Source organism: Pseudogracilibacillus auburnensis, from assembly GCF_003201975.1.
GTDB lineage: Bacteria > Bacillota > Bacilli > Bacillales > Amphibacillaceae > Pseudogracilibacillus > Pseudogracilibacillus auburnensis.
This window is the reverse complement of sequence record NZ_QJJQ01000004.1, coordinates 192780-243774: the sequence shown is the minus strand read 5'-3', so window position 1 is coordinate 243774 and position 50995 is coordinate 192780. Positions and strand designations below refer to the sequence as shown.

The 50995-nt window shown below is 35.6% G+C and carries 46 protein-coding genes, 4 pseudogenes and 1 riboswitch; of the genes and pseudogenes, 20 read left to right on the top strand and 30 right to left on the bottom strand.

Annotated features, from left to right (window positions below; all coding sequences use genetic code 11):
• Nucleotides 1-508 precede the first annotated feature (508 nt).
• The 6 genes and pseudogenes from DFR56_RS23965 to DFR56_RS07845 form a co-directional block, all read right to left on the bottom strand.
• Nucleotides 509-640: pseudogene (locus tag DFR56_RS23965) on the bottom strand (transposase); the annotation flags it as partial.
• Nucleotides 637-943: pseudogene (locus DFR56_RS23960) on the bottom strand (transposase); the annotation flags it as partial. The pseudogenes DFR56_RS23960 and DFR56_RS23965, both read right to left, overlap by 4 nt.
• Before the next feature lie 238 nt (nt 944-1181).
• Entirely contained in the window at nt 1182-2048 is an 867-nt protein-coding gene (locus tag DFR56_RS07860) for a D-alanyl-D-alanine carboxypeptidase family protein (RefSeq protein ID WP_110394894.1), read from the bottom strand.
• Between the two features lie 101 nt (nt 2049-2149).
• Nucleotides 2150-3304: a sensor histidine kinase gene (locus DFR56_RS07855; RefSeq protein WP_110394893.1), complete on the bottom strand. Its 1155-nt coding sequence runs from the start codon at nt 3302-3304 to the stop codon at nt 2150-2152.
• A complete protein-coding gene (locus DFR56_RS07850; protein ID WP_110394892.1) occupies nt 3297-3989 on the bottom strand; it encodes a response regulator transcription factor in 693 nt (230 codons plus the stop codon). The genes DFR56_RS07855 and DFR56_RS07850 overlap by 8 nt, the downstream gene beginning before the upstream one ends.
• Nucleotides 3990-4129: 140 nt before the next feature.
• Nucleotides 4130-4795 carry a Yip1 family protein gene (locus DFR56_RS07845; RefSeq protein WP_110394891.1) on the bottom strand — a complete coding sequence of 222 codons (666 nt, stop codon included), beginning with the start codon at nt 4793-4795 and terminating at the stop codon, nt 4130-4132.
• Between the two features lie 154 nt (nt 4796-4949).
• On the opposite strand from DFR56_RS07845, the gene DFR56_RS22890 reads away from it, so the two are divergent.
• Complete coding sequence (locus DFR56_RS22890; RefSeq protein ID WP_158525550.1) at nt 4950-5093, top strand: hypothetical protein; 144 nt, start codon at nt 4950-4952, stop codon at nt 5091-5093.
• Between the two features lie 549 nt (nt 5094-5642).
• On the opposite strand, the gene DFR56_RS07835 is transcribed toward DFR56_RS22890, so the two are convergent.
• Together DFR56_RS07835 and DFR56_RS07830 are read right to left on the bottom strand one after the other, a co-directional pair.
• Complete coding sequence (locus DFR56_RS07835) at nt 5643-5882, bottom strand: ferredoxin family protein (protein ID WP_110394889.1); 240 nt, start codon at nt 5880-5882, stop codon at nt 5643-5645.
• A 128-nt stretch (nt 5883-6010) separates the two neighbouring features.
• Nucleotides 6011-7630 (bottom strand): methyl-accepting chemotaxis protein, encoded by a 1620-nt coding sequence (locus DFR56_RS07830; protein WP_158525548.1) that lies wholly within the window; start codon nt 7628-7630, stop codon nt 6011-6013.
• A gap of 244 nt (nt 7631-7874) precedes the next feature.
• Here DFR56_RS07830 and DFR56_RS07825 point away from each other — a divergent pair, with 244 nt between their 5' ends.
• Nucleotides 7875-8297, top strand: coding sequence for a YugN family protein (locus DFR56_RS07825; RefSeq protein WP_110394887.1), 423 nt, complete (start codon nt 7875-7877; stop codon nt 8295-8297).
• A gap of 244 nt (nt 8298-8541) precedes the next feature.
• Nucleotides 8542-9171 (top strand): sporulation membrane protein YtaF, encoded by a 630-nt coding sequence (gene ytaF, locus DFR56_RS07820; protein WP_110394886.1) that lies wholly within the window; start codon nt 8542-8544, stop codon nt 9169-9171.
• 523 nt (nt 9172-9694) lie between these two features.
• On the opposite strand, the gene DFR56_RS07815 is transcribed toward ytaF, so the two are convergent.
• Nucleotides 9695-10486, bottom strand: a complete 792-nt coding sequence (locus tag DFR56_RS07815) for an SDR family oxidoreductase (RefSeq protein WP_110394885.1) — start codon at nt 10484-10486, stop codon at nt 9695-9697.
• Nucleotides 10487-10617: 131 nt separating this feature from the next.
• Here DFR56_RS07815 and DFR56_RS07810 point away from each other — a divergent pair, with 131 nt between their 5' ends.
• The 6 genes from DFR56_RS07810 (at nt 10618) to DFR56_RS07785 (ending at nt 15281) form a co-directional block, all read left to right on the top strand.
• Entirely contained in the window at nt 10618-10995 is a 378-nt protein-coding gene (locus tag DFR56_RS07810; RefSeq protein ID WP_110394884.1) for a GntR family transcriptional regulator, read from the top strand.
• A gap of 1 nt (nt 10996) precedes the next feature.
• Nucleotides 10997-11848 carry an ABC transporter ATP-binding protein gene (locus DFR56_RS07805; protein WP_110394883.1) on the top strand — a complete coding sequence of 284 codons (852 nt, stop codon included), beginning with the start codon at nt 10997-10999 and terminating at the stop codon, nt 11846-11848.
• Between the two features lie 3 nt (nt 11849-11851).
• Complete coding sequence (locus tag DFR56_RS07800) at nt 11852-12451, top strand: ABC-2 transporter permease (protein WP_110394882.1); 600 nt, start codon at nt 11852-11854, stop codon at nt 12449-12451.
• A gap of 10 nt (nt 12452-12461) precedes the next feature.
• Complete coding sequence (locus DFR56_RS07795; protein WP_110394881.1) at nt 12462-13118, top strand: ABC-2 transporter permease; 657 nt, start codon at nt 12462-12464, stop codon at nt 13116-13118.
• Between the two features lie 14 nt (nt 13119-13132).
• Nucleotides 13133-14026, top strand: a complete 894-nt coding sequence (locus DFR56_RS07790; RefSeq protein ID WP_110394880.1) for a CPBP family intramembrane glutamic endopeptidase — start codon at nt 13133-13135, stop codon at nt 14024-14026.
• Nucleotides 14027-14426: 400 nt separating this feature from the next.
• Nucleotides 14427-15281 (top strand): CvfB family protein, encoded by an 855-nt coding sequence (locus tag DFR56_RS07785; protein ID WP_110394879.1) that lies wholly within the window; start codon nt 14427-14429, stop codon nt 15279-15281.
• Between the two features lie 599 nt (nt 15282-15880).
• Here the strand turns inward: DFR56_RS07785 and DFR56_RS07780 are convergent.
• Nucleotides 15881-16162 (bottom strand): hypothetical protein, encoded by a 282-nt coding sequence (locus tag DFR56_RS07780; protein WP_110394878.1) that lies wholly within the window; start codon nt 16160-16162, stop codon nt 15881-15883.
• 1160 nt (nt 16163-17322) lie between these two features.
• Between DFR56_RS07780 and DFR56_RS07775 the strand changes: the two genes are divergently transcribed.
• On the top strand, nt 17323-17604 hold the full coding sequence (locus DFR56_RS07775) for a DUF4190 domain-containing protein (RefSeq protein WP_110394877.1): 282 nt from the start codon (nt 17323-17325) through the stop codon (nt 17602-17604).
• 209 nt (nt 17605-17813) lie between these two features.
• Here the strand turns inward: DFR56_RS07775 and DFR56_RS07770 are convergent, their stop codons facing one another.
• Nucleotides 17814-18707, bottom strand: coding sequence for a fumarylacetoacetate hydrolase family protein (locus DFR56_RS07770; protein WP_110394876.1), 894 nt, complete (start codon nt 18705-18707; stop codon nt 17814-17816).
• 235 nt (nt 18708-18942) lie between these two features.
• Between DFR56_RS07770 and DFR56_RS07765 the strand changes: the two genes are divergently transcribed.
• Entirely contained in the window at nt 18943-19827 is an 885-nt protein-coding gene (locus tag DFR56_RS07765; protein WP_110394875.1) for a cation diffusion facilitator family transporter, read from the top strand.
• Between the two features lie 498 nt (nt 19828-20325).
• Here the strand turns inward: DFR56_RS07765 and DFR56_RS07760 are convergent, their stop codons facing one another.
• From DFR56_RS07760 to mgtE, 3 genes are all read right to left on the bottom strand, one after another.
• Nucleotides 20326-21639, bottom strand: a complete 1314-nt coding sequence (locus DFR56_RS07760) for a magnesium transporter MgtE N-terminal domain-containing protein (RefSeq protein ID WP_110394874.1) — start codon at nt 21637-21639, stop codon at nt 20326-20328.
• A 223-nt stretch (nt 21640-21862) separates the two neighbouring features.
• Nucleotides 21863-21994 (bottom strand): hypothetical protein, encoded by a 132-nt coding sequence (locus tag DFR56_RS23690; RefSeq protein ID WP_278250681.1) that lies wholly within the window; start codon nt 21992-21994, stop codon nt 21863-21865.
• A gap of 13 nt (nt 21995-22007) precedes the next feature.
• A complete protein-coding gene (gene mgtE, locus DFR56_RS07755; protein WP_110394873.1) occupies nt 22008-23009 on the bottom strand; it encodes a magnesium transporter in 1002 nt (333 codons plus the stop codon).
• Nucleotides 23010-23262: 253 nt separating this feature from the next.
• A riboswitch (M-box (ykoK) riboswitch) is annotated at nt 23263-23439 on the bottom strand.
• Between the two features lie 227 nt (nt 23440-23666).
• On the opposite strand from mgtE, the gene DFR56_RS07750 reads away from it, so the two are divergent.
• Nucleotides 23667-23906 carry a hypothetical protein gene (locus DFR56_RS07750; RefSeq protein WP_146214266.1) on the top strand — a complete coding sequence of 80 codons (240 nt, stop codon included), beginning with the start codon at nt 23667-23669 and terminating at the stop codon, nt 23904-23906.
• Between the two features lie 4 nt (nt 23907-23910).
• Here the strand turns inward: DFR56_RS07750 and DFR56_RS07745 are convergent.
• Nucleotides 23911-24150: pseudogene (locus DFR56_RS07745) on the bottom strand (UPF0236 family transposase-like protein); the annotation flags it as partial.
• A gap of 629 nt (nt 24151-24779) precedes the next feature.
• Here DFR56_RS07745 and DFR56_RS07740 point away from each other — a divergent pair.
• The 3 genes from DFR56_RS07740 to DFR56_RS07730 all read left to right on the top strand — a co-directional run bounded on the left by DFR56_RS07740 (nt 24780) and on the right by DFR56_RS07730 (nt 27441).
• Nucleotides 24780-25523 carry a metal ABC transporter ATP-binding protein gene (locus DFR56_RS07740; RefSeq protein WP_110394870.1) on the top strand — a complete coding sequence of 248 codons (744 nt, stop codon included), beginning with the start codon at nt 24780-24782 and terminating at the stop codon, nt 25521-25523.
• Nucleotides 25523-26383, top strand: a complete 861-nt coding sequence (locus DFR56_RS07735) for a metal ABC transporter permease (protein ID WP_110394869.1) — start codon at nt 25523-25525, stop codon at nt 26381-26383. Before DFR56_RS07740 ends, DFR56_RS07735 begins: the two co-directional genes overlap by 1 nt.
• Before the next feature lie 62 nt (nt 26384-26445).
• Entirely contained in the window at nt 26446-27441 is a 996-nt protein-coding gene (locus tag DFR56_RS07730) for a metal ABC transporter solute-binding protein, Zn/Mn family (protein WP_110394868.1), read from the top strand.
• 227 nt (nt 27442-27668) lie between these two features.
• On the opposite strand, the gene DFR56_RS07725 is transcribed toward DFR56_RS07730, so the two are convergent.
• Entirely contained in the window at nt 27669-28469 is an 801-nt protein-coding gene (locus DFR56_RS07725) for an alpha/beta fold hydrolase (RefSeq protein ID WP_110394867.1), read from the bottom strand.
• A gap of 244 nt (nt 28470-28713) precedes the next feature.
• Here DFR56_RS07725 and DFR56_RS07720 point away from each other — a divergent pair, with 244 nt between their 5' ends.
• Both DFR56_RS07720 and DFR56_RS07715 read left to right on the top strand, forming a co-directional pair.
• Nucleotides 28714-29160, top strand: a complete 447-nt coding sequence (locus DFR56_RS07720; protein WP_244916458.1) for a MarR family winged helix-turn-helix transcriptional regulator — start codon at nt 28714-28716, stop codon at nt 29158-29160.
• A 51-nt stretch (nt 29161-29211) separates the two neighbouring features.
• Nucleotides 29212-30429 carry a serine hydrolase domain-containing protein gene (locus DFR56_RS07715; protein WP_110394865.1) on the top strand — a complete coding sequence of 406 codons (1218 nt, stop codon included), beginning with the start codon at nt 29212-29214 and terminating at the stop codon, nt 30427-30429.
• A gap of 252 nt (nt 30430-30681) precedes the next feature.
• On the opposite strand, the gene ilvD (DFR56_RS07710) is transcribed toward DFR56_RS07715, so the two are convergent.
• Entirely contained in the window at nt 30682-32367 is a 1686-nt protein-coding gene (gene ilvD / locus DFR56_RS07710; RefSeq protein ID WP_110394864.1) for a dihydroxy-acid dehydratase, read from the bottom strand.
• Between the two features lie 416 nt (nt 32368-32783).
• Here ilvD (DFR56_RS07710) and DFR56_RS07705 point away from each other — a divergent pair, with 416 nt between their 5' ends.
• Entirely contained in the window at nt 32784-33104 is a 321-nt protein-coding gene (locus DFR56_RS07705; RefSeq protein ID WP_110394863.1) for a cupin domain-containing protein, read from the top strand.
• A 620-nt stretch (nt 33105-33724) separates the two neighbouring features.
• Here DFR56_RS07705 and ilvD (DFR56_RS07700) read toward each other — a convergent pair.
• The 12 genes from ilvD (DFR56_RS07700) to DFR56_RS07645 form a co-directional block, all read right to left on the bottom strand.
• A complete protein-coding gene (gene ilvD, locus DFR56_RS07700) occupies nt 33725-35395 on the bottom strand; it encodes a dihydroxy-acid dehydratase (protein ID WP_110394862.1) in 1671 nt (556 codons plus the stop codon).
• A gap of 110 nt (nt 35396-35505) precedes the next feature.
• Entirely contained in the window at nt 35506-36186 is a 681-nt protein-coding gene (locus DFR56_RS07695; protein ID WP_110394861.1) for a FadR/GntR family transcriptional regulator, read from the bottom strand.
• A gap of 300 nt (nt 36187-36486) precedes the next feature.
• The gene (locus DFR56_RS07690) at nt 36487-37677 is read right to left on the bottom strand and encodes a pyridoxal phosphate-dependent aminotransferase (RefSeq protein WP_110394860.1); all 1191 of its coding nucleotides are present in this window, start codon (nt 37675-37677) and stop codon (nt 36487-36489) included.
• Nucleotides 37678-37860: 183 nt separating this feature from the next.
• Nucleotides 37861-39015: an acyl-CoA dehydrogenase family protein gene (locus DFR56_RS07685; RefSeq protein ID WP_110394859.1), complete on the bottom strand. Its 1155-nt coding sequence runs from the start codon at nt 39013-39015 to the stop codon at nt 37861-37863.
• A gap of 42 nt (nt 39016-39057) precedes the next feature.
• Complete coding sequence (locus DFR56_RS07680) at nt 39058-40341, bottom strand: TRAP transporter large permease (RefSeq protein WP_110394858.1); 1284 nt, start codon at nt 40339-40341, stop codon at nt 39058-39060.
• Complete coding sequence (locus DFR56_RS07675; protein ID WP_158525545.1) at nt 40338-40832, bottom strand: TRAP transporter small permease; 495 nt, start codon at nt 40830-40832, stop codon at nt 40338-40340. The genes DFR56_RS07680 and DFR56_RS07675 overlap by 4 nt, the downstream gene beginning before the upstream one ends.
• Before the next feature lie 328 nt (nt 40833-41160).
• Nucleotides 41161-42198: a TRAP transporter substrate-binding protein gene (locus tag DFR56_RS07670; RefSeq protein ID WP_110394856.1), complete on the bottom strand. Its 1038-nt coding sequence runs from the start codon at nt 42196-42198 to the stop codon at nt 41161-41163.
• 292 nt (nt 42199-42490) lie between these two features.
• Entirely contained in the window at nt 42491-42898 is a 408-nt protein-coding gene (locus DFR56_RS07665; protein ID WP_110394855.1) for a hypothetical protein, read from the bottom strand.
• 467 nt (nt 42899-43365) lie between these two features.
• Nucleotides 43366-44619, bottom strand: a complete 1254-nt coding sequence (gene hisD, locus DFR56_RS07660; RefSeq protein ID WP_110394854.1) for a histidinol dehydrogenase — start codon at nt 44617-44619, stop codon at nt 43366-43368.
• A gap of 29 nt (nt 44620-44648) precedes the next feature.
• Nucleotides 44649-45158, bottom strand: coding sequence for a TRAP transporter small permease (locus DFR56_RS07655; protein ID WP_110394853.1), 510 nt, complete (start codon nt 45156-45158; stop codon nt 44649-44651).
• Between the two features lie 24 nt (nt 45159-45182).
• Nucleotides 45183-46493, bottom strand: a complete 1311-nt coding sequence (locus DFR56_RS07650; RefSeq protein ID WP_110394852.1) for a TRAP transporter large permease — start codon at nt 46491-46493, stop codon at nt 45183-45185.
• Between the two features lie 175 nt (nt 46494-46668).
• Nucleotides 46669-47778, bottom strand: a complete 1110-nt coding sequence (locus tag DFR56_RS07645) for a type 2 periplasmic-binding domain-containing protein (RefSeq protein ID WP_110394851.1) — start codon at nt 47776-47778, stop codon at nt 46669-46671.
• A 324-nt stretch (nt 47779-48102) separates the two neighbouring features.
• On the opposite strand from DFR56_RS07645, the gene pdxR reads away from it, so the two are divergent.
• Nucleotides 48103-49533 (top strand): MocR-like pyridoxine biosynthesis transcription factor PdxR, encoded by a 1431-nt coding sequence (gene pdxR, locus DFR56_RS07640; protein WP_158525542.1) that lies wholly within the window; start codon nt 48103-48105, stop codon nt 49531-49533.
• A 241-nt stretch (nt 49534-49774) separates the two neighbouring features.
• Nucleotides 49775-50527: a 3D domain-containing protein gene (locus DFR56_RS07635; protein WP_110394849.1), complete on the top strand. Its 753-nt coding sequence runs from the start codon at nt 49775-49777 to the stop codon at nt 50525-50527.
• Nucleotides 50528-50650: 123 nt separating this feature from the next.
• Here the strand turns inward: DFR56_RS07635 and DFR56_RS22885 are convergent.
• A pseudogene (locus tag DFR56_RS22885) lies at nt 50651-50995 on the bottom strand (hypothetical protein); the annotation flags it as partial.

Sequence of the window (50995 nt, the reverse complement as noted above, 5' to 3'; positions counted from 1 at the left end):
GAGCACTTCTCATTCGTTTTCGGAAAGTTCAAGCTCGAGGGAGGGCGACGCGGGGCACTTCTCACACGTTTTCGGAAAGTTCATGCACGAGGGAAGATGCCACGGGGCACTTCTCATTCGTTTTCGGAAAGTTCAAGCTCGAGGGAGGGCGACGCGGGGCACTTCTCACACGTTTTCGGAAAGTTCATGCACGAGGGAATGTCAAGTCCATTATTCTGTGTAAATTGGTAATTCCAATGTTTTTTAACCCTTATCCCCCCGCTAAAACAGCCACAGCGATTGCTGCTAGCCATTGACATAAGTGCTCGAAACTTATCATTCAGTGGAGAGGGGTTCGGGCCCCGGCCACTGAATGATTAGTTTCGACTTGTCTGTGTTACCATAAACAGCGGGTGAGCCTTAAGGCTTTATTTCACCCGAACCCGCAATGCCTACACAACACAGACAAAAACGTCGTCAATGGTGGCGATGTTTAGTGCTTCTAACTTTTTATTTTTAGATCTTGCCTTTAAAATTGGATGTACACTTTACTGCTAAATACTTCTTCATAATCCATTAAAACGGAGCCTACTAATCTAAAGGCAGACTGTTGATTAGGAAAAATAAGAATAACTCTTTCATGTCTTCTTACCTTTGAAGAAGTAACGATTGATCACAACGCTGATACTTTTAAATATATCAGTGGAAAACTCTTCACTTCGTGTACGTGAAACTTTTAAATTAAATGTTCCTATATTTAAGATAAGTACTCCTTCAGAATAACCGTCTCTATAATCATGCCTATTGCGAGTTCAATCATATTTTTCATATAATGATCGCGTTCTTTTTCCATGTATTCGTTAAGAACATTAATGATCCCAGACTTAATCACCGTATTTAAACTAGATTCCATCATTTCCTTTTTTAAATTCTTGAAATTTAAGGTAAAATTAATTTGAGTTATTCACCAATTTCTCCTAACAATTGTTTCGGTTAAAAACATAGTTCCAAGGATTGGGGAGACTCATTCTTTTTTTACACAATTATATGGACATGATCATAATTAGCATCTATTCGTGACTGATTTCCCGCTTTTTCTGCTTCCCATGGCACGATTAGGAGCTGTTTGGGATATATAAATCATTTCTTACGTTTGATAGAAACGAATATAACCTAATTTGTCGTCATCCATCGAATCCCCATTAAAAAGTAAAAGGAGAAAAACCGTAGGATAGTAGCTTTTTCGTTTCGCTAAAACGATCTTCATCTGTTTCAGCATTGATGACAACGGAGATAAGACGCCGATCCCCTTTCATTGCAGTTCCTACAAAACAATATCCCGCTGCATCTGTATAACCAGTTTTTAACCCATCGACCTCTTTAACATAAGCTTCATCCTCGTGTTTGTTCAGCATTCTATTTGTTGTATATAAATCAATTCCAAAAGATTCGATGTAGTAATGTTCTAAGCGAACTGCTTCTAAAACTTCTGGATGATCTGTTAATAGATTGTGCGCAAGAGTCGCGACATCTCTAGCAGACATTTGATTCTCTACTTCTGCATCTGGTAAACCTGTAGCATTAACAAAATTTGCCCCCTCTGATAATCCAAGTTCACGAGCTTTTTCGTTCATTAATAATGTAAACTCTTCCTCTGTTCCTGAAATATTTTTAGCGAGAGCAATGGTTGCATTGTTAGCAGATGAAATTGCCATGGCATAATATAGATCCTGTACAGTCAAAATCGTGCCACTTTCAACAGGGATTTTTGCAGCGGAATCGATAAGATCATTAGCGTTCTCACTTACTGTAACATGATCACTCCAATCAATTACTTCATCTTCAAGCAAATCTAAAACAATATACATTGTCATCAATTTGGACATACTTGCCACCGGGTATGAAATTCCTGCATCCTTCTCATATAAAATTTCACCATTGGAGGCATCCATTAAAACAGCAGCAGTACTATGTATAGCCGGTTTCCGTAAATCACTATATTTATTAATTGCTAGTAAGCTGATTGAGATGATTAAAAAAATGAAGATAAATCTATTTTTCTTTAACAAAATTCTTCCTCCTTGTTCCCTTCCTATACGTACTAATATAACGGTTGGATGTATAGTACAAAGAAAGAAAAGGTAAAGAAATAGTAAAGATTGTTAGAACGCTAATCTATCTCCCCCGCATATTTAGGAAGTTTCACAATAAAAGATGTCCTATCCAGATTACTTTCGACATCGATTGTTCCATTATGACGTAAAACGATACTTCTAGAAATGGCAAGTCCTAATCCTGAGCCACCAGTATGTTTGGCTCTTGATTTTTCGATTCGATAAAAGCGTTCAAATAGATGTGGCAAATCAATACTCGAAATGGGATTCCCATAGTTTGTCACTGTAACAGCAATCTCACTACCAAAATCTTCTGTTAAAATATCAACATATTTTCCCTCTTTGCCATAATGAATGGCGTTTAATATTAAATTGTTAAAAACACGCGCTAACCTTTCCCCATCACCTAGAACCGTTAGCGTAACATTTGCAAATTCTTCCCGACAGATCATCTCATTTTCAATAAAATACACCTGATTTTGAACGATCACTTGCCCCAATATTTCAGCGATATTGATCGGTTGCATATTTAATTGAAGTTGCTTGTCTTGTATTCTTGTATACTCAAATAATTCATTAATTAATTGTTCTAAGCTTAGTGCTTTGTCATAGGCAATTCCTGTATAATGACGTAAAGCAACCTCATCTTTATAGTTATCCTGTTCAATCAATCTAAGATACCCAACAATTGACGTAAGAGGTGTACGTAAATCATGTGAAACATTTGTAATCAGTTCATTTTTCGTATGCTCAATATGGCGCTCCTCCTCTATTGCTTCTTTCAAACGATCAACAATATTATGAATGTTTTTAACAAGACCGTCCAAGTTATTATCATATACTGTTAATTGATGTTCAAAATTCCCCTCCGCAATAAAGGATGTCTCTTTTAAAATGTTATTTAAATTCGCCAAATATTGTTTCTTTTTCTCATATCGATAAAATAAGTAAATATAAATCATGAAAATGAAGAAAAAAATCCCCTTAGAATACATATCAAAATAATGAAGATATGTATAATATTTTCCAGGTCCGATAATGTCTGCAAGTGCCGAATCAAGGGACGTAAGAGTTACAGAACTTAAAAATAGGTATTGGAAAAATCCTTGAAATACAAATTTCGTAAAATAAGCAAAAATAACAGATAGAAAAAGATAAACGGCCATTCTCCTTTTAGGCATTGAGGTAAAGACTTTCTTAAATTTACGCATCGATTTTATACCCTACTCCCCAAACAGTTTGAATAATTTTTTCCCCGTTTGTTGCATCTTCAAGTTTTTTACGAAGATTGCTAATATGAATCATGACTGTTTTACTTATCCCATACGCTTCTTCATTCCAAACATGTTCAAAAATTTCCTCTGAACTAAACACTCTGCTTGGACGACTTGCTAATAAATATAAAATATCAAATTCAATTGGAGTAAGATTCACCTTTTTCCCTTCCACTTGTACGACGTGATTTTTCTTATTAATCACAAGTGAATGGATGAAAAGTTGATCAGTTGTTGATTCTGTTGATTTCATTTGCATATGGACACGTCTAAGTAAGGCTTTTACCCTTGCGACAACTTCAAGCGGATTAAAAGGCTTTCCCATATAATCATCTGCGCCAGTCATTAATCCCACTATTTTATCCATATCTTCCACTTTTGCACTTAGCATAAGGATTGGAATGGGATGTTTTTCTCGCACCTTTTTACATACTTCCAGTCCATCTATTTTTGGCATCATCACATCTAAGATTAATAGATCAATCGATTTTTCTGCAATGATGGTGAGTGCTTCTTCCCCATCATAGCCTTTTAACACGTTATAACCTTCATTTTCCAAATAAAATTGAATTAATTCGGCGATTTCTCTATCATCATCAACGATTAATATTGTCGTTTTCATCTGTCACCCTTCTATCTTTTGCAAGATTTCCTATGCTCATTATCTCCTAAAAGGATGAAAATTACAAAAACATTTGTTACAGATGTAGGATGCAAATAAAAAATCCCTTCAAAGATTGAAAGGGATTTTACTTTACCAACTTATCCGAATGCTACCATAGATACTATTACACCAACAATAACAATTACTATTATCATTAAGAAAAGAACCGCTCCCGGAATGATAAATGTTAACAATCCTTTCCACGACGAAAATCGGTGAACTTCCGCAATTCCTTTTACCATTAAGAACCATGACCAAGCAGTAAACATAAACGTAAAAAATGTTGAAAATAGTAGCCATATAATTTGAAAAGGGCTTAAATACACATCAACAAACAATGCATCTTTCAGAATGACAACATCGAAAAAACAAAAAATAGTACTAACTGCAACTGGAATATAGGATAAACCTATCACAGTATACATTTCACGAAGCGTTCCTGTACCTTTAAACAATTTTCCTACATAATAAACAATGGCAGACCAAATAAGCCATGAGATAATTCCACCAACCGCCCCTAATACTATCACTAAGACTAGCACCATTAAAGTGGACATCGATTCGCCCATACTTTTTCCAACTGCTCGATCAAAAGCATATAATACCCCTGACAACATAACAAGAAAAATAATTAATTTGGAGTCAGATCCATGGTTAATAAATGAACGAAATGTTGCGCGTGGCTTATACCAAATCGTTAGCCATGGATTTAGCCTATCCCCCTCATTTTCTACTTGTACATCTTCTTCAACACTTTTCTCCATCTCTATATCCCTTCCTACCTTAAAATTTCCTTCTATAACCTTAACATATATTTACAAAACGATCGCCCTCATTTTTACCTAGTGACTTTTGTTGGAGAATGTTCATCCTACTTGCAATCATGTATAATAAAGCTATTAATATGGAGGAGTTAAAATGATGAAAGTGAAAATGAATATTCAAACAATGTATCGTGGAGAACTGCTCCGCGCTGGGAAAATTTATACAGTGAGTGAAGAGACTGCAGAACGTTGGATAATAAGTAAAATTGCTGAGAAAGTAAATGACAAGGAAGCATAAACAAATCATCTTTATCAAAATGCGCCTAAACAAAAGGTCTATTATTGTTGATTAGGGGCATTTTTATTTGGATGAATCCCTTTCAATCCTTCTCGTTCGTCAAGTACTAAAACGGGGGCATTTTCTTCAATATAATCTAACGCCTGAGCTAAAACCCTCCTACTTCCTACTCTTAACCTGTGCCTTGCCTCCCGCGATGCACAATGTTTATTGCACCAAGTAATCGGCAGGTGCAAATATTTTCGATGGGATGAGCATTTAGCGCAATCCCAAATGTTTTCGATGGGACGAGCATTTAGCGCAATCCCAAATGTTTTCGATGGGACGAGCATTTAGCGAAGTTCCAGAACGTGACTGCTTTTAGCCGCAAGAGTCGCCCCCTAGAGTAGAAACCTTAGGTGTTAGTTAAAATACCCGAATATTAATTTTTCGATGTGTCCTATTCGGATTTATCCTTGAAATTAGCATTGATGAAATGAACTCTAAGATAAAACAAAAAAACCCAATTACAATTATACTCATTGTAATTGGATTTTTATGAGATTGTTATTAACGGTTAGCGAAAAATTCTTCCGCTTTTTCTAGGTAAACTTCATTTTCTGGGGTTAAGTCATACTCTTCAACTATTGCGTCGACTGGGCAAACTGCAACACAAGCCCCACAGTCAATACAAATATCTGGATCTATATAAAATTGGTCTGGCCCCTCTTCTATACAATCAACAGGACAGACACTTACACATTCCGCAGCTTTTTCAGCACCACACGGCTCTAAAATTACAAAAGCCATTTTCCGTAACCTCCCTCGCATCGTTAAAACCTTTTCTCTACCATCATACACGATAAAGCCTTAAACCGTAAACTATTTTGAATAATGTTTGAAAAATTTTCATCATTATTCCTGTTTAAAAACATCTACTAACTTAAAGTAAATTTATGAACCGTCCGATTTAAATTATTCGCTTGATTTGTTAATGTTTCCGCATCTACTGCTAAATGATGAATACCTTCTATTTGATCATCCATATGTGAAACTGTTTTTATTACTTGTTCGGTAAAACTTTCCGCTATCCGATTTATTTCTTCAATAATTTTTTCTAATTGTTCGCCATCTTTCGTTAACTCATCTGCATAACGGCTATTATGTACGATCGCTTCTTTTGACTGTATGGAAGCATCGTTTAATTGTTCAATCGATGAACCAGCAATTTGGACGATTTCTACCCCTTCACGAATGGCATATGTATTTGCCTCAACATGTTCAACCGCTTCCTGCATTTCTTCACGAGTTTTTTCCAGTTGGGTAAAAATATCACTCGCAAATTCATTCGTATCTTCTGCAAGCTTTCTCACTTCGGTTGCAACAACTGAAAATCCACTTCCCGCATCACCAGCTCGTGCCGCTTCAATTGATGCGTTCAACGCAAGTAGGTTCGTTTGTTCGGCAATTTGAGTAATGGAAGAAACCTTTTGAATGACATTATTTACATCTTCTGCCACTTGAGCAATTTTTCGGGCTGAATTGTTTACTGCTTCTTCCAACTGGTGCATCTTCTGTTCTGAATTTATAATGGCTTTACTACCTTCCTTAGCAGCAATGGACGCTTCTTCAGAGATTGAAAGAGTACCTTCAATTTGATCATCCATTTCACGAACTCCACGAATCATCGTTTGCACCATTGCACTTGCCGACTGTAAAGAGGCTAACTGATTTTCAGCTCCAGCTTGAAAAGATTGCATCGTGTTCCCGAACTGTGTAAATGTGTTTGATAATCTAGCTGATTCTTCTGCCTGATCATAACTTACTTTGTTAATAACTTGAGAAGAACCACCTAATTCTGCAATTATCTTTTTCATTCCAATCGCCATTTTATTTATTTCAAATCCAATTTGATGAAATTCGGATCGAGAGCGATTCTTCACTTCTACTGTTAAATCACCAGCAGAAATTTTCCTGGTCACACGATGCCATGAATTGATTCCGTTCATTAAATACTTGTATAAAATAATAGTAAAAATTGCTGTAACGACGAAGGAAATGCCCGCAACAATAAGCCCTGTTTCAATTGAAATTGGTAGTAAGAATGTACTTAAAAAAACGCTTATAGCTGGGACTATTGTGACCGCACTTAGAAAAGGAATGATAAATTTTTGATGAATGATTCTTCCAATGCGCAAGTTGTATTGTTTTCCATTTACTTCCACTATCGGACATGAACCATCTACAAGTATTTCACCAGTCAATCTCTCATATACTTGGAGTAATGGTTCTTTCGTATTGGCTGCTTGTAACCCCACTTGATCATCGAATTTTGTCCCTTCTAATAACCGATTCGTATGAATATAGCTTGTCCCTTCTGTATCAACTATAACTAAATATTCATCCCGCTTCAATGCTTCGTCTAATATGGTGTGAAAATTCCCATAACTCGTATCAAATGATGCATCATTTTGGATAAGGGGTTTAATTTGTTCTGCAATTTTTTCTACTTTTATTAATGCTTGTTTTGCGGCTTTTTTTCTCAGTAATTTATTCACTGTCAAAACTCCTTCCCGTTCCCTTTCTTGCATACTTTTAGACTATATAACGCTTTCATTAACTATACCATATTACCTAGATACCCTTCATCTTTTTCACATATTTGTATAAAAATTGTTTTAAAATGTCTTATTTAGGTAGTTAGTAGTAGTCGAACAAGGTTTAGTCCTTTTTTTTGGAAGAATATCCTTTTCTTTTTTCCACATAATAAGAATAGTAATATTAAAAAAAGGAGCGGAATAAATGATCAAGCTGGAATCTGAATTACAAGGGAAAAGAACCTATTTTGGGGAAATGACCGATCATTCTAAGTCATTTGGCTTTACGTTGGGAGGAGCTTGGGAATATCATGCGGGCTATTTTGATACAGTATTATGGAGAGAAAGTGGGGAAACAATATACGTTCGACTTCCTTTTAACGTTGTGAAAGGAATGCTTGACCATCGTAATGCTTTAATTGAATTTGAGCAACCATATATTATTAAGCATGTTGTCCATATAGGTCTTGACCGTGATGCTGATTCATTACTTGCCGCCACTGGGTTTGCGCAGTTTCAAGAGCCGGTTGATCGGGACGGATATATTGAAGATAAAAGTAAATGGGAGCTGGCTGGTAAAGAAATGATCGATTGCGTACTTAATGCAGTTCCTTTTCATCGCACCTAACGAGTTTAGGTGAGGAGAAGAATCTGTATTCCCTGCGCTTATGGAGCGATTTTGGGCGATTGACTTACGACACATTTTGATCCATTTCCACATACGATAAAGCAGACTTGGCGAAGTAAACCTCATCTGCCTAAGTCATGTTTGTTTCACATTTAGTGACACTTATCTCCCGTTATCTAAAGCGGGAGTTTTAGTATCTCCACGGAGATATCCAACATCGTACAATTAAGGGAATGGATGAAACATGATCTTTTATATGAATCTCATTTCAATTGTCATCGCAGTAAGTTTAGATGGATTTGGTGTCGGGATTACGTATGGTATGCGTAATATTCGCATCTCTTTCCTAGCATTATTAACTATTATGCTCTGCTCAGGAGTCATCGTTTTATGTTCAATGTTAGTAGGGAATATTTTACGAATGTTTATTTCACCAGCAATTACTAGTGTTTTAGGTAGCATCATTTTAATTATGCTTGGCCTATTTGTTCTTTACTCCAATATACATTCGAAAAAAAATCAACAAATAAGTCATGATGTAACCAATAAAGATGAAAATAAGTTCAGTCATTTTAAATCTGTCATGTCAGATCCACACCAAGCTGATAAGGATCGATCAGGATCAATATCGGTTGGAGAAGCGTTCGTACTTGGTATCGCTCTCGCATTAGATGCTTTTGGAGCAGGATTTGGTGCGGCAATGCTCGGTTATTCACCAATGCTAACTTCTTTTCTTGTCGCAACGATGAGTGGTTTATTTGTTTATTCTGGAATTAAGATCGGTTTATTATTATCGAAAAACAAACTATTAGCGAAACTTACCTTCCTTCCACCAATTCTATTAATCTGTATTGGCGTATATAATTTAGTCTAAATTTAAGAGAGACTGGGATAATAGTGTTTTTGCCTATGAAAAATCCGAACCATAGTAGCTGCATATAACTTGCTCCGGAAGGATACTTTGCACATCCTAAGGCGTATGGTGAGCCTCCGACGTACAATGTTTATTGCGACGAGTAAGGCAGTCGCAGGACGTACTAGTATCAATGACGTCACAAACGCTTTTTGATGGAACGAAAGTGCAAAGGCTCTTCGATGGGACGAGTAAGCGCAGTCCAAGGACGTGACGATTGTCATCGCGCTCACGCTAGCGCGTCTTTAAGGGTCTCACCGGTGCCTTTCCCCCGCAGCGCACAATGTTTATTGAAGCGAGTAAGCGCAGCAGCAAAGGTCTTTGATGGGGTGAGCAAGCACGCGGTCCCGGGACGGACTAGTGTCGCGCATGGACGTGACCGATTCTAGCCGTCCAGGAATCTACGTATATTTCCTCCGCTAAGGTAGTTCATTGTTCTTCTTTCGACTTGATCGTTTTCGTTATGTCCCAGCCTCTTCATTTTTTATATTGCTTTTACCGACGCTCCGTCAACAATTAAAGCTTGTCCGGTAATATACGTATTGGCAAATGAAGCTAAAAATACGACTGCTTTGGCAAACTCCTCAGGTTTTCCGTAACGACCTAGTGGGATATCTGAAATAGATGCTTTTTCAATTTCCTCCATAGATTTTCCTTGTTGGGATGCCGTTATTGCATTCAACTGCATCAATCTTTCTGTTGCAATTTTCCCGGGTCCTACCGTATTCACTAAAATATTATGAGCGGCAAATTCTTGAGATAAGCTTTTTGTTAGCCCTAAAACACCTGGACGCATTGTATTTGAAAGAATAAGATTGTCGATACTTTGTTTAATCGAAGAAGAGGTAATATTGACAATCCGACCTGCTTCTTGTCTTTTCATATATGGAATTACATGCCTTGTTGCACGTACGACACTAAGTAGGTTTTGTTCAAAAGCGTGATACCAGTCATCATCAGTCATTTTCATGAATTCACCAGCTGGTGGCCCGCCAGCATTATTGATTAAAACATGCACTGTACCATTTTTATCGACTACTTTTTGAATGAGTGTTTTCATTTGGTCAACTTCCTTCATATCACAAACGACATAGTTGACATCGTTATTTCCTGTTTCCTCCCGGATTTCTTTTACCGTCTTCTGCAACTTTTCCTCACTACGACTACTGATAAACACAGCTGCCTCTTCCCTTGCAAATTCCGTTGCAATCGCCTTTCCGAGCCCTTGACTAGCCCCAGTTACGATCACTGACTTTCCTTTTAATAATAAATCCATTTGCACACCCGCTTTATCATTTTTGTTTCTATTAGTGTATCATAATTCATTTTTAAAAATCTTTATCCTTGCACAAATGTCTATATTGTATATAATGTATATACACAATTATTTTGGAGGTGAGCTATTTTGTGAATATTCTCATTGCTACAAATAGTAAAGTTCCACTTTTTGAACAAATAAAAGACCAAATTAAACAGCATATATTTACAGGTAAGTTGCAAGAAGGAGATTCCCTTCCCTCTATGCGCGTTTTGGCAAAAGAGTTAAAAGTAAGTGTGATTACGACGAAACGTGCCTATGAAGAACTGGAACGTGAAGGATATGTAATTTCGACGATTGGGAAAGGAACGTTCGTTGCTGGTCAACAACCACATGTGTTAAAAGAATGGCAAATGCGTGAAATTGAAAATGAGCTCGAAAGGGTTGTCCAATCTGGTAAACAAATCGGGCTAACAAAACAAGATTTTATCGAGCTTTTAGACGTTTATTATGAGGAGGATGTGTAGCATGAATGTTGTGGAATTTCATAACGTGTCAAAAAAACGAAAAGATTTCAACATTGGAAAGTTAAATTTCATGATTCCTCAAGGATTTATTACAGGTTTTATTGGACCAAATGGTAGTGGAAAAACGACGACGATTCAAATGATGATGGATTTATTGAAAATCGACGAAGGGGAGATTTATTTATTTGGTCACCCCCATAAAGACTACCACTCTAAACAAAAGGTTGGATTTGTCTATGATGATTTATATATGTATGATGATTTCACCATAAAAAAAATGAGAGCCTTTATTGCCCCATTGTATCAAAATTGGAATGAAGAACTTTTCGAGAAATACTTACAGAAATTCAATTTACCATATAAGAAAAAGCTCAAACAGTTTTCTAAAGGGATGAAAGTAAAATGTTCGCTCCTTTTTGCACTCACACATCAGCCAGAATTTATCGTTATGGATGAACCGACAGCTGGACTTGATCCAATTTTTCGTCGGGAGCTTTTGGAATTGCTCCAAGAGTTAATGGTAAATGAACGACAAACGATCTTTTTATCGACACATATTACGACTGATTTAGATAAAATTGCCGATCATATTATTTTTATCCATGAAGGGGAAATTCTTTTTCAAAAAACGATGGAAGATATTCGTGAACAATATTTTATTATAAAAGGAAAAGCAGACTTTATAGATGCAGATATTAGGTCTTTATTTGTCGGGTTGCAAGAAACAGAGATTGGCTTTACAGCTCTTTTTGAAGGAGATCCTTCCCTTTTTGCCGAATTTAGGGATGATGTTGTCATTGAAAAGGCGACACTAGAAGATATTATGTATTTTTTTGTGAAGAAGGAGGAATAATTGATGTGGCAAATGGTGAAACGTGATTGGATGTTGAACCATCAACTTATTGTGGTGGTATCATTGCTACTATTAATCGTTCATATCTTTCCGCTTCCAAATATACCTTTAATTACTTATTTTAATTTTTTTATTATCTTATGTGCTTATGTATTTTATTTTGATCGTAAAAACAAAGTGAACCGAACGATCATCAGTTTACCACTAAGCAAAAATATCATTGTTTTAGCTAGATATGTCTTTCTCTTTCTCGTTTTTACCTTGTTTTTTTTATATGTATGGTTGTTGAATCAACAACTTCCTGGATCTATCGTGCTAATTATTTTCACTGCCATATGTTTGGCAATTGCAATATCTCTACCAATTTATTATCTTGTTAACTCCTTTTTACTTGCTGCCATTATCCAATTTTTATTACTTAGCGTTAGCTCACTCGTTTTTTTATTTGGAGCAACATATGAACTGTTCGATCCAATCTATCTTTTTTTCTTTGGTCTGATCGATATTCAACCTGTTGCCACATTATTATTGTTATCTTTTATTAGTTTATGTATCTCGTATGTAATTTCTTGTTTTATTTTTGCTAAAAAGGATATCGTATAAGGAGGATTTCATGTTAGCACTCTTAAAAAAAGATTTGCTTCTGAATAGTTGGTTGTCGTATAGTAGTTTTTGTTTATTTATTCTAGGCGCTTATATTACCATCCTTTCACCATATATTACTTTTTTTATTAGTTTTTTTGCCTTTTGTTATTCTGTCTTTTATTCTGATGATCGATATCGTGTAAACCAATTTATCATTAGTTTGCCGATTAAACGAAAAACAATGATTCAAAGCCGGTATTTGTATTGTATGCTGATTGTTGTTCTTATCATTGTTTTGCAAAAAGTATATATGCTTTTACTATTGCCGGTATTACCTGAACATTATTATATATACGGCTGGAGAGATATGGTTTTACTCCTTTGTATTGGGTTTCTTGCCATTGCAATTGCCATCCCAATTTTACATATGGTTCAGGCAATCTATGCATTCGTTATCTTCATGGTATTAAATAGTATATTTACCTTTTTCTTATTAGATGAACTTGTAAAAGTATTACATCTAAAAGATGAAATTATTTTTAATAAACTAGATGCTGGATTTGTCTTACTATTGGAGAAGTATATACCATATTACCCTTATATCGTGCTTACAATTGTAACAGGCATCATACTTTATTTTTCAATGCTACTTACGGTGAAAATTTTTAATACAAAAAATTGTTAGAGAGGATGAGATTCATGTTTCAAAACAAAAATAAGCAAGTTCGAGCTGGATGGCTTATATTTATCGCCCTTCTTTTCGTTTTTATTGGTCAAACTATTTTTATGTTACCTGGCATGACATTACTATCGATCTTCGAAATTTCCTCTGGGGAAATATCGATGGAATTCGATTTAGGTGCGATGAGTCCATGGATGGTCTTACTAACACAAGGAGCCGGCTCAATCGGTGGAATAGCGGCAACATTAGTCGTTTTTCGGGCTATAAATAAAAAGAACCCAAATCAATTAGGTATCCAAGGACCTAGGGGGGATTTTATTTTCGGACTTTTTTTAGGGGCAGCATCAATTGCAGCAATATTTTTTATTTTACTTGCAACTGGAGATGTCACCCTTTTATCAAGTCTACTAAATCCTGAAATCACTTGGTATACACTATCTTTTCTCATTCTCTTTATTCTTGTCGGTTTCTTTGAAGAAATGTTCTTTAGAGGTTACGTGATGAAAACAATGGAGGAAAGAGGAAATAAGAAATGGGTCATTTATGTCGTGTCGGCGCTTGTTTTTAGTCTCGTTCATGGGACAAATCCGAATGTTAGTATTTTGGGTTTAGTAAATATTGCGCTCGTAGGTATTTTATTTGCTTATATGTTTGATATGACAAAAAGCCTCTTACTTCCGATCGGCTATCATATTACGTGGAACTTTTTCCAAGGGAATGTATTTGGATTTGCGGTTAGTGGCACTTCGCCTTATGGAATGTATGCGATAGAAGTGTCGGAAACGAACGACTTATTAACAGGTGGTGCTTTCGGACTTGAAGGTGGAGCACTAGCAACATTATTAATTATAGCCGGATTTTTTGCCACTTATTTATATACTAAGAACCGTAATATTAAAGCAGTAAATTAACTTTTTTAATAAATGGACATATTATTTGACTTTTAAGGCAATGTGTGAGATCATACCTGAGTTGAATGATAAAGTAATACTTTTAGTGAACTGGCATTCTACAAGTTGTTTTTGCAGATGCTTATTCACACTGGCGCGATTTTAGGGTCGCAAGGACGTAAGAGTAGGTTGGGCTTACGTTGCTTAAGTTAGAAAACACCAGTGGAATTAGAGACCGCGGTAAAGTGAAATCTTTGGCATCTCATGATTTAAAATGAACGTATTTATTTAATAGAGATTTCCCACCCGATTAAATGATCGTCGGGGATAAAAAATAATTAAATGTGTTACTTTATACAATAAAGGGGTACTCTTTTGATAGGGTATCCCTTTTCCAATAGGATGGAAGGAAGGTTTTTCGATGTCAAAATTACCAGTTGGTACGATACATACGATGCGTGTAACAGAACGAACGAATGAAGGATTTTTATTAACGAAAGGAACAATGAAAGTATTAGTTCCATTGGATGAAAAGGTACAAAATAGTGAAATTGGTGCCTTTATCGATGTATTTCTTTATACAGATAAAAAGAAACAACTACTTGCAACGACTACCCTACCAAAAGTTGTTGTTGGTCTGTACGATTGGGCAGAAGTTGTTGATGTCATCCCCCATTTAGGTGCTTTTATTGATATCGGAATTGGGGAGGATATACTAATTTTCAGTGAAGATTTACCCTTGTTCAAGTCTGTTTGGCCAAAACAAGGAGATAAAATATATGTTACTTTAAAAGCTGATAGTAACAATCGCTTACTAGCAGTTCCAGCAACTGAAAGAATCTTTGCTGATTTATTTGGATTTGCTGAAGAAATTGAATTAAACGAATCAGTCAGTGGCCATGTTATTCGTGTTGATCGAGAAGGAACTGTCATGTTAACAGGCGAAAATTATCGAGGATTTATTCACCATACTGAGCGAACAAAAGAACCGCGTTTCGGTGAATATATTACTGGACGTGTTATAGAAGTAAAGGAAGACGGCACATTAAATGTCTCCCTTCTCCCACTAAAACATGAGCGAATGGCTGATGATGCGGAAAAAATTTTAGCGGTTTTACAAGAGGCAGACGGGGAAATTGCTTTTAATGACAAAAGTGACCCTGCCGAAATCCGTCATACTTTCCAAATGAGTAAATCTGCTTTTAAACGTGCGCTCGGACGATTAATGAAAGAAAGAAAAATCGAACAACGTGATGGGAAAACATTTTTGCTTTAACAGGTTATCGAGTATTTTTTTAGAATAATTGTATGAGGCAGAGGGCTCTGAATTTTGCATTTTTTATATTATGCCAGATGTCAGCAATTCGACTTTAAACATTCATTGTAGTAAACCCCTTCTTGAGATTTCTGACTTAGGGTGGGCAAGGTAGAGGAAGCCCGCGTGCCCGTGATTTCTTTTCTTGACTGCAATGGTCACGGGGAAAGATGCCGCGTGACGTTAATGGCATTTCTTAACTAGAATGGGCACAGGTTCGACTTATGCCCAAGCCATTTTTAGTCTGTCTGCCATCGAACGATTACCGATGTTGACTTGAATAAGGGTGACTAAGTCCTTGTCCAAAAAACAATCGCAAGTCCTAAAAAAAGCCCGAAGTTGCTGTAAATTAAGCTTGTCACCAAAGTGTCACTTCCTGGAACTGCACTTCGCGTAAAGATTTGTGCCATTGGCTACACTACTACGCCCCCTGTACGCCGAAGCTAGATGTAGTAATTTTGCAACTAATTTTTATCAACAAGTATCTTCAAATATAATTATGCTAAACAATAAAAAAGCTTGTAACCGGTTTTTGGCCGTTTACAAGCTTCCATTTTTTATTATACTGTTTGTCTATATGTATCAAATACAGCTGATACCATTAAACTTACTGCTGCTGCAAAAAGACACGCAATTCCAATTCCACCAAGACCCGCACCCATGATCCAGATTCTATCGAGAATTGTTGCGAATAATAATAAGATAAGTCCTGCTGCAAAGAAAATAAATCCTGGGAAATAGGCAGTATAGCTTTGCTTTGGTGTTACTTTTACGAGAATAATACTTATAATAAGTAATGCCACAGTCAAAACAGCACCGATCGTTAATGTTGCTTGTATCATTTCGTCACCTCATATAATCCGTATAGATAATTTTACACAACTATAGTTTACTGATGAATGATCATAAAGTCAATTAAACTGGTGTGAGTCATCACTAATTCGTTTAAAATGTGTTCAAATGATGATCATATTTTAAAAAACAAAATCAACTGAGTGCCCAAAATCATCAGTCACAAAGATGATCTAATCGTAAAACAACGACTTACCTAATTTACGCACTATCCTATTATTTTTTCGCGATCACACTAGATTTTTCCGCAGTTTCAGAAATATTTACGCACTTTGGTATAAAATTTCCGCAACAAGACCTATTTTACGCACTTTCCTATAATTTTTCCGCAATAGACTGCAAATTTCCGCACTTACAAAATAATATACCGTAATCAAATTGGCTGTTTTTACACATTTGATAAGTTTGGTCTGACCAACTTAGTTTGAAAAGTTCAATACCCTTTTTCAATCATTGCTACATAAACAAAGAAACAGTACATTCGCCTTCCTTAACTACAAATAGTATTTACGCACACATGAAGTTCTTCCTTAAAGTATCATTTACTCTAACAACAATATTATTCGTTTCTTGTCTTAATAACTGATCAAGTTCTTCTTCAAACGCTTCTTTATTCTCGTCGAGGGGCTCCAATGATTTTAATTTTCGTATGTTTGTTTATTTACCGTCCTCTTTCAAACGGAGGTTCAACATCAACTGTTGGAATCTTGCTTAAATCAACTTCTGTTTCCTTCCCTACTGTGTCTTTTCAGATAGAAATTTTCTTCCACTAGTTACTATGGTATCTTCTACTGTTAAAGATGCTTCTTCCATTTCTTTGCTTCATTATTTTTAATGATTCACAATCGGAAATAAATAATCATTAACAACTGTCGGTTCATCATTTGGTCACGTCATTATTGATTTAGACATGATGTTTCGTGCCTATTTTTCTTCATTACTTCTTACTTGTTTCCTTATGTTCTCATGACCATTCAGAAAAAAACCAAATTCCCTTTAGTTCTAACCTACTATTTAAAATTAAGCACTTTAACCTTATAATATGAATTATCATTACATCAAATGGAAACTAACGCTACATCGGTCATAGTAATTATTGCTTTGCACGGATGTGTCGATTGGGGTATGAATTTTGTTAAGGAGGGATCATATGGAAAACGAAGTGAAGACAAATAGTAATGCAATTCTTTCACTAGTACTTGGGGCTTTAGCCTTAACTATACCATTTGTCGGTTTTATTACTGGAATTATTGGAATCATTATTTCTCTAAAGGCTACAAAACAAATTAAGGCAACGAATGAAAATGGCCAGGGAGTAGCAACTGCTGGTTTAGTATGTAGTATTGTAGGTTTAGTTCTTCAACTTTTTGCTATCATTGCATTCTTACTTTTTATGTTACTCATTTTCGTTGATACGATGACTTATTATTAACCATTCGGAAGGATCTTTTTTCTAATTATTATTAAAAGGTTCATTGTATTTATGTAAAAAAGTTGACTTTTTTGTACAGCTATACTATGTTTCATTTATGCAAAAAAATTAACTCCTGTAAACTTGCTGAAATGATTTTAGTTTACATAAGGGAATTCAAACATGAAAAACCTCCCAGGGTATCCTGAGAGGTGATTTTTTTGCTTTGCTTAGAAAACATCTTCTACAAATGTGTTCGTCAATGCTCCTAACCTTTCCACTTCAACTGTCATTTTATCTCCCGGCTGTAAATAGACTCGTTCTTCCATTGGTCTACCTAAAATAACACCCTCTGGAGTACCTGTCATAATAAGATCACCAGGCGTTAATGTCATATATTTAGAAATATAACTAATCAGTTCTTCGCAGTTGAAAATCATATCAGCCGTGTTTGAATTTTGTCTCACTTCTCCATTTACCGTTGTCGTTATTTGTAAGTCATTTGGATTTTCAATCTCATCTTTTGTGACAATGTACGGCCCTACAGGTGCGAACCCATCATTCGTTTTACCAGTCATCCATTGTGAAGCTCTTTTTTGAATATCGCGAGCCGATAAATCATTTGTTGTACAATAGCCAAACACATAATCGAGTGCTTCTTCTTCACTCACATGTTTTGCCGTTTTACCGATTACTATACCAAGTTCGACTTCATGATCTAGTCGTTCTGTTGTTCGAGGGACAACAATTTCACTTAAATGGCCAGTTAACGCATTTTCAAACTTATTAAACAGGATTGGAATTTTAGGATAAGGAGATTTCGTTTCATCGGCATGTTTTTTATAATTAAGTCCTACACAAATTATTTTTTTCGGTCGTGTTACAGCTGGCTCCCATTTGATCTCTTCCTCATTTAGTACATAATCTTCCCTTATCTCAAGCCCTTCAATAAAGTGGCGTAAACGTTCAATTGCTTCAGAACCGCCCTCTATTACATTCATAATATCTGTTTCTATCTGTTCATCTGGAGATGCTTCTAGAGCTGCGGCCACATCAATTACCCCTGCTTCGACTTTCACTCCCAGTGTTTGTGTTCCATTTTTATTAAAAGTAAGTAACTTCATATGTATACCTCCTCTAATTTCTACCTACTTCATAGTGTAACAGGATTACCTTCATTTGACACGTAAGCCATTTTGCATGAAGAAACTTGATTTCGTTCAAACTAATGTGAGATTTTACTAAGGGAAAATTAGTTGCAAGATGCTTTTGATGTTCTTTATGTAAACAACGTTGCTATAGACCCACACGAGGTTCACCTGTTACGATAAATATATCGAATAGAAAGGGTTGACATTCATGCGAAAAAATTCACAGCCCATTATTGTCGCAACATGGATTGGAATCATTGTAAATCTTCTATTAACTATTTTAAAAGCTGTCGGCGGGGTTATTTCTGGTAGTCGGGCACTATTGGCAGATGCACTTCATTCAGCGTCAGATATTGTCGGTTCGATTGTCGTACTCTTCGCAGTAAAAATAGCGAACAAGCCACCTGATGAGGAACATCCATATGGCCACGGTAAAGCTGAAAATATTGCATCCATTATCGTAGCTTTGCTTTTAATTATCGTTGGTGTCGAAATAAGTATCTCATCGATCAAAGTCTTTTTTGGCGAAGTTCCACAAGCACCCGGAGCTCTAGCGTTAGTTATTTTAGCTCTGTCCATTTTGATAAAAGAAGTTTTATTTTACTATAAGCTTTGGTTAGGAAAAAAATATAAAAGTTCTGCACTAATCGCCGAAGCGTGGCATCATCGTTCTGATTCACTTTCTTCTATCGCCGCACTTATTGGGGTTGGTTTGGCCATTATAGGTGAACATTTTCACATTCCTTTTCTCGTTTATGGGGATGCTATCGCGGGGATTATTGTTTCCCTCATTGTCATTAAAGTCGGATACCATCTGATCCGGACATCTGCAACTATTATTTTAGAAAAGGTGCTGTCGAAAGACGAAGTTGAAGTGTATAAAAAAACTGTCTTAGCGATTGAAGGAGTAAGACGCATTGACCAGTTACTAGCAAGAACACATGGAAGCTATATTATCATCGATATTAAAATTAGTGTTGATCCAAATTTATCTGTTAAAAAAGGGCATGATATTGCAAGTGAAACAAAACGCACACTGATTGAAAAATACCAAGAAGTAGAAGATGTCCTAGTGCATATTAATCCTTACTAAATAAGATAGCCTCCCCTATCTGATTAAATAGAGGAGGCTATCTTATTTAGGGTCTGTTAAACAACTAAAATGCGTTCCATCCTACCGTTTTTTTCGCAAAATATGACATGCTTTCCTACGGACACAGCTTCAGTCTTCGATTCATAGAACACAGGACGTGCTGAGGCAAATTTCTACGTTGGGACGGGTAATCGCAATCCAAGTTGTTGCGACAAACGGTTTTCCATAGGGCAAGCGTAAGCGCAGTCCAGAGCTCTTAGCCCATGTACTAACTATGCTATTCCCGCTGAAGTCAGCCACTTTCGCTCAGCTAGAGTAGTCCATCGCATATGCAAGACTTTGTCGATAAAACGGCCTTGCACATCTATAACGTTAAGCATTGGTAAGTTTCTTTTTGGAAATACATTAAAAACGATGTTCTCGTGATTTTATGCATGACGTTATCTTTGCTCGTTAGCGCTTTAAAACTCCTATTTTCCCCTTTTAACATACTATTTTTCAAATATATTGAAACAATTTCATTGTAGCCGTAAAGCAAACAATAGATGTTAAGACTGTATTCATCGATACTACACGGTTTTTAGTACATTCATTTTTCTTACCCATAAAATAAGCGAGAAATACACCAGAAACTGTACTACTAAATATGGATAGAAATAAAGCGACACTAATTGCGATACTTAGCCTAGTTCCATTTGTTAAACTATAAACAATTATTCCCGAAAATATACTACATGATATAGTCATTACTAATCCTTTTAAGACCTCATTTTTTACAACAATATGATTGAAAATTGTATTACAATTTGCCTTATTTCTAAAGAAATCAAAAACAACATAGACTGCCTGGGTACCATATGCCCCTGCAATTCCTGCACATAACAAGCTAAATAGTAACAAGAGTGTTGTATTTTTCATCGTGAAATTGGCGTATGCTAATATGAAAAGAAAGCTAATATTCAAACAGATTAACATCGTGGATGCGCAAAGTTTTTTAAGAAAAGAATGATTAATCAATTTTCTTCGTTTCACTTCATTATAACTTTGCTGTATTTCTTTTAATCGGGTCATATCATTAACGATTACAACTCCTAAAAGTTCTTTATTCTTAGAGACTACAGGAATATAGGGTAAACTATACTCGTATACTATTTTCTCAATCATTTTATTATGTGTATCGGCTCGCACAGAAATGACCTGTTCTTTCATTAGTAATTTCAATGTTTGCTCACTTGATGCAATCAGTAAACTACGTAAAGATATTACTCCTATTAATCTATTCCATTCGGAAACTACATATATATAATAAATTGTCTCGATTCTTTTCCCTTGTTTTTTTATATGGTTCAATACCTTCTCAACTGTTTCATTTGGACTAGCTGTAATAAAGTCCATGGTCATTATGGAACCAGCCATGTGCTCATCATATGAAAGCATTGATTTTATTTTACGAACTTTTGACTTTCTCATAAAAGCGATGTAATAATCGCTATCTTGTTGATCTAACTTTCTTAAAAAGCGGACGAGATCATGTAGTTGCAGATGGTTTAACATTCGGCCAACATATCTTTCGTCTAACTCCGTCATGATCTTTTTTTGCTTTTCGCTATTTACTTTAATAAAAAGATAAGAAAACTCTTCTGGCTCAATCATCATATAAAAAAGCTTGCGATCGTCTAATTTTAATTCATTGAAAAATGCTAGTCGATGAATTAAATGACATTGAAAAAATGTCGATCTAAACTTTGGATGATCGTCTCCTTGTAAATAAAGCATTAAATAAGCATGACATTCCTCCCATTTTCGATTCATTTCTTTCACCTACCTATTTTTCTTTTTAAAAGACACCCTTTTCTTCCATAAGGTATCTTTTAAAAGGTCTTTTATAAAATGATATCTGTTGGGGTAGGAAAATACCCCAACTACTACGCCCCGACTCGCCGGGGGCGATCCGCGCCACAAAAGTTAATTGTTGTTCTTTAAATACTTAGTATATTGATAGTTTTAATTGATTTTTAAAAATAAATAAATGAATTTATTTTCTCACCTTAAGTTGTGCCATTGTTTCATGAATTTTCAGCTCCAGTTGATGAATACGTTGATTCATGCGATAAACGATCGGAATAAAACCGATCAAGATAATCATAACGATCATAAACCATTCCATAAGTTTCATCCCCTTATAGGTTTAAAAACCAAGCAGCAATTCCAAAGTAGATTAATACCCCGACAATATCACAAAGAGATGTAATTAATGGAGCACTTGCCGTTGCTGGGTCTAATTTTAACTTTTTAAAGATAAATGGTAATGACATCCCAACAACACTTCCGACGACAACAATAAGCGCCATCGTTAATGCAACGACAATTGCAATGTCTACCCCGCCTCTTACAACTCCTACAACGGATACGGCTAACGCCATGGTGAAACCCATAGCGGCTGCGACAGTTATTTCCTTTGTAAACATCTTAAACCAGTCTCTTATTTTAACATCACCAATCGCCATTGCACGAATGACGAGTGTAGCGGACTGAGAACCAGCATTTCCACCACTATCAACTAATAGAGGTAGGAAAAATACAAGCGCGATGTTTGCTTCAATTATATCTTCAAAATGTGCAATCCCAGCACCAGAAAAAACGTTCATAAAAACGAGTATCACTAACCAAACAATTCTTTTTCGATATAGTAAACCGACAGTGGCATCCATTAATCCACCTTCTAAAGCCGGCGGTGCGGTTGTAACTGATGCCATTTTATGAATATCTTCTGTAGCTTCTTGTTGCATGACATCTAAAATATCTTCTACATGAACAACACCAAGAATTACATTTTGGCGATTTACGACTGGAATCGAAACAAGATCTGTATCTTGGAAAATTCTTGCTACCTTTTCTTGATCTTTGTCTGCCGTAAATGTACTTAATTTTTTTACCATTACTTCTGTGACAGGCTTTGAACCATTTGCACTTAATAATTCACGAATCGATAGTGCACCAACTAATCCATCAAACTCATTAATAATATATAAATAATGAATATTTTTCATCTCTCCTACTGTTTCGCGTAGATGCATAATCGCCTCATCAACCGTAGATGTAGTTTGGATGGTAATAAACTCTTTTTTCATTAACGATCCGGCTGTTTCTGCTTCAATTACTCCATTGCCATTATAACGCATATGCGTGGACCTCCTTTTAGTCGTCCACTCCCGATCCGATGAAGGGAAGTGGTTGTTTCATCAAATTTTTATACAATTGCCAAGATACATTTCTTATTTTCGCCCTGGGGGAACTGTCCATATTCCCATCACCTCCAGCTATTATGTTTGAGCTTGGAAAAGATCGTTGCGCAACATCTTATGCTCATTTTTGCTAAAAACAAAAAACACCCCTCAACGAAGAAGGGTGTATATCTTATAATAGACATCACTAAATGATCCTCCTTCGTTGAGTTTTAGCACTATATGGCATGGATACGAGAATATTTCTCTCACCGGCTACATTAGAAACGACCTTATGTCGATCGTTCCTGCTGACCCATTGGTGTCTCTCGACGTTTCTGGGCAGTAGCTTACCTCCATATAGGAGCCTCACCTAACGAGGAAAAATATGTTTTTTTTTAGCATAATTACTAATATACCAGTAAAATGATCATTCTGTCAAATGTTTAAAGAGAAAAATGAAATATGCTAAAAATCAATAAGTAACTTTCAGTTAAATTGAACTGTTATCACAACATATTCATATAAATGTGCACTAGCGTTGCATTAATTAGTTCTGTCAATTCAAAATAATAAGAACGCTAATAAGGTTTTTATGCAAAAAAATCCTTTACAATGGAAGTACGGGTGATTCCCTGTCCAAATATAGTAAAGAATACCGCATATGGACTAATGTTACTTGCTCAACGGTTTGATCGAATGACAGACGATGGTTATTTCTTTGTATTAAGACTGAATAAAAATGCCGTCATTCGTGAAGAAGAAACTTTTTCTTTACCGAAAGATTCTACTGTTTTAGATAGCCTAGAAGCTTCTCTTATTGCATTTGCTTGCCTGACGGTAGACACCCCGTGACTGTTTAGTTCAATCGTTCATCCTGCACAACAGGACTTATGCCTTTTGTGCCATCAAAAGCAAGATGTTGATCTAATAAGTAAACGTACTGTCCCGTCTCCCTGTCCTGATAATAATTTCGTTTTAGTTCAACCGATCCAAAGACAGATTCAAATTGCAATGGTCTTTGTCTTTTAAATAAATCCTTTTTATCCCTTCCCAAAGCAATTGCCTCATCTAGTTCTAACAACGTTTTAGCCATTACTTGGGAGACCTCTTTCTTGTAGTAGTTGTAGTAAACTTAACTATACAAAAGAAGATCCTTTTATCATGCAAAACAAATTATGCTTCCTACCGCGCTTTGCTTGGTTGCCTCATTTTTTGGTTTCAAGTCTTTCGACTTAAACTCCAAAAATGAGGTATATGTTCTTCCATAAACATTTTAATCTAACTGAAATTAAGATCGATTTTTTAAAATAACTCACTTAACATTGAACTAATTTATCCTCATATGTATATAGATAAAATAGAAAATATTTTACATTTCTAAACAAATATATTACGATAAATACAGCTAATCTTGCATGAGGTAAAAAATTTAGTTCTAAGTGAAGTATTATATTTATATAAACATTTGTGAGAAGGTGAAATATTGAATGATACGATTGATATTCTTAACTGCACACGTTGTATAAATGGAATGTCTCAGTTCACAAGGATATGATTCAAACAATGAAACACTAATGCATAATTATATTTAATATAAAATGCAAAAATGATTTACAAACTGTCAAAAATATAATAATATGTATATATAAATGTTGCACTAGGTAAAAATTTTAACGTATTACAAATATATATATAAATAAAAACATTTGTGAGAAGGTGAAATAATTGAAAGGTACAATTGATGTAAAGAATTTAAGTGTTTCTTACTACGGTAATGAGGTTGTAAGGGACGTATCGTTTTCTTTCAAAACAGGTAATTTGATCGGGATTGTTGGACCAAATGGTGCTGGTAAATCAACGATGATGAAGGCGGCGTTAGGCTTAATCCCTAAAGATAGCGGTACTGTTGTAATTTGCGATCAACCAATTCATAACCTCCGTAAAAAAATTGCCTACGTACCGCAAAGAAGCAACATCGATTGGGATTTCCCGATCATTGTGAAAGACACCGTTTTACTTGGGACATTTCCGAATCTAGGTTTATTTAAACGACCTAAGAAAGAAGAGAAAGAGTTGGCTGCTCAATGTCTAGAAAAAGTCGGTATGCAAGAATTCAGTAATAGACAAATAGCTGAATTGTCAGGAGGACAGCAACAACGTGTTTTTTTAGCACGAGCTTTAGCACAAAAAGCTGATTTCTTTTTCTTAGACGAACCCTTTGTAGGGATCGACGTTGCAAGTGAAGAAATCATTATAAATATTTTAAAAGATTTACGTAATGCGGGAAAAACTATTTTTGTCGTACACCATGATTTATCTAAAGTAGAAAACTATTTTGATGATCTGATTCTTATCAATAAAGAATTATATGGAGCTGGACCTGTCCAACAAGTATTCCAGACAGAAAATATGGAACGTTGCTTTAAAATGAAGCTTGCATTGTCTCAAGGTCTGGGGGTAGGGGTATAGTGGATTTTTTTCAAGATTTAATAACGTATGAATTTCTACAAAAAGCTTTTATTACTTCCATTATGGTAGGAATTATATGTGGTGTTATTGGTAGTTTTATCGTATTACGTGGTATGGCCTTAATGGGAGATGCCATTTCCCATGCGGTTCTGCCAGGTGTCGCCATTTCCTATATGCTCGGAATCAATTTCTTCTATGGAGCAGTTGTGACAGGTGTTTTAACTGCGCTAGGTATTGGAGTGATAAGTCAAAATAGTCGTATCAAAAATGATTCTTCGATTGGCTTAGTTTTTTCTGCCATGTTTGCTCTCGGGATCGTATTAATTACGGCAGCACAAAGTGCAACAGATTTAACTCAAATATTATTTGGTAACGTCTTATCCGTGCGTACATCTGATATGGTCATTACGTTAATTGTTGGTGCGATTGTCTTGTTAGCTGTATTAATTTTTTATAAGGAATTACTTGTTTCAAGTTTTGATGAAACAATGGCAGCTGCTTACGGCTTAAAGGTCAGATTCATTCATTATGGAATTATGGTTTTATTAACGTTAGTAACGGTTGCATCTTTACAAACAGTCGGCGTTGTTCTAGTTGTGTCCATGTTAATAACTCCGGCATCCACCGCCTATTTATTAACGAACCGATTATCAACGATGATCTTTTTAGCTGCTTTTTTCGGAGCAGCCTCGTCGATCATTGGGCTTTATTTTAGTTTTCTTTATAACTTGCCTTCTGGGCCAATCATTGTATTAGCAACAACAGCAATATTCATTCTTGTATTTCTCTTTTCACCGAAACAAGGCGTGTTTTGGAGAATAATTCAAAAAAACAAACGCAAAATTGCGATCGAAAAATAATAGCTTTTGTATGTGAAAAGTTGAAAAATATATTAATTATATCAAAGGAGAGTAAGGGAATAATGAGAAATATTTTTAGGTTTATTTTTGTAGCAAGTTTTGCATTACTTATACTTGCAGCTTGTGGAGGGAACAATGACGCTTCAAATAAGGAGCAAGATATATCAGAAAATAATGACGTATCGACTGAGTCAACAGAAACAGAAAATAATGGTGATAAATTACAAGTTGTTTCTTCTTTTACCATTATTACAGATATGGTAAAAGAAGTCGGTGGAGATAAAGTTGAAGTTCATAACCTAGTACCAACAGGAACAGACCCTCATGAATATGAACCTTTACCAGAAGATATCAAAAAAGCAACGGATGCAGATATTTTATTCTATAACGGAATGAACTTAGAAGGTGGAAAAGAAGGATGGTTTTTCAAACTGATTGATTCTGTTGGTCAAGATGAGTCAAAAGTCTTCAGTTTAACAGAACAGGTGGAGCCGATGTACCTTCAAGATGAGGCTACAAGGGAAGAAGAGATAAACCCTCATTCATTCATCGATCCAGTTGTCGGAATTCGTATGGTAGAAGATATGCGTGATGCTTTTGTTGAGGTAGACCCTGACAACAAAGAGTATTATGAAGAACAAGCTGAAGCATACTTAGAAAGATTACATGCAATTGATCAGGATTATGAACAAAAATTAGGGGAACTACCTGAAGAAAACAAAATTTTAGTAACGAGTGAATGTGCGTTCCAATATATGCTTGATCGATATGGATTGGAAGAGGAATGTATTTGGAGGGTAGACACGGAAGAAAATGGTTCACCTGAACAAATTAAATCATTGGTTGAATACATTCAAGTAAACAATGTACCTATTTTATTCATTGAATCAAACGTAGATGAACGTCCGATGGAAACAGTTTCTAAAGAGTCTGGAGTTGATATTTATGAAAAACCTATTTACTCAGATGAAATTGGAAATCCTGGTGAAGAAGTCGATACGTATGTAAAATATTTAAACTACAATATCGATATTATCACTGATGGACTCAGCAATTAAAAAAATAGTTTAGAGATTTTCCGGTAACTTTGACATCTCTCTCTTTTATTTGCCGGGAAATTTCTAATAATAATGGGGTCAAGACTATAACTTGACTCCCATTTCTTTTTTTATTACTGAAAGTTTATTAACTTGTTGTTGGTCATACTTTATCTTTTAAAATTAAATTGAATTCCCCTTGAAATTCTTGCTAATTTTCAAGAAAGAAATCCAAATACTTGTATTGTTCAAATAAACCTAAGAATTGATTCAGTCAACTTTTCAGGACATTCTTCCATTAACACATGACCAAAACCCTCATATTTTTCGACTGAAATATTCGGTAGTTCCTTTTCGTAAGCTCTAAATACATGTTGTGGAACTAGCTTATCATTCGTCCCATAAATTAATAATACGCGTAAAGATAATTGGCAAACCTTACTTGAAATGACGCCTGTATCATCATCTGCCAATGTTTTCGTAATGATATAAGGCATATTAGGATCAGAATAAGGTTTTGTCCAACCAGCTAATAAATCCGGTGTAAGTGTTTCAATTGGGAGACCAAGCATTCGCGACATCATCTTTGGCTTCGGTGGTCGTCTTAACATGCCTTTAAACATGCCATTTAGCAAACCTCGTTTTGCAATATATTTAGTAAATGAATGAACCCCTTTGCGAAAACCATCAGGGGCAATGAGTGTCAAGTCTTCTACCAGTTCTGGTGCTTTTAATGCAACATGAACAGAGACCTCTCCACCCATTGAATGTCCTATTAAATGGACAGATGAAAGATTTAATTTCCGTAGAACTTCTATCACTCTTTGGGCATGCGCCTCTTTACTATAACAAGCATTAACTGGCTTATCACTTTCACCATAACCGAGTAAATCCAATGCATATACTGAATAATTTTCAGACAATGTAGCAACTATATTTCTCCAACAAAAGTGATAAGATGCAGTTCCATGAATGAGAACAATAGGAGGTCCTTCCCCTTTTATGGATACATATATATTATTTTCTCCTACAGTAACATATTGCTCCATTATATCGCTCCTTTACCTGTGAAAATTTTTGCTTTTATTAATTAATTCCATCTTTCTATTGTCATGATTATCTCATACTTGCAATCTATTTAATGGAGTTTTTAATAAAGAAATTGACTCTTTTGTGACAAAGAAAGCCATTTATTTTGCTAAAAACGACAACTTTTTCATTTAAAGATTTATATATTTGTTGATCTTATTCCATAAATCTTTTAATATGTTAGTTATCTAACTCATTAAAAGGGTGGTTTTTTTGGATCTTTATAAGCATGTAAAACAAATAAACGAGGCAGATTATTTAATGAATCGGTTAATTTATAAACATTACAGAAAATATCTAGCTAGTTCGATCACTACACAACAGGCAGTTTTGTTAGATATAGTCTATTTTGCTAAAAAAGTAACCGTTGGTGAAATAGCTAGAGAAATGCATATTAGTTCTAGTGCGGTGAGCCAACTTATCGCAAAAATGGAAAAAAAGCATTTTATCCAGCGTTCGATCAATTCTTTAAATCGTCGTGAAGTGTATATTACACTGGATAAAAAAGGGCTGGAATATTTCGAAAAACAAGAACATGTCGAACGAGCCGTAGCAAATCGATTATTTTCTAAATTAACATCTTCCGAATTAAAAGAGTTGGAGAGAATTACAAAAAAGCTAGAGAGAATTGCAATAAAGGAATTTAAGTAATCCTCTCACGACAAATATGTTAGTTATCTAATATGATAAGGAGCATAAAATATGATAAATAATATAAAAGCTACATTAAAAAGACAATCATTTCATGGTGCAATTTATGTGGAAAATAGCAATCATTTTATTGCGGATTTACAATTCGGGTATCAAGACATTAACCATTCTATACCTATTACAGAGAAGACGTTATTTAATATTGCATCGTTAAGTAAGATGTATACAGCTGTTCTCCTTTTACAGCTTGTGGAAAAAAAACAGGTTGGTCTTAATGATACATTAAACACTTGGTTTAGGTCGAATACGTTTAAAGATGTAACTATTGAACAATTGCTTTCACATACATCAGGTATTCCTGAATATACAGGTAACAAGCAAATTAAAAATATAGAAGATATTTTACAGATAGCCGAACCTGATTTTCTTGCGGGTGAAGGATGGTTTTATTCGAATACAAACTATGTATTGCTAGCTAAAATAATTGAAAAGGAAACAGGGCTTTCTTATGAGGAATGTTTACAAAAAATGATTGCATTACCTCTCGACCTTCACTATACAACAACTAATCCTAATTATGAGTATATTGCTGTTGGTAAATTATTCGATTATCGATTCAATAAATTTATTCCATTAAAAGATGACCCTATTTTTAAACAGATTGATATGCATGATTTTTATGGAGATGGGGAAATTTACTCTACCGCAAAAGAAATCGCTCAATTTTTAAAAGGTTTTATTCAGGGTAAGTTGATACCCCATAAACTGTTAAAACTTGCTTTAACCCCATCCATGTTTAATAAAAATTATGGTTATGGATTTGTTATCGGAGAAGATTCATTTGGTCATACCGGTAGTTGGCCAGGTTATTCAGCATATTGCCATTACTCTTTTAATGAGGAAAAATTGATCGTCCTTTTAACAAATGAAGAAATAAACCCTGAATATGAACAACAAATAGTAACCTATTTACATCAGCCTAGCAATAGTGATGAGATTTTTGCACCAAAACATCCTAAGATCATCCACTTAAACGATCATAAAAAGATGGAAGGTACTTATGAGCTAGTTGATGAATATAAAACACGTTTTACGATTAGACGCGCAATGGACTATTTTATTATTTCTTTTGAGAATCAGCATGATACGAATCTATTTAAAATCACCCCTACTCTCTATTGGATACGAAATACGATGAGCTATATCAATATAGAGGAAAATATGTTTATAGATGAGGGGATAAAGGTACCTTTTATTAAAAAATCGTGAATTTTCACTTATAACATTTCATGATAATCTGTGACAAAATGCGGCGGACATGATGTAAGGAGATTACGGAGCGAACGTCAAAGGCGAAGTGTTTCGCGGAATTGTGGAGAATGGGACATGTGGCGAACTCCATTGAGCATAAGTTTCATGAAATTGTGGATAAAGTGGTACGTCACACTCTCCCGTATGCAAGGAATTTCTAGAAATACATTAAAAAAACTATCTCAAAAAATCGAGATAGTTTTTTCTACATTATCTTTCGTCAAAACGATCCGTGACCGCTCCAATGGATGCACAAGATACGTTATGTGCGTATTTTCCTAAGACACCTTTCGCATATAAAGGTGGTGCTTCCCAGTTCTCACGGCGTTTTGCAAGCTCTTCATCTGAAACCGCTACGGAAATTTCTTGTGCTTCAGAATCGATCGTTACAACATCGCCTTCCTCTAAAAGTGCGATCGGTCCACCAACTTGCGCTTCCGGAGTAATATGTCCAACGACTAGGCCGTGTGTCCCTCCAGAGAAACGTCCGTCCGTTAAAAGGGCAACCTTTTCCCCGAGTCCTTTTCCAACTAAAATGGCAGAAATAGATAACATCTCAGGCATTCCAGGTCCACCTTTTGGTCCGACATAACGAATGACAAGTACGTCTCCTTCGTTGATTTCATCATTCATCACCGCTTCAGTCGCTTCACGCTCTGTATTAAATACACGTGCAGGTCCTTCGTGATGTTTTACTTTTACACCCGAAACCTTTGCAACTGCACCACTTGGGGATAAATTCCCTTTTAACACGATAAGTGGGCCATCTTTACGTTTCGGCTGATCAAGCGGTGTAATTACTTTTTGCCCTTCTTTTAATGATGGTGCATCTTTTAAGTTTTCGGCTAATGTTTTACCTGTAACAGTTAAACAATCTCCGTGTAAGTAACCATTTTCATGGAGTAATTTCATGACGGCTTGCACACCACCGACTTTATATAAATCTTCCATTACATATTTACCGCTCGGCTTTAAATCGGCAATATGTGGAACTCTTTTTTGAATGTCATTGAAATCGTCAATGGTTAAATCAACGTCAATTGCATGTGCCATGGAAAGTAAATGTAGAATCGCATTTGTTGAACCACCAAGAGCCATAACGACAGTAATTGCATTTTCAAATGCCTCTTTTGTCATAATGTCTTTTGGATAAATGCCTTTTTCAAGTAAATTGTACACTGCTTTACCTGCTTCTTCACATTCTTCAGACTTTTCTTCCGATGTTGCTGGTTTTGCAGCGTTACCTGGTAAGCTCATTCCCATCGCTTCAATTGCTGACGCCATTGTATTTGCTGTGTACATTCCACCACATGAGCCTGCTCCAGGACATGCATGGCACTCGATACGTCTTAATTGATCATCATCAATATCACCTTTGTTGTTTTGTCCTACCCCTTCAAAAACAGATACTAAATCAATATCTTCACCATCTAGTTTTCCAGGACGGATCGTTCCACCATAAACAAAAACGGATGGAACTTCTGCATTTGCAATCGCAATCATGCAACCAGGCATGTTTTTATCACAACCACCGATTGTTACGAGCGCATCCAAGCTTTCAGCACCTACAACTGTTTCAATTGAATCTGCAATCACGTCACGGCTTGGTAATGAGTAGCGCATACCCTCCGTTCCCATTGAAATACCATCAGATACAGTAATCGTATTAAAAATCATCGGTGCTCCACCAGCTTCACGGGCGCCTTTTTTTGCTCTTTCTGCTAAATCTTTAATATGTATGTTACACGGAGTAACCTCACTCCATGTGCTAGCAATGCCTACCATTGGTTTTTTGAAATCTTCATCTGTAAATCCAACAGCACGAAGCATTGCACGGTTTGGCGATTTCATTGTTCCATCAAATACTTTACTATTTATTCGTAAATCTTTCGTCATTTCATTGCCACCTTTCTACGTTTTAATGTTATATGAAACAAAAATAATGAATATTTTATATTACGGAAGAACAAGTTAATGTGAACATCAGTATATAAGCGTTTCATGTTCTAACCAACAAAAGTCGATCATTCATCCTAAATTTTTACATGATGAGCTTTTACTGAACTTACAACAACTATAACATATCCACTTGAATATTTGTAAAAATACATTTCTAGTGCAAAGTTTTCTTGGACAAGGGTGAAATCATAGTGTTAAAAACCGATGGGGATATAATTTACGCTTTAGCTAATATATTTGTCTTTTTGGAAGATGCACGTACAGAGAATGACCTGTATTAAACGAGTTGTATCCAACTTGGAATTATAGTACCTTAAAAGTATACACAAAACATACCATTAGGAGGGAAAGAAATGGACAACCATTCCATAAAAAAAGCACAACAATTCAAGGAAGATCGGTTTACCAAAATAGACATTATTAAGCATAAACATAGCACTGTCTTTTTACTCAATTTTCTCCCTAATCAAGAGATGAGACCTCATAATCATCCAGGACGTGAACTATATTTACTTGTCATCGAAGGAAACGGGACATTCTCAATTGACGGGAAGGATCTTGAAGTTAATGAAGGGGATATCATCTATTGTAATCCTGAAGATCAGCTCGGTTTCACCAATACGGGAGGAAAGCCTGTATCGATCTATGCTACAATGACAAAAATCAATAAATAATAAGCTTGCAGTTTCTCAAAAATTAATCATTCACCTCTAAAAATCAGACGCCATGATGAAAGCCTATTAAATCGTACATGCTTTGTAGAATTGACCCAGATCTATTTCGGAAAACACATGTTTTACAAAAATGACGCATAACGAGTTTTAACGACACATATTTAACGAATCTAGTACATAACGTAATGAGTTCATACAGCACTTGTTTTACAAAATTGGCGCATAACGATTTTGAACTGCACATATGTAACAGGAAATGATGCATAAGGAATGTAGGGGTTATCATAGCGACTATCAAAACAATTCATAATTAAATTAGTTAGAGCATTTCATGAATAGGTCAATTGGTTCAAACAAGTATTGCTAATGGGGTATATAAGGTTTTAGCAACATAACAATAGTTAATATAACGAAAGTATAGCGAAAACGCTCTTATAGGCTAAAATTGTGACATAGTGAGTGACATTGAACGCGATTTTCGGCTGTGGACGGAACGTGGCGGAGCGCCGCGTGACATTAAGCGCGATTCATACGTATCCAGCTTTCCAAAAGTGAATCACCCCTTTCTGATCCGATTTCAGAAAGGGGTCTGTTGTTAGTAATCTGCTAAACTAGCTAAATTATATACTCATGATGCCACCTTTTGAGGCATTTGTGACAAGTTTAGAATATCTTCCTAACCATCCTGTTTTAATTTTTGGTTCGAACGGTTTTAAATTTTTACGTCGTTCTGCTAATTCTTCGTCTGAAACTTTTACATTAATCGTTCGGCTTGGTAAGTCGATTTCGATTGTATCACCATTTTCAACCAAAGCAATAGGACCACCTTCTGCAGCTTCTGGTGAAATGTGACCGATGGAAATACCACGAGAAGCTCCACTAAAGCGTCCATCAGTTATCAATGCTACTTTCGTTCCAAGTCCACGACCCATTATCGCAGATGTTGGCGCAAGCATTTCTGGCATACCCGGACCACCTTTTGGACCTTCATAGCGGATGACGACAACATGACCTGCTTGTACTGTTCCATCATCGATCGCTTCTTGTGCTTCATCTTGTGAGTCAAAAACAACTGCTTCACCTGTAAATGTTTTAATCGATGGATCGACTGCACCTACTTTAATAACAGATCCTTCTGGCGCAATGTTTCCATATAGTACGGATAGACCACCAACTGGACTATACGGATTGTCTTTTGTACGAATTACTTCTGGATTCGTAATATGATGGTCTTTGACAAGTTCCCCCATCGTTTTACCAGTCACTGTTATCCGTTCTGGATGAATCGCCCCTGGAATCTTTGTTAACTCATTAATAATCGCTTCTACTCCACCCGCTTTATTGATATCGTCCATTGAAATATCAGATGCTGGCATAATTTTTGCTAAGTATGGAACTCTTTCTGCAACCTTATTAATCTCAGCCAAGTCGTATTCAATTCCAGCTTCATTCGCAATCGCTAATGTGTGGAGTACCGTATTTGTCGATCCCCCCATTGCCATATCAAGTGCAAATGCATCATCGATTGCTTCCTTTGTGATGATATCACGTGGTTTAATATCTTCTTTAATCATTCGAACTAATTGTTTTGCTGCTTCCTTAACTAACTCTTTACGTTTTTCACTTGTTGCCACGATTGTACCGTTGCCTGGAAGTGCAACTCCTAACATTTCCATCAAACAGTTCATTGAGTTTGCCGTAAACATACCGGAACATGAACCACATGTTGGACAAGCATTCATTTCAATATCTAATAATTCTTCATCAGACATTTGACCAGATTTGTGGGCACCAACACCTTCAAAGACAGAGGTTAAAGAAATTTGTTTTCCTGTTGAACTTACACCTGCTTCCATTGGGCCACCTGATACAAAAACAGAAGGAACATTTGTACGAGCAGCTGCCATTAACATTCCTGGTGTAATTTTGTCACAGTTTGGAATATAAAATACACCATCAAACCAGTGCGCATTAATCACCGTTTCGGCAGAATCTGCAATGAGTTCACGACTTGGTAAGGAGTAACGCATTCCAATATGTCCCATTGCAATCCCATCGTCTACACCGATTGTATTAAATTCGAACGGGATTCCACCCGCTTCCACAATCGCTTCCTTCACGACGTCTGCAAACTCTCGCAAATGAACATGACCCGGAATAATATCGATATATGAGTTACAAACACCGATAAACGGTTTCTCTAAATCTCTCGGCTTTACTTTTCCAGTTGCATATAAAAGACTACGGTGAGGAGCACGGTCGACTCCAATTTTAATCATATTACTTCTCAATCTGAACACACCTTTAATTTTAAAATATTAAATCTATTTTAAATCCTGCGTTGTCTGCTGTCAACATAGTTGTAGGACAAATAGAAAGATAATGATGTAACAAAATACTTTTACTCAATCCCTAAATCTTTCATCGCATGTAAAATATGAATTTTCATTGCACTTCTCGCTCCCTCAGGGTTGCGCACTTTCATAAATTCCATGATCATTTTATGGTCATTTAATGTATCTTTTACGACTCGTTCATTTTTTTGTGATAATATGACACCTTTATCAATCGCCTGAAAAATAACTGGCATCAACTTGTCCATGAATTCATTATGGGTAGCCTTGGCAATCGCTTTGTGGAATTTTTGTTCGACATCTGTTCGATCTTCACCACGGTTAATTTTTTGTTCAATCTGTTTTCCATATTCTAAAACTCGGTTGAGCTCAGCCTCACTTGCTCGTATCGTCGCATAATAGGCAGCTTCTGGCTCAAAAATCAGGCGCATTTCATACAAGTCTTTTGCATTGATTCTTGCATTTGAAAGATCATTTAATGATTCCATTGAATGATGTAAATCCACATCTTTTTTTACAAATGTTCCTCTGCCTCGTTTAATTTCTAATATGCCATTGGTAACTAATATTCTAATCGCTTCACGCAATGTCGTTCTACTAATATTAAGTTCTTCTGATAACTCAATTTCGTTCGGAAGTTTATCACCTGAAAGAAATCTTTTTTCAATCGTAATCATCGCCAGAATATCTTCTGCTATACTATCAGAAAGCCGCTTTACTCGATTCATCTAACTTATCAATCCTTATTTTCTTTTTAGTATAGCATATATCGTATTTTTCCAGCTTGTAAAAAAACTTTTTCTTTTTATCACAGCTCCTTACTTGGCCTTACAATGAAATCAATGAAAAAAAGAACCAGAAAATGTATTCTGATCCTTTTTCCATTGTTTAAAAATAATTTACCTTATAGCTTCTGACGAGATGCAGCGGGCATAATTTTCACTCCGTTACATGATAAGTAACCCGTAGCGAGATTAAGTTGGAATGAATTCCGTGGAAATACACACTAAATAGTTAAAGGAAAAAGGTTATCTAAACAATCCTAGCTTCCCAATTCTTTCGGCCGCTTCTCTTAATCTCTCCTCTGAATCTAGTAATCCGAGACGAACATACCCTTCCCCTAAGGTCCCAAAGCCATCTCCAGATGCAACAACGACATGGGCTTCTTCTAATAATAGTTTGGCAAATTCTGCAGATGTGTATCCATTGGGAACTGGGAACCAAGCGAAGAATGTACCTTTTGGGGCTTCCACTTCCCAACCTATTTTGCGTAAACTATCGACTAGTACGTTTCGGCGCTTTTCATAAATGTCAACAAGTTCTCGCACATAGGTTAAATCTCCTGAAATTGCCTCTGTCGCTGCCTCTTGAATCGCACCAAACAGGCTTGTAAACAAATGATCTTGTAATAAATTAATCGTTTTAATGACAGATGGGTTTCCAACCGCAAAAGCGACACGCCATCCCGCCATATTATACGTCTTAGACAATGTATACATTTCAATTCCGACGTCTTTTGCTCCTTCTGAAGCTAGAAAACTTGGCTGTTTTACACCATCAAAGCCAATCGCACCATAGGCAAAATCATGGACAACACAAATGTCATGCTTTTTTGCTAATGCGACTGTGTCATCAAAAAATGCTTTTGTCGCAACACCCGAAGTTGGATTGTTCGGATAATTCAAAAACATCAATTTTGCTTTTTGCAAAACGTCTTCTGATATTTTACTATAGTCAGGTAAAAAGCCGTTCTCCTCAAGAAGTGGCATAAATTCATGTGTTACATTCGCCAATGCGACACCAGATAAATAGTCTGGATAACCTGGATTTGGGAGTAGCGCAGTATCCCCAGGGTTAAGGAGACATTGACTCACCTCAAATAAACCGATTTTTGATCCAAACATAAGGGCAACTTCCTCATCTGGATTTAAATCGACATCGTACTCTCGTTTATAAAAATCAGCAACTGCCTGTTTAAAATACGGAAATCCTTGAAACGGAGAATATTTATGATTGATCGGTTTTTCAGCTGCTTCTTGTAACGCTTTTACGATATGATCAGCAGTAGGTAAATCTGGGTTCCCTTGCCCTAAGTTAATAACATCATGCCCCTCTTGAATAAGTTCTCGAACCCTTTTTCCTAACTTGGCAAAAAACTGCTCAGGAAGACGCTTTATCGCATCAGATTGTTCAAATATTTGCACGACACCACTCCTCATAAAAATTGATTGACATGAAGGGAAACTTTACTTGCTTGTTTTCCCCATGGAATTCAATGGTAATAAATAAAGCACGGACTTCTTCTTATAGTGCGTGTTCAAAAAGGAGGATAAAAAGGATCGAGAGTTCCCGGACTTTTTGAACAACATCTTATATTTAAATTACCTTAATATCCAATAATGTCAAGTCAATTTTTCAATTGAATTTGCCGCAAGTGCCATAATTGTCATATCGTCCATCGGTGGGTTATGAAGTCCTGCACGTACATCACGATAATAACGTTGTAATGGACATTTTGCTGATAAACTTCTTGCACCAACAATTCGCATAGCAAGGTCAACTGTTTCTAGAGCATTGTTTACGATAGATAGTTTGACTGCACCGAGTTCAGGCTTCATTGATTGCCTAGTTTCCTCATCATTCTCATCCCACTTCTTCGCAACTGTATACAAAAATGCACTGCTTTCTAAAATACGCAACTCCATTTCACCAATTTTTTGGCGTACTGCTGGAAAACCGGAAATCGTCCCTTTTATACTACTTGGCGAATAAGTTGTTGCAAAATCTACTGCATATGTTTGTGCTGCCTTTGCGATTCCTAAATAACAAGCTGGAATATGAAGTAACCATCCTTGGGCAGCCTTATCCCCTGGTGTAATGTATTGAACAAGGTCTTCTTTTTTGAGTTTCACATTTTCTAAGACGAGATCATGGCTTCCTGTTGCCTTCATTGCGATCGAATCCCATGTTTCAGCGACTGAGACGCCATCTAATCCACGACGCACAAGAAAGTTACCGACCTTTTCCGTTCCATCAATTGAAGCACTAACGACGAAGTAATCTAAAATGGGTGATAATGTTGTAAATGATTTACGACCATTAATGATCCACCCATCCGTTGTTGCCTTAGCAAATGTTTCGGGCTTTCCACCGCGAGTCGGACTACCTGTAGCGGGTTCTGTTGCAGCATTATTGAGTAATGCACCCGTTTCGACAACATCTTTTGCAAATGCTTCATATGTTGCTTCTTCCCAAGCTCCCGCTTCTCCTAAATGTTTTGTAATTCCCATATGCCAACCAATCGAAAGCGCCGTCGATCCATCATATTTTGCAATCGTTTCTTGCATTTTTAACATCTCTACTAATGAGATAGCGAGTCCCCCGTATTTTTTGGGGACGGTTAATGCAGGATAATGAATTGCTTTTAATTCAACAAAATTTGCAAATGGAAAAGCCCCTTTTTCATCATATTCTTGTGCACGGTCAGCAAATTTTTCAGCTGTTTTTTCTAAAAGGTTTAATCGTTCTTCTGTTGTTTGTAAGTCTGTCAGTTTCAATTTAGTCCCTCCCAAAGGCTAGTGTAACATATTCGTTTCTTATTAAGCATCGGGCATTAATAAGTTCGGTAAAAACAGAAACAAATCTGGAAAAAATACCCCGATTAAAATAATCCCGAGTGTAATCGTTAAAATCGGTACAATACTAATAAATGCGCGTACAGTGGAAATTTTTCCGATTTGCGTGGCAATTAATAAGCAAATTCCATAAGGTGGCGTAACCATTCCACACGCAAGTACAAGACATGTAATGATCCCTAGATGGACTGGATCAAGGGCGGCAATTTCACCTAATTTCGTTAGAATAGGTAGAAAGATAATAATTGCTTCAAGTGGGCTCAAAAACGTTCCAATAATAAGTAAAAATAAGACGATTAATAAAAAGATTCCTGTCGATGAAGTTGTAATACTTGTAATAAAATTTGCTACTAATTCGGGTGCATGTAAATAACCAATTAACCAACCCATGATTCCGGCACATGCAACAGCAAACATTGGTAATGAATACTGGACCATCGTATTTTTAAGTAGTTTCGGTAAATCTTTCACTTTTAATGTACGATAAAAAAACATCAATACTAACGCATAAAACACGGCAATTGCCGCTGCTTCTGTCGCTGTGAACATTCCAGCTGAAATTCCACCAATAATGATGATCGGCAGCAATAAAGTGGGAATTGCTTTTCCAAAAGAAATAGTTGCTTCCTTTACCGTAGCTTTTGGATAGGATGGGTAATCATATTTTCGTGCCATATAATATGTATAACCCATTTGTCCAAATGCGATTAAAATTCCAGGCACAATTCCAGCCAAAAATAATTTCCCAATCGAGACTTGCGCCATTGCTCCATATACGACCATCATAATACTTGGCGGAATAATTACACCTAATGTAGAAGAACAAGCTGTAATTGCCACACTAAATCCAGCATCGTATTTTTCCTTTTTCATCGCTGGAATAAGTACGGGACCAATAGCAGCTGTATCAGCAGCGGCTGAACCTGAAAGTCCTGCCATAATCATACTGACAAATACATTAATATGTGCGAGTCCTCCGCGAATATGCCCAACGATTACTCTTGAAAACTGTAAAAGCCGTTCGGTAATCCCTCCATCATTCATTAATCCCCCTAATAATAAGAAGAAAGGAACAGCTAAGAGAGTGAAATTATCAATCCCGGTATAAATTTGATTAATCACACTTGTGAAAGGTAAATCAAGATAAATGATCGTCACGATCGATGAAATTCCTAAAGCAAACGCGATAGGTACTCGAATAAATACTAACACAAAGAAAACTATTAATAACAAAACGAGTGGGTTCACTTTTCAAACACTTCCTTTTTTGTTAGTGATCGTAACTTTTTGATATCTTTTACAAACTGTTCTACTGTGAAAAAAAGCATAAATAAACCACTAACAGGTATTGCTGCAAATGTGTATGCGAGTGGAATCGTTAAAGCCGTCGAAAATCGTGAAAAGCCCATTAACATAAAAGAATAGCCATGAACGATCATGACGTAAATTAGAGTTAGAACAATAAGATGGGCTAGAATATCAAAGCTTAAATTAACTTTTATTTTGTTTGGTGCTAAATCTACTGTGTAATGCATTTTATGACGAACCGCAACTGCTGCACCTAGAAATACTGTCCAAATAAAACAAATAACAGCTACTTCATCAGCCCACATCATTGGAATATGTAAGTAATTTCGAACAACAACTTTTGCTAATACAACAACAATAAACAAGCTTAATAAGAGAAACCCAACTGTTAAACACACTTTTTCAACGAGATTATTTATCTTTTCCAGCAATGAAAAACCTCCTTTGTCTTTAGCCGTAATATAGACGAGCTAATACATGTTTAGTGATACGAATAATCATGAGTCTCAGGACGCCACTTTTAGCTAGGTGAGCGTATATGGCATCTAATGAATGCAAATAACTTTTATCGATAAAGAAGACTTGGTTCAGTATGGAGTTTTAAACTCCACCTGAACCTTAGTCGCACTTATTTCGGAGCTTTAACGCCGTGGAGATAAATCGGCTAGCTAATCAATAAAAGGACCGATTGCTACTATTTTGCAATCGGCATTTTATTATATTGTTGTTCACTTCAAACAGTCATTTTTATCGTCTACGTTATTTTAAAGTACGAATCAGTTCTAATAGTTCTTTTGCATCAAGGTCTTCTGCTAAATCGTCATGTAATGGGGCTAAAATGTCAACAAATTCTTCACGATCGATTTCCGTAATTGTCACATTATGCTCAGGTAATTCCGCTAACATTTCCTCATCAAACTCTTTTCCTTTTTCCGTTCCAATTTCTGCTGCCTCAATTGCTACTTCATCAATAATTTCTTGGTATTCAGTTGGTAACTTATTATACGTTAATTCACTTACAGAAAAATGTGTTGCCATATATAAATGTTCCGTTAAGCTGACATAAGGTGCCACTTCATATAATTTACTTCCTGTATAACCGCTTAATGTACTTTCAAACCCATCAACAACACCCGTTTGGATACCTGAATATACTTCATTCCATGAAAGCGATGAAGGTAATGCGCCTAATTCAGACCATATATCGCTTTCGATTGGAGAACCTGGTAATCGTAATTTGATTCCTTTTAAATCATCAGGTGTGGCAATTTCATGTTTGTTATTGGATAAGTATCTCGTTCCCCCACCCGATAATGCTAAAAGCTTTATATCCAAGTTTTTTTCCGTAAATTCATTTTCAAAATAGGAGAAAATCTCACTTTCATGATGAATCGCTTTTTCAAAATGATTCATATCATCAAATAAATAGGCTAATCCAAATACTTGTAATCTCGGTATAAATGATGCAGCATTTTGCGTTCCACCGATGACAAAGTCGACAGTTCCTAACCGCATTTCATCAATCGTTGTTTCATCATCGCCTAATGAACCACTATGATGGATACTCACTTTTACATTGCCATCCGTTCTCTTTTCAACTTCTTCCGCAAAATATTCTGCCATATCAATCCATGGATGTGGTGGCGAAACAACGGTCGCAAGCCTTAAATCAAATTGTTCATTTGTTGAAGTATTGGTAGCCTCCCCTTCACCTGACTCTTTTTCTTGTCCATTTGAACAAGCAGAAATGATCATTAACACAACAAGCAAAATAAGATAATGACTAATTCGTTTCAACTTATTTTCCCCCTAAGACGGTTTGTATATATTCGCATCAATTTACTGTGTTTTAATATACCATTATTCCGACTTGCATTCAAGGGTTTAAGTTTAATATTTTTTTTTGCTTTACTGAAAATTTATTGCTCTAAGCAAATGGAGTAAAACACTACTTTTGTAACCATATATTATTTTATGAACTAAAATTAGAAAGTTGTGTATTTTATCTTGCACACATCGAAAACACACTTCTCGCTGAAGGAAAAGTGTGTAATTTTATTTTATGGTCGGTATGATGAAATAACTACTATTATTTCTTTAGACTATCCAACAAGGTATACCCAAACACGACACCAGCTATCGTGTGAATGGTTGGATTTCCTAAAAATATAGCCTGTGGCATTAATAGCAATATACTTTCTGGCAGATAAAATAATGATACATATATTAATAAAATACAAAGGGACGGTAATCCAATTGCAATGAATTTAATCCAATCAAACGTCCATTGTTTGTTTTGTTTAATTTCATTTAGAAGTTTTGGCAACCTTAGAAGCATTCCAATAGCAAAGGGAAATATTGTTGAAAGTAATACAACGGGGACTATTTCAAAGGTTACTGAAGCTTCTTGCTGTAACCGCAACTGGTATTTAGCCCTAAAATAAATAATAATCCCGATAACAATTGTCCATCCAAAATAATATAAAAATCTTTTCATGGAATTCCCCCTGTAAGGTTAACATATTGTCAAAAATTAATTCCTATAAACTTAATTCAATTCAAATAATCTAGTCAATTGTTTAAATTACCCTATAACATTTTATTGCTTCTAATTTATGGCACTATCAATGTGCTTATTCTCAATTTTCCCATTATAGCATTCATTTAAAAAGTAAGGATATTCACTTCTTCATCCATTTCTCTAAATGAGTTTATTAAGAGAAAAAAAGATTGTAAGAATTCACCATGCCCGACTTGATACTAATAATACCCATACATCCCCCAATCAATTTATTCTACATACTTTCCTATAGGGTCTTCTTCTTTACTTAGAACCAAAAAGACCACTCCTGTCAAAAAAGGTGACTGGGTGATCTTTCTTAAAAAACTCTCTATTAAATATTGGAATGTTATTAATCTGTAAAATTGACTAGTACGAACGTAATTCAATCAGTTTTAAGTCAATTATTTAATTCGCACTTGTGCTGAAAGCTTATGTCCTTCTAAGCCTTCTAGATTTGATTGTTCGGTTGCATGTTTAGCTAAGAATTGGGTACCTTCGCCTGTAATTTCTTGGTGTGTAACAACTTTTAAGTAACTGCCAACCCATAAGCCACCTGTATATCTAGCTGCTTTGTTCGTAGGTAGTGTATGATTTGTTCCAGAAACTTTATCAGAAAATACAACAGAGCTGTCTTCGCCAATAAATAATGAGCCATAATTATGCAATTGGTCGACATAGCTTCTACTGTCCGTTAAGTGTAGATGTAAGTGCTCATTCGCATTTTCATTACAATAGTCGATTCCTTCAGCAATCGAATCAACTAAGATGACCTCGCCCATGTTTTCCCAAGATTGATGTGCTGGAGAATCTTCTGCGAATGTACCTAGTAACCTTTCCACTTCTTTCATTGATTCGTTCGCAATGTCTTCAGATGTTGTAACAAGTACAGCTTTAGCGAATGGATCATGTTCTGACTGTGCTAATAAGTCGGCTGCGATATAGCCTGGTTTAGCTGATTCATCTGTAAATACTAATACTTCACTAGGACCTGCGATTAAATCAATTCCTACCTTACCGAATACTTGCTTTTTCGCTTCGGCTACAAACATATTTCCAGGGCCAGCAATCATATCAACAGGTGGAACTGATTCTGTACCATTTGCCATTGCTGCGATTGCTTGTGCACCACCGATTGCAAAGATATCTGTAGCTCCTGCTTTGATCAAACCATATAATACTGCCGGATGAATACCGCCTTTATAATTTGCTGGGCTACATGCAACGATTCTTTTTGCACCCGCTACTTTTGCAGGAGCGACAACCATTGGACCTGATGAGAGTAACGGGAATCTTCCTCCTGGAATATAAGCTCCAACTGTTTCAATCGGAACAATGCGTTGACCCATTGTGATTCCATCACCGAATTGTGTTTCAAATGGTGTTAAATGCTTATACTGTGTTTCAGCGAAAGCACTAATACGCTCAACAACTGTATCAATTAACGCTTTCTGTTCAGGATCGATCGTATTTAAACAGTTTTCTATTTCCTCTTCTGACACTCGGAAAGCGCGATCTGATTTTCCAAATTTAACTTCATATTTTTTTAAGGCTTCATCACCGTTTGTTTTAATATCTTCAATAATACCTTTTACAATGGACTCAACTTCTGTAGCTTGATTATTTTGTTCTGTTTGTGCTGTTTTTATATATTTCAACTTTTATTCCTCCAAATCATTGCTCTGTTTTAAACATTTGCATTACGATTTACAAGTAATTTAATTTCTTCTCCAAATCTAATTAACACTTCAAGTAAAACGAAAAAATATCCTAACGGGACGAAAAAATAGACTGGCCAAATGGCAACAAACTTTGTCGCGATAGGTATTTCCATCCCTTGCTGAAACCCATTTAAAAAATAAAGAAACGTATAATACGTTAATAAACCGAAGACGACAATATCCATGATTAGTAGTAATAATTTATTATACTTTTGGAACCAATTTGGCGTCCTTTCAACAAATTCACTTAATCTCGGTAATACATTTTTCATATATACATAGCCTAGTGCTGGGAAAATAGCAATCGGCATTAAAAAGTTCTCAATGATCACATAAGACCCTGGAATAGGAGTTTTAAACACATTTCGCAAAAATACATCTATTACAATAACGAACATCATTGAAAGTATCGCAATACCGCTTATTCTCCCACCAAATTCCTGTAATAAATGATTCACTCTCTTTAAATTTCTCATATGCACACCTCCAATAATTCAAAACTACTTCGACATTATACTTGGCAGCCATGTGATTAATTCAGGGAAAATAATAAGCAACCCAACAACGACAATTGTTGTTATGATGGAGAAAACAAACGTAATTTTAAAGATACCTTCAATAGAAATACCAGTTGTACTTCCAACGATAAATACGTTTGTCCCAACAGGCGGCGTAATTAAACCAATCGTACACGATACTAATACCATGACACCGAACCATAAAGGATCTACATCTAATGTTTCCGTAATTGGCATGACAATCGGAACAGTCATCAGTAAGACTGCAATATTGTCGATAAACATAAACAAGATAAAATAGAAAATTAAAAGGATAATAATAATTAAATAAGGTGTACTTTGTAAAGGTTCTAAAAGATTAATGATCTTCCTTGGAATGAGTGACAATGAAATAAAACGCCCGAATAACGAAGCACCAATGACGATAAAAATGGTCATTACAGTAATTTTCGTCGTTTCAGAGAGTGCCGTCTTGATATATTCAAAATTAACCTTCTTCATAATTAAAGCCATGATGAAAGCTAAAAATGCGCCTACTGCTCCAGCTTCTGTAGGTGTAAATATACCAGCAAATATTCCACCAAAGATGGAAATTGCCATTAATGCACCCATAAAAATCGCGATGATATATCTCGAAGTCGGTGTGTTATCTTCTGGAATATCCACTTCATGTACCTTGCCTTCTCCCGTGAATTTTAAATACAATAAAAGAATAATCGAAAACACGATAATCATTAAAATTCCCGGAACTAATGAACCGATAAACAGTTCCCCAATTGATATACGCGCTGCCACACCGTAAATGATTATCATAACACTTGGCGGAATAATCGATGAAAGAGAGCCGGCAACAGCAACAATCGCACCTGAAAAAGTATCACTAAATCCTCTTTTACGCAGCTCAGGTAATGTGATTTTCGCCATAGAAGCAGACGTTGCGGAACTGGAACCAGAGACTGAACCTAATAAACCTCCAATAACAATTGTAATCACACCTAGAGGTCCTTTACGTCCTTTTGAAATCCTAAAAGCAAGACCATAGAGATCTTCCACTATTTTCGTACCCATAATTAGCTCTGCCATTAATATATATAGCGGTATGGTAGTTAATGAGAAGCTAGCAACTTGTGCGAATGAATCGCTCTGTAGAAATCCGTTTAGTTGCTGCATACCTCCTAGCATAAATATCCCTATTAAACCGACAGATAAAAAAATCGAACTAATATATTGTCCTACAAGTAACAAATAAATTAATAAAAGAAAACAGAGGACAACAATTATATCTACTGACATCTAACTCCCCCGTTCTATTTTTTACATATTGAGCAACTACAGAGTGATGTTTTTCAATAAGTGTTTGTAGAAAATGAATAACATGATAGGAAACCGATTATAAGCCAAGCATGTATGCCTGCTACAATCGGTTCAACTATTTAAAACTAAAGAACTTTAATCATTCAGAAATTTATTATTCCATATCTAAAATTTCTTGAGGCACTTCTCCACCTGACTCAACAATTAAGTCTCTCCAAAGTAGAGCTACTTCTTTTCCTGCAAAACCTCTATCTTCCAAGTCTTTAATCCAACTATTCCATGTGTTTAAAATAGCTGTATTAATTTTATCTTGTACCTCTTTATCTAAAGAATCAAATTCAATTAGTTCTCCATTATAATTAGGTAATATTTCCTCTATTTGTTGTTTATATGTTTCAGGTCCAGATTGAATCAACTCATTTGCTTCTTCTTTAAAGATATTTTGTACGTCGTCAGAAAAAGAGTCCCAAGTATCTTGGTTCATCGCAAAAAATACAGGGAAATGTCCTAAACTTACTCCACTTAACGTATAGTTCGTTAATTCATCTACTCCGTACGGTGGCCAATCAGGAATATTGAGCATGACACCATCGATTGCATTTCTACTGAGACTATCGTAAATATCTGGTGCCGGTAATGCGACAGGTGTTAATCCTAACTCATTAATAAATGTTTCATGTACATTTGAACTTGCTCTAATTCTGATCGATTTATTAAATTTATCTACAGAATCTAACTTTTCATCAACAGTTGAAATTAAATATGTCTCTGTTGGATGAATTGGCAGAACAAATAAGTCTTTATCTGCAAACTCTAATTCGTAATATGTTTTCCCATCAGCAATTTCAACATCACTTTCAACCATTTTTTGAATTGCTTTAGCAGCTACACTAGCATCGGATTTTAATAAAGGGAGTCCGACAACACTTGAATATGGAAATCGTTTCTGATCTAAAGTAGGTGATAAAACCATTTCAATATCAATCGATGTAGAATTTAATGCATCAAGTGACTCATCCGCACTAAAAAGCTCTCCACCAGTAAAAATATTGAACTCAACTTCGTCTGTTTTTTCCATTACCTTTTCTAGTAAAGGTACTGAGAACGTTTCAACAGAACCGTCTGTATGAGGATATCCACTTGATGCAATTAGTGCTTTTGCACTGCTATTACTTTCCGTATTTTCTTTTTCTTCAGAACTACTACAACCCGCAACTACAAAAACAATAAGTATAATGCTTAACAGCATATATATATTTTTCATTACGTTCCCTCCAAATAGTTTTAAACACTTTCCTTTTATTGAAAAAATATGATCTTTTAACGTTCCACCTCCTTATAGTGATTTTTTATATTTATTACGCATGTGAAAAATACTTCATCCGCCTATACCACGGATTACTATATAATCCCTATTAAATATACATATAAAACAAATTATTCCTTAGCGCTTACATTTAATATCTGATTAGGCTGTACGTAATAATAGTCAAAAGATCCTATTTATTTTTACAATATACCATACATCTGATATCATTTTAAGTACCAAAACCGAAAAAATATGGTACCAAATAAGGAGGGAAGAGCGTTGATTCAAATCCAATTAAATAAAAATCATAACGAAACTTTCTTATACAAAGCGTTATACGTTGAAATAAAAGATCTAATCTTATCTCGAAAAATCCAAAAACATGAAAAATTACCATCAAAAAGACAATTGGCAACTCAATTAAAAACGAGTGTAAACACCGTGACGGCTACTTATGAACAATTAATTGCTGAAGGATACATTTATGCCATTGAAAGAAGTGGCTATTACGTGGAAGATATTCCGAAGTTGTTAAGAGAAGCAAAAATCAATCCCGAATGGAGTGAAATATTAGCCGAACCAAAAAGGCATGTACAATTTAAATATTCGCTATCGCATATGGATACGAATATAGCATTATTTCCATATAGTGAATGGAGAAAAAGTGAACAATATGCCTTCAAAAATCATAAGTGGGAATTATCGAGAATAATGGAAAGACAAGGCCTACTTACAGTTAGAAAGACGATTGCAAAATTAATAAAAAAATATCGCGATGTCATATGTGAACCAGAGCAAATCGTTTTAGGTGTTGGTACTCAGCCTTTAATTGAACAGTTATTAAATATTTTAAAAGATATCGATCCAATCTCATTAGGTGTTGAAGACCCAGGTTATACTCGACTTTACAATCAACTAGAACATTTAGGTATTGATTTAAATCCGATTAAATTGGATGAAAAAGGGATATCTATTGAAGAATTAAAAAAGACAGACTCCAACATTGTGTTCGTCACACCATCACATCAATTTCCAACTGGCATTATTATGCCCGTATCCCGCAGAACGGAATTACTAAACTGGGCCGCAAAAGGATTTAATCGATATATAATTGAAGACGATTATGATAGTGAATTTAAATATAAAACAGACCATATTCCTTCCCTACATAATCTAGATAGAAATGAAAGTGTCGTTTATATCGGCAGTTTTTCAAAATCTTTGTTACCAAGTTTACGAATAAGTTATATGGTATTACCTAAAAACTTAGTCATCCCTTACAGAAAAAAGTTTGGACATTTAATACCAGAAAATAATACATTATCGTTGCTCACACTGAAATATTTTATTGAATCAGGTAGTTATGATCGCCATATGAAAAGAATGACAAATTATTATGATGATATACGTAGCGAGCTTATTTCAGAGATAAAAAAAGCATTTCAATCGAAGGTTCATATTTACGATACGTTAGCAGGATTACATTTTATTGCACGATTTACTACGAAAAAATCGTACGAAGATATAGAAAAAGATGCAGAAAAAAACGAAATTGAATTGTACACGATCCGAAGATTTATGATTAATCCATTAAAAAAAGAAAACAATATTACGATTATCGTTGGCTTTGGGACGGTAAAAAAAGAGAATATTAAGAAAATCGTTCAGTTATTGTATCAAACGACCATGACCTTGCATAAAGAGACATAACCAATTTAATTTAATATGCGATGCGAGATGCTTTTTGATAAATATTGATTGCATAAAATGAAGTGGAGCGAATCGATGTATTTTAATTTAACTTTGTGCTGTTATTACAATGAAACTCTCTTTGTAATATAGGATCAAAATAAGACAAATCGTGTAATACACTCTTAATTCACCTGTTACTGAAAGATCTTTTCTTGTATGCTACGATAGTCTCTGTTAGTAATTAAGGAGGGACTTACATTTGAAAAAATTAGTAGTAGCTTTTACAACATTCAGTGTTATCTTTACAGTGTCAGCTGCAATTAATGTTTCAGCAGAAGAGCATAAAGTGCAAGAAAAAGAAAGTCTTTGGAGTATTGCGCAAAAGTATGATACTTCGGTCCAAAGTTTAATTGAAATCAACGAATTGGATTCTACCATAATCCATCCAGGTCAACATATAACCATTACACAAGAAGAATCGTCAAAAAAATCATATACAGTTAAAAAAGGCGATACATTAAGTGAGATTGGTGAAGAATATAATGTAAGTGTTAATAAACTAATGGATTGGAACAATCTTTCTAACACTACTATTAGAATCGGACAAGAATTGAAAATAAATCATCCATCAAAAGAGAATAACAACGCTAAAGTAGAAAAAAAGCAGAACAATAAAGTAAAAGCAGCAAAGGAATCAAACGAAGGCAAGCAAGATCCAGCAGCTAAAACAATTACGGTAACGGCAACTGCTTATACTGCGAAATGTGAGGGTTGTTCTGGGGTAACAGCAACAGGAATTGATTTGACTAATAATCCTGATAAGAAAGTAATCGCGGTAGATCCAAGCGTCATTCCTTTAGGTACTGAAGTATATGTCGAAGGATACGGTAAAGCGATTGCTGGTGACACTGGTGGAGCAATCAAAGGAAAGAAAATTGATGTTCATGTACCAACAGAAGCCAAAGCAATGAATTGGGGCGTAAAAACTGTTGAAGTAACCATTCTTGATTAACACTGTTCTCAAAAAATGGTAAATTATGATACTCTAAGGAAAGTAAACTATTAAAGTTGCTTTCCTTTTTTTGTGGTGAAATATGAAGTTATTAGATAATTAAAACCATAAATCGACCATAGTTCACTGTTGATCTTTAATCGATTCATATTCAAAAGCATGGGTATTTAAGGCAGCAAGTTGATAATCTTCGAGTGAAAACTCCTGATCTGGATTCATTTCCTTTACTTGTTGATACTCAAGCTTTATTTGATTGGCATAAAAATTATCGCCAGCAAAAAGATCATTTAACGTGATTTCATCTTTTGGCAGTTCGACACTCCCACCTGGCGCATGGTGTGTGTTGATGATTGTTGTTGCATCAATCCGATTTTCTGTCGTGTATTCTTCTATTCGTAAATTGCGCATCGCTTCAACAAAGGCGTCCATATCTTCGTAAAAGCGTTGGTCAATCACATCATCGACAAT

What these genes read in the sequence shown, in the direction of transcription:
- DFR56_RS07805 (WP_110394883.1), top strand. Translation starts at nt 10,997, where the DNA reads ATGAATGTTGTGGAATTTCATAACGTGTCAAAAAAACGAAAAGATTTC.
- DFR56_RS07845 (WP_110394891.1), bottom strand. Translation starts at nt 4,795, where the DNA reads ATGGAGAAAAGTGTTGAAGAAGATGTACAAGTAGAAAATGAGGGGGAT.
- ytaF (WP_110394886.1), top strand. Translation starts at nt 8,542, where the DNA reads ATGATCTTTTATATGAATCTCATTTCAATTGTCATCGCAGTAAGTTTA.
- DFR56_RS07780 (WP_110394878.1), bottom strand. Translation starts at nt 16,162, where the DNA reads ATGATACAAGCAACATTAACGATCGGTGCTGTTTTGACTGTGGCATTA.
- DFR56_RS07695 (WP_110394861.1), bottom strand. Translation starts at nt 36,186, where the DNA reads ATGAATCGAGTAAAGCGGCTTTCTGATAGTATAGCAGAAGATATTCTG.
- DFR56_RS07765 (WP_110394875.1), top strand. Translation starts at nt 18,943, where the DNA reads ATGCGAAAAAATTCACAGCCCATTATTGTCGCAACATGGATTGGAATC.
- DFR56_RS07715 (WP_110394865.1), top strand. Translation starts at nt 29,212, where the DNA reads ATGATAAATAATATAAAAGCTACATTAAAAAGACAATCATTTCATGGT.
- DFR56_RS22890 (WP_158525550.1), top strand. Translation starts at nt 4,950, where the DNA reads ATGATGAAAGTGAAAATGAATATTCAAACAATGTATCGTGGAGAACTG.
- DFR56_RS07770 (WP_110394876.1), bottom strand. Translation starts at nt 18,707, where the DNA reads ATGAAGTTACTTACTTTTAATAAAAATGGAACACAAACACTGGGAGTG.
- DFR56_RS07850 (WP_110394892.1), bottom strand. Translation starts at nt 3,989, where the DNA reads ATGAAAACGACAATATTAATCGTTGATGATGATAGAGAAATCGCCGAA.
- DFR56_RS07725 (WP_110394867.1), bottom strand. Translation starts at nt 28,469, where the DNA reads ATGGAGCAATATGTTACTGTAGGAGAAAATAATATATATGTATCCATA.
- DFR56_RS07655 (WP_110394853.1), bottom strand. Translation starts at nt 45,158, where the DNA reads ATGAGAAATTTAAAGAGAGTGAATCATTTATTACAGGAATTTGGTGGG.
- DFR56_RS07645 (WP_110394851.1), bottom strand. Translation starts at nt 47,778, where the DNA reads ATGAAAAATATATATATGCTGTTAAGCATTATACTTATTGTTTTTGTA.
- DFR56_RS07815 (WP_110394885.1), bottom strand. Translation starts at nt 10,486, where the DNA reads ATGGATTTATTATTAAAAGGAAAGTCAGTGATCGTAACTGGGGCTAGT.
- ilvD (WP_110394864.1), bottom strand. Translation starts at nt 32,367, where the DNA reads ATGACGAAAGATTTACGAATAAATAGTAAAGTATTTGATGGAACAATG.
- DFR56_RS07835 (WP_110394889.1), bottom strand. Translation starts at nt 5,882, where the DNA reads ATGGCTTTTGTAATTTTAGAGCCGTGTGGTGCTGAAAAAGCTGCGGAA.
- DFR56_RS23690 (WP_278250681.1), bottom strand. Translation starts at nt 21,994, where the DNA reads ATGGAATGGTTTATGATCGTTATGATTATCTTGATCGGTTTTATTCCG.
- DFR56_RS07790 (WP_110394880.1), top strand. Translation starts at nt 13,133, where the DNA reads ATGTTTCAAAACAAAAATAAGCAAGTTCGAGCTGGATGGCTTATATTT.
- DFR56_RS07785 (WP_110394879.1), top strand. Translation starts at nt 14,427, where the DNA reads ATGTCAAAATTACCAGTTGGTACGATACATACGATGCGTGTAACAGAA.
- DFR56_RS07795 (WP_110394881.1), top strand. Translation starts at nt 12,462, where the DNA reads ATGTTAGCACTCTTAAAAAAAGATTTGCTTCTGAATAGTTGGTTGTCG.
- mgtE (WP_110394873.1), bottom strand. Translation starts at nt 23,009, where the DNA reads ATGCGTTATAATGGCAATGGAGTAATTGAAGCAGAAACAGCCGGATCG.
- DFR56_RS07730 (WP_110394868.1), top strand. Translation starts at nt 26,446, where the DNA reads ATGAGAAATATTTTTAGGTTTATTTTTGTAGCAAGTTTTGCATTACTT.
- DFR56_RS07775 (WP_110394877.1), top strand. Translation starts at nt 17,323, where the DNA reads ATGGAAAACGAAGTGAAGACAAATAGTAATGCAATTCTTTCACTAGTA.
- DFR56_RS07705 (WP_110394863.1), top strand. Translation starts at nt 32,784, where the DNA reads ATGGACAACCATTCCATAAAAAAAGCACAACAATTCAAGGAAGATCGG.
- DFR56_RS07650 (WP_110394852.1), bottom strand. Translation starts at nt 46,493, where the DNA reads ATGTCAGTAGATATAATTGTTGTCCTCTGTTTTCTTTTATTAATTTAT.
- DFR56_RS07665 (WP_110394855.1), bottom strand. Translation starts at nt 42,898, where the DNA reads ATGAAAAGATTTTTATATTATTTTGGATGGACAATTGTTATCGGGATT.
- DFR56_RS07800 (WP_110394882.1), top strand. Translation starts at nt 11,852, where the DNA reads ATGTGGCAAATGGTGAAACGTGATTGGATGTTGAACCATCAACTTATT.
- DFR56_RS07855 (WP_110394893.1), bottom strand. Translation starts at nt 3,304, where the DNA reads ATGCGTAAATTTAAGAAAGTCTTTACCTCAATGCCTAAAAGGAGAATG.
- DFR56_RS07825 (WP_110394887.1), top strand. Translation starts at nt 7,875, where the DNA reads ATGATCAAGCTGGAATCTGAATTACAAGGGAAAAGAACCTATTTTGGG.
- DFR56_RS07750 (WP_146214266.1), top strand. Translation starts at nt 23,667, where the DNA reads ATGGAAGTACGGGTGATTCCCTGTCCAAATATAGTAAAGAATACCGCA.
- DFR56_RS07760 (WP_110394874.1), bottom strand. Translation starts at nt 21,639, where the DNA reads ATGAATCGAAAATGGGAGGAATGTCATGCTTATTTAATGCTTTATTTA.
- DFR56_RS07690 (WP_110394860.1), bottom strand. Translation starts at nt 37,677, where the DNA reads ATGAGGAGTGGTGTCGTGCAAATATTTGAACAATCTGATGCGATAAAG.